We start from the raw sequence: 57,671 nt of genomic DNA, 5'->3' as shown, positions 1-57,671 counted from the left end.
CCGGTTTCAGGTAAGTGCTGAGAATACGGAACAGATTGATGGCGTTTGAACACACTTCATGAGCGCGAGTCAAAGTTTCATCGGCTTTCACCAGTTGCCAAGGTGCCTCGTCAGCAACGTAGGCATTGGCCAGATCCGCTAACGCCATAATTTCGCGGATCGCTTTGCTGTACTCACGGTTTTCATACAACTCGGCAATCACTTCGGCTTTTGCAAGGAAAGTATTTTGCAGTGACTTATCGCTAACGGCGGCCAGCTTGCCATCAAAGCGCTTAGTGATAAAACCTGCGGTGCGGCTAGCCAAGTTAACCAGCTTGCCGACTAAATCTGAGTTCACCCGGCTGACGAAATCTTCTAGGTTGAGGTCGAGATCGTCAATGCCATTGGAGAGCTTAGCGGCGTAGTAATAACGCAGGTATTCTGGATCTAAATGGTCCAGATAAGTACGTGCTTTGATGAAGGTCCCTTTGGACTTGGACATCTTGGCACCATTCACTGTCACATAACCGTGGGTGAATACGCTGTTTGGCTGCCGATAACCACTGCCATAAAGCATTGCAGGCCAGAATAGACTGTGGAAGTAGACGATGTCTTTGCCGATGAAATGATATACTTCCGCGCTGGAGTCTTTGCCCCAGAACTCGTTAAAATCTAACTCTGGACGCTTGTTACAAAGGTTTTTAAATGAACCCATATAGCCGATAGGCGCATCCAACCACACGTAGAAATATTTACCGGGTGCATCGGGAATTTCAAAACCGAAATAAGGCGCATCGCGGCTGATATCCCACTGTTGCAGCCCTTGTTCAAACCATTCATTCAGCTTGTTGGCGATCTCGGTTTGCAATGAGCCAGAACGGGTCCAACTCTTCAACATCTCCTCAAAGGCGGGCAAATCGAAGAAGAAATGTTCGGATTCCTTCAGTACCGGGGTTGCGCCAGACACGGCAGAACGCGGATTAATCAGCTCTGTCGGACTATAGGTAGCACCGCAGTTGTCGCAGTTATCGCCATATTGGCCTTCCGCTTTACACTTCGGACAAGTGCCCTTAACAAAACGGTCAGGCAGAAACATCTGCTTTTCTGGGTCATAAAGTTGGCTAATAGTGCGCTGCTTGATGTAACCGTTGGCGCGCAGCTTTAGGTAGATTTCATTAGCAATTTCATGATTTTCCGGGCTATGAGTGCTGTGATAGTTGTCATAGCGGATATTAAATCCGGCAAAATCCGCCTGATGCTCTTGGCTTACTTCCGCAATCATCTGTTCCGGTGTCATGCCCATCTGCTGAGCTTTGAGCATGATGGGCGTGCCATGCGCATCATCGGCGCAAATGTAATAGCACTCATGACCACGCAGTTTTTGAAAGCGTGACCAGATATCGGTCTGAATATGCTCCAGCATATGCCCCAAATGGATGGAACCGTTGGCGTAAGGTAAAGCACTGGTAACGAGGATCTTGCGTTTAGAATCTGACATCTTGTTTCTAATCTGCTTAAATAGCCGTGAAAATAATGGCCTAGATACTAACCGATCCCTCAGCTATTTTCATCATGGTGTGAACTGGATGAAGTAAATCTATTCCAAATCAGCAGATAATTTCTGGTACACTTGGTCAACTTTATCTGAAGGGGATTATATTTTGTCTTCTGCATCTCAGGACTATCGTCTTAGTGACGCGCTTCTTGGTCCAGTACTCAACACACTTAATGCTTATCAGGATCCTTATCTTAAACAAGGACTGGTCGATGCCGGTTGTGTTACCAAACTGGCAATGAACGGTACGCAACTGCAGCTCGGAATGGTTTACCCCTATCCCTGTGAAACCCAATATCGAGACACTGTCATGGCGCTGACTCAGGCGTTAGCTAAGATTGACGGTATTGATGAAGTCGAAGCCGAGATGGACTTTAAAGTGAAGTCTTACTCTGCGACGGGCAATATCCTGCCAATCCCGAGTGTAAAACAAGTGATTGCGGTGGCTTCTGGTAAGGGCGGCGTGGGTAAGTCTACCACTGCGGTGAACTTGGCACTGGCGTTGGCGGCAGAAGGTGCCAACGTAGGCATTCTGGATGCTGATATTTATGGTCCGTCAGTCCCCATGATGTTAGGTGTTACTGATTTTCGGCCGTTGTCTCCCGATGGTAAGTATATGACCTGTGCCAATGCTCATGGCATCAGCGCTCAGAGTATCGGATTTCTGCTGACGGATGATCAAGCGGCGGTTTGGCGTGGTCCAATGGCGGCGGGTGCGCTGTTGCAATTGGTGAATGAGTCTTTGTGGCAAGATCTAGATTATCTGGTTATCGATTTGCCACCAGGCACCGGTGATATCCAACTGACATTGTCACAGAAAGTGCCAGTGAGTGGTGCCGTGATTGTGACTACTCCGCAAGATATTGCCTTGGCTGATGCGCAAAAGGGCATCTCCATGTTTGAAAAGGTCAATATTCCGGTGCTTGGTGTAGTGGAAAACATGAGTTTCTACCTATGCCCAGAGTGTGGTCATAAAGAATATCCGTTTGGCAGTGACGGTGGCGCTCGTATTGCACAGCGTTACAACGTGCCGTTGTTGGGGGCGCTGCCACTGAACGGCAATATTCGGGAAAATATGGACCAAGGTGTTCCGACCGTTGTGGCCGATGCTGACGGCGAAGTGGCCGCTATCTATCGCGATATCGCGCGTAAAGTGGCAGCTTCGTTAGCATTGCAACAGCAACAGAGTACGGTTTCTATTGCGATTTCTGAGGAAGAATAAAGCAGAATGAGCGCGGCCCATAGTGTAATAATTGGCATTGCCGGAGCTTCCGCCTCCGGCAAAAGCCTGATTGCCAGAACCATCTACGAGGAGTTGTGCCGAGATCTCGGCACCAACGAAATTGGGGTGATCAGTGAAGACAGCTACTATCGCGATCAGAGCCATCTGCCGATGGAACAGCGGGTGCTGACCAACTATGACCATCCCAAGGCGTTAGATCATCAGTTGCTGGCGCGCCATCTGGAAAATCTCAAAGATGGCAAGCCGGTTGAAATTCCCTGTTACAGTTATGTGGAACACACCCGCACTGGTGAGTCATTGCTGATGACACCGAAAAAGGTCATTATTCTTGAAGGTATTCTGTTGCTGACCGATCCCAAATTGCGAGATCTGATGGATGCGAGTGTCTTTATGGATACGCCGTTGGATATCTGCTTGATCCGCCGTTTGCGCCGGGATGTAGAAGAGCGAGGGCGTACCATGGAATCGGTGCTGACGCAGTATCAAAATACGGTGCGCCCCATGTACCTACAATTTATCGAACCATCCAAGCAATACGCCGATATCATCGTGCCTCGTGGCGGTAAAAACCGTATTGCCACTGATATTCTGAAAACGCGTATTCAGCACCTACTTTCGAGATAGTACGACCCAGGAGAACAGGGCCCAATGAGATTAACCGACATCGAAATTGAACAATGCCTTGATGATGGCAGTATCGTAATTGAGCCGCGGCCTGCCAGTGACGCTATTAGCGGCGTCAGTGTGGATGTCCGTTTGGGGCATCAATTTCGGGTGTTTAAAGATCACACTGCGCCCTATATCGATTTGTCAGGTCCGAAAGCTGAAGTTCAGTCTGCATTGGACAACGTGATGAGCGATCAGATAGACATTGCCGATGGTCAAGCATTTTTCCTGCATCCTGGGGAGTTGGCGTTAGCCGTTACCTATGAAAGTGTGCAATTGCCGGCGGATATTGTGGGATGGCTTGATGGCCGTTCATCGCTAGCACGGCTTGGGTTGATGGTGCATGTCACCGCACACCGCATTGATCCAGGCTGGAAAGGTAAAATAGTGCTGGAGTTTTTTAACAGCGGTAAATTGCCGCTGGCTTTACGGCCGATGATGACCATTGGCGCGTTGAATTTCGACAAACTTAATCATCCGGTTGCTAAACCTTATAATTCGCGTAAAAACGCCAAGTATAAAGATCAACAAGATGCGGTTGCCAGCCGCATTAGTCAGGATTGATTAGCGCTGATGGCGACGGTGTGGGTCAACGGTGAGGCTACTGAAAAAATCAGTGTCTATGACCGGGCGTTCACCTATGGCGATGGACTGTTTGCTACGATGGCTGTGGACGTCGCGGGGAAAATACAGTTTTTGTCTTGCCACCTGCAACGCTTGCAGCAGGGTGCTGCTCGGCTGGGGTTTCACTGGCACCCTTCAGAATTGTTATTGTCACTGCTGGCTGAAACCGCCAGTCGCTGTCCTTCGCATTGTTTGAAACTGCAACTGAGCCGCGGTAATGGTGGACGTGGTTATATGCCGCCAGCTGAGCCACAAGTTACCGAGGTTTTGAGTGTCAGTGCGCTGCCAGCACACTATAGCAAGTGGCGACAGCAAGGGATCAAACTGCAAACTTCCGCGGTGACACTGGCGAAGCAACCCTTACTTGCCGGTATCAAGCATTTGAATCGCCTCGAACAGGTGCTGATAAAAAGCTATCCGTTGCCCGCAGGAATTGATGATTGGCTGGTGCTCGACACTGATGGTAAGCTGGTTGAAACCTCAATGGCGAACCTGTTTTTAATCACAGAAACTGCCCAGGGCGGTTGGCTGGCGTTGACCCCAGCAATCAATTACGCTGGCGTGTCGGGTGTGATGCGCCAGCAGGTGATAATGGCATTGCTGGCAATGAACATTGATGTGCAGGTACAAGCTGTCCGCCGCGATTGCTTAAGTCGCGTATCGCATCTGTTTATCAGCAACAGTCTATGCGGTGTAGTGGATATCATTGGCGTGGACAGCTATCGTTATCAACCTTGGTCATTGAGTTCTCAGTTGAGGCAGCATCTCGCCATTCAGTTATGAAAAAATGGATCCTGATTACCGCTGCAACTTTTTTGACATTGCTAACATTACTGTTGGCTGTTGGCCTTTGGGCTTACCAGCAGACGCAAGTGTTCGGTCGCACGGCCTTAGCGCTGGAGTCTCCGCAGGAGTTGCAACTGGGGCACGGTACCTCTTTTCATCGGTTAGGGCAGGAATTGCAACAGCGCGGCTGGCTACAGTATGACTGGCGCTGGAAAATGTTGGGAAAGTTACAGCCGCAATTGACGGCTATTCGTTCTGGGTTGTACGAGGTTTTACCTCAGGATACGCCGGAGTCGTTACTGCAAAAGCTGGTAGCCGGTGACGAAAAGCGATTTATCCTGACGCTGGTCGAAGGTAAAACGATTAGTGAATGGCGGCAATATCTGCAGCAATTACCGCATCTGCAACAGTCACCGCAACCATTTTTGCAGGTATTGCAGCAGCAAGGTGATGATTCCGCCAAAGCTGAAGGTAAATTTTTTCCAGATACTTACCAATATCGAGCGGGTACCGAACTGACGACGCTGCTCACCCAGAGCTATCATAAAATGCAGCAAGAGCTACAGGCCGTCTGGAACGAGCGCGACCAAGGTTTGCCGCTGGAATCGCCCTATGAGCTACTGATTCTGGCATCCATTATTGAAAAGGAAACTGGCAAGGCAGAAGAGCGGCGATTGATTTCAGCCGTATTTATCAATCGCCTGCGTAAAGGTATGCGCTTGCAAACAGATCCCACCGTGATTTATGGGATGGGGGACGCCTTTAATGGCAATATCACCCGCAAGGATCTGCTTCAGGAAACGCCATTCAACACCTACCGCATTCATGGTTTGCCACCAACGCCCATTGCGGCTCCTGGGCGTGAATCCTTAATGGCGGCGGCGCATCCTGAGGCAGTGAATTATCTTTATTTTGTATCGCGCAACGATGGTTCGCATGTCTTTTCGGCAACGCTGGCGGAACACAATCGTGCGGTAGACCGTTATCAGAGAAGAAAGAAATAATGCAGGTTACGCTGAAAAATCCGGGCAAATTTATTGTCATCGAAGGGCTTGAGGGAGCGGGTAAGTCAAGCGCAATAGCCTTAGTACGCGATTTTATTAGCCAGTTGACGGGCCGGGAGCCCGTGTGTACCCGTGAGCCGGGAGGTACACCACTAGCGGAAAAAATCCGTACGTTGGTTAAGACCACAGATGCCAGCGATCCATTATGCGATGAAGCGGAATGTTTGCTGATGTATGCCGCCAGGGCACAGTTAGTCGCCAATGTCATTAAACCCGCTTTAGCTCGGGGCGAATGGGTGCTTGGCGATCGCCATAATCTGTCTTCACTGGCTTATCAAGGGGGCGGGCGTGGCTTAATGCCATTAGTGCAGACCATCAGCGCAGCTACTCTTGGCGATTTTAAACCTCAATTGACGCTTTATCTGGATATTCCACCAGCGCTCGGAATGGCTCGCGCTGCTAGTCGTGGCGAGCTTGATCGTATCGAGCAGCAAGAACTGGATTTCTTTGAACGTGCACGCGCTACTTATCTTTCATTGGCGGCGGCCGATAACACCATTGTGGTGATCGATGCTAGTCAGCCACTGCAACAGGTGCACCGGGATATTGTGGCAACGCTTGAGCAACGGTTGGGGAGTTAGTGATGTCCGCCAATCTGCCATGGTTGCACGATGCCCAACAGCAGTTCGCCGCACAGCGGCGGCAAGGGATGCTACCACATGCCATGTTACTGCCGTTAGCGGAAGCTGATGGCGGTGTGGCACTTGGGCAATACATGGCGGCACTGGCTTTATGTAACGCTCCGTTAGCCGATGAACCCTGTGGTCACTGTAAAAGTTGCCAATTAGTCAATGCTGGCAATCATCCTGATTTCCACCTGTTGCAGGCGGATGGAAATCAGATCAAGGTTGAACAGGTGCGGGGCTTATGTCAGTCGTTGATGAATACTGCACAACAGGGTGGCTTCCGGGTGGCATTGATATTGCGGTGCGAACGGATGACTGTAGCAGCGGCTAATGCCTTATTGAAAACGCTGGAAGAACCGGGAGCAGCAACATTGTTGGTGTTGCAGAGTGACAGACCAGCAGCCTTATTACCAACGGTTGTCAGCCGTTGCCAGCAAGTGCAGGTGGCACGGCCATCAGCAGTACAACTTAACCAATGGCTGCATTCGCAATATCCGCAACTTAATGAAGATCTGGCCTGGTGTTTGCCTATTGCGGGGGGCGCACTGCAACTGGCCCAATATGTAGCGGATGGCTATGCGGCTGAACTGAAAAAGTTGAAAACTGCCTGGCAGAAAAGCCTTGAGAGTGGTCATCTGAGTCAAAAGCTCAGTAACTTGTCTGCTGAGCAACTGTTTGACGCACTTAAACTGTTATATCAGGTGCTACAGGATGAAATGCACGCAGGACTACTTGACCCATTACAGCAGTCACAAGTCGCACAACTGGCGGCGAGGGTAATGAAGGATAATCAGCAACTGATGTTAATGGCGAATGTCAATTATCTGGCGCTATGCCAAAGTTATGTCTTAGAATACAAGAGACTGAAAAAATAAAAGTATCCTATGGTTGATCTGATCGTAAATTTTGACACCCTGCATCAGCTGTACCGTGCTTACATGCCGTTTATTCAGCCAGCAGGGTTATTTGTCACGACGACTGAAAGCCATTTCCTGGGGCAGGAGATGCGTATTGGCTATCGTTTGCCGGGAGCAACTGGTATTAACGAATTTCAGGGCGTGGTGGTTTGGATCAATCCCTTGGGAGCCTCTGGTGGCCGTCCCGCGGGCGTTGGGGTAAAAATTCTTTCAGAGGCTCAGGAACATAAACAACGTATTGAGAACCTGCTGTCCCGTGAATTGGCCTCGGGCGATTTGACCTGCACTATGTAGCGGGATATTCTTGCTTCCCTTTTGTAACTCCTTATGGGACTGATTGTGTTAGTTGATTCCCATTGTCATCTTGATCGTCTAAAAGCCGCGCCGGATCAGGATTCTCTTGCGCAAATCATTGCTGGCGCCAAAATGCGGGGCGTGGACTGGTTTCTCTGTGTCAATGTCAGGCAACAGGACTTTATCTCCATGCGAGATCGAATGGCTGCCTACCCACAAGTATTTCTATCGGCCGGGGTGCATCCGTTGGATGTAGAAGCGGGGCTGTCCATCGAACAATTACGGCAACATGCGCTTGACCCGAGGGTCGTTGCCATCGGCGAAACCGGTTTGGATTATTTTTATGCGCCGGAAAGCAAAGCGGCGCAGTTACAATGTTTTGAGCAACAGGTTGCGGTTGCAACTGAAGTCGGTAAACCCCTGATCATCCATACTCGTGATGCGCAAGATGATACGTTGGCCGTTTTGCGTAATGGACATGCGGAAAAATGTGGCGGGGTGTTGCACTGCTTCACCGAATCGTTGGAAATGGCACAAGCGGCAATGGCGTTAGGTTTTTATATCTCTGTTTCTGGTATTGTGACTTTTCGTAATGCCGATGCACTGCGTAGCGTCATTAAACAAATTCCTAAGGAACGACTGCTGGTTGAGACCGATTCTCCCTATCTGGCTCCCGTTCCGCATCGTGGCAAGGAAAATCAACCAGCGTATGTCCGCGATGTAGCGCAATTTGTTGCCGATTTACGCGGCGAACCCCTAAGCGAGCTGGCGGCCTATACCACGGATAATTTCTTTCGATTATTCCGCGATGCAGCGCTGTTAGCTGAGCATACTTAAGAAAAAAAGAGGCCCAAAACTATTCCGATTGTTTTGGGCCCAGGGGAATGGCTCATTAAGAGCCGTGCGCTTAAGTTGAGATATGACAGGATTGCGATCTCTGGTTGAATTTTAGACTATCATGTTAAAGCCACAGTAAAATGCTGTGGCTTTATTAGTTTATTTAGTAATAAGTAATACCCAAAATGAATAAATATGCCTCGTCATTTATTACGTACTACTGATATTGTCCCGAACCAGAACTCTTGGTAGTTGATTTTTAAGCTTGTTACCTAAGTGTTTGGCTAGACCTAATACTTGCTGTTGCCATAGCAGGACTCGTTCTCCCTGAGCCTTTGTTGTGGTCGCTAGGGTGATATCGCGTCCCATCATATATTGTTCCGCTTGTGCAGCATCTACCGTAATTGCCAATGTAGCGTCGATATCAAGCGCCATCACTGCTTCGTGCTGCAGTTTAATCCCATGTTTTTCTAGGGTTGCGATTTTAACGCCGATGCGTTGGAAGCGTACCTGTCCGATCAGCGTGACAAAACCTTCAGGAAACAGCCAGAACTCGCCATCTCGAACCCAAAGCCGTTCTTTGGGAAGCATTACGCCAATGATGTTCGCTACTTCATCACTGAGTTGCTGATATTGTTTGTGAGTTATGCGCTCAAAAGGAAAATTCTGCTGCAGTTTCGGCGGTTCTTGTCGGCGAGAAATAGACGCTGTTTTACGTATCCTTGCGACAAAAAAGCCCTCACTATCATATACCTGTGGCCAGATATGTAGAAAACCTTCATCTGTGGCTGTGCGCTCGGCTCCCTCGAATAAATTTGCCAGCGATTCAAACACAACCGCGTCGGTAAAAGTTTGTTTGAGGTGGTGACAGACTTTCTGGTTTTCGGTGCTATTAAGCGTACAGGTAGAGTAAACCAATACTCCCCCCGGCTTTAGTGCTAGAAACGCAGATTCAATGAGATCGCGTTGTGTGGCGGCAATGCTCTGAATTTCGTCTGCATCCCAATTTTTCAGTGCTAGTGCATCTTTACGGATGGTGCCTTCACCACTGCAGGGGGCATCCAGCAAAATTGCGTCAAACGTTTCATATAAAAACTCACCAAAGATCCTGGCGTCAAAATGTGTCAAGGCCGTGTTACTGACCCCCATGCGCAGGATATTGGCATGTAAGGCTTTAATGCGGCTGGAGGAATATTCATTGCTGACAAGCAAACCGCGATTATGCATCATGGCGGCAATCTGAGTAGTCTTTGAGCCGGGCGCAGACGCCATATCTAATACCGTTGCCATCGCAGTGTCATAGTGCAAAGCCATTGGTGGCAACATGGAGCTGGCTTCCTGCAGGTAGAATAGTCCTTGCAGGTGTTCCACGGTATTGCCGGGTTGTACTGGCTCCGGCACGGTAAACCAAAAACCATCGGGACACCAAGGAATAGGTTCAAACTGCCAGCCTTTGCTCTGCATCCGTGCGAGGAAACTGTCACTGTCGATTTTGAGAGTATTGACTCGCAGTGAAGGGCGCAGCGGTTTATCGCAGGAGGCAATAAAATCTTCCAACGATAGCGTTGGTGGTAATTCTTGCGCGATACAGTTGATAAAATTCTGATTTAATTGAACCATAACACTTAAAGCGGTTTTCTTTTCGGCGCGGCATTATAGCATGCAGTGCGGCTAAAATTGGGGTGGATTTGTGTTGAATCGGGTCTGGAGCCTGTTTTTTGTAGTAGCGCTGCTGGCTATTGTGCTGCAGTGCCTTACAGGTCACACCGCAGTGGTTAGCGAAGCCGTTACCGCCATGTTCGACAGCGCCAGTCTGGCGGCCCAGATTGCACTGGGCTTGATCGGCGTGTTGACCTTGTGGATGGGGCTGATGCGGGTTGGCGAAAAAGCAGGCGTGGTGACGGCGATTGCCTGGGTAGTGGAACCGTTATTGCGTAAGCTGATGCCGGAAGTTCCCAAAGGCCATCCGGCGTTTGGCAGTGTGACCATGAATCTTACCGCCAATATGTTAGGACTGGATAATGCCGCGACACCGCTGGGATTGAAAGCGATGCAGGATCTGCAAAGCCTCAACTCAGATAAGCAGACTGCCAGCAATGCTCAAATCCTGTTTTTGGTGCTTAATACCTCCTCGGTTACCTTGGTACCTGTGACGGTGTTTCTTTACCGGGCCCAACAAGGTGCGGCTGCACCGGCAGAGATTTTTTTGCCCATTTTACTGGCGACTTTAGGGTCTACGCTGGCGGGGTTGTTGATGGTAGCCTTGGTGCAGCGCTTACCGTTATGGAACCTTACTGTTGCTGCCTACGGTGTGGTTATTTTAGGGACGGTTTCCGCTGCAGTAGGGTGGTTGTTACATCAAAGTGCCGAGACAATTGGCGCGGTTTCCACCACGGTTGGTAATGGCGTGTTGTTGTCCTTGGTGTTTCTGTTTGTGTTGGTTGCCAGTATCCGCAAAGTTGCCGTATATGACGAATTTATTGAAGGCGCCAAATCGGGTTTTGAACAGGCAATTCGGCTGATCCCTTTTCTGCTGGCGATGTTATTGGCAATCGCCTTGCTGCGAGCATCCGGGGCGCTAGATTACTTGCTGCATGTTATCGCCTCGATAGTGCAGTGGTTGGGTTTTGATAGCCGTTTTGTTGATGCTTTACCGACAGCGTTGATGAAGCCGTTCAGCGGTTCAGGGGCGCGAGCCATGATGCTGGAAACCATGTCACATTACGGTGTCGATTCCTTTGCCGGCCGTTTGGCCGCGATATTCCAAGGAAGCACTGAAACAACTTTTTATGTTTTAGCGGTTTATTTCGGTTCCGTAGGGATCCGTCATGGTCGGCATGCCTTGGCTTGTGGTCTGTTTGCGGATTTTGCCGGCATTATCAGCGCCATTGCGGTGTGTTACTGGTTTTATGGTTAAAATAGAGCAGAGGCATCCATGATGCCTCTGCCTGATAAACTATTCACTTAGTTGTGGTCGCCATTGCAGCCAGTCAGCATCGGCTTTATCGTACACCGGTAAGGTTTGACTGGCATTGAGCGGCGCTGCCTGTTGGTTATTCAACTCAGTTACCACGCCAATACCACCTGCCAGAATGGTTTCCAGTGACCCTGTTTCTATCTGAGTGCCTGAAAACAGTCCCAAATCCACTTTGATGCCAGAAAGGTCGTAAAAACGACTGCTCTGATTCAATAAATGGCGATAACGCGCTGCAATACTGGCATTGAGCAATACTTCGTCGCCATTATCTTTAAGTCGATAATCAATTATTTGGCCTATCTGAATGCCACGGAAGAAAATACCCGTGCCATTTTTCACCGACCCGAGCGTATTACGACTTAGCAAAAGATGCAGTGCATCTTTTGCCATGTAATCATCGGTTAACCTAGGCACGGTGAATTGGGTGCTGTTATCGCTGGCATTGCCTGGAGTTGCCGCAATGAACGCGCCGGTCAGTAATGCTTCAGGATGCTCCACCCCTTTTAATGTTACCTGTGCCTGTTGCAGCTGGTACTGGCTATCCCGTTTGAGAAATGGCGCGGCATATTTGCCATAAAGATAGGCCTTGGCATCCAGATGCTTTAAATCGGCATTCAGCACCACCTGGGTAACTTCACCAATCTGGGTGCCCTGATAACGGATTGCTGCGCCAGTTCTTAGTGAACTATCAGCCGGTAATAGGAGGCTGATGGCTTGTGCTTGACTGCGTGCCAACGATTCTGAGTGGTATAGCCGTTGGCTATCGACTTTATGGCCATCTAGCTTGGCCAAGGCAATGCTGCCTTTTAGGACGCCGTTAAGGGGCGCCATTTGCAATTTCACGCCGGTGAGGCTGGCATCTACCGCCAAAGCCGGATTTTGCCAAAACACAATGTTCTTTTTCAGGAGTGGGGCAAACGTGCTGTCAATTGCCAATGTGACAGTAAACCGGTCTGCGGTTGCCTGCCAGTCCACGGCGGTCACTGTGCCAACCTGCATCTTTTTGTAGTACACCGGGGAGCCCGTTGTCACAGATGCTGCATCGTCACTGTACAGCGTCCACTTGATCTTATGTCCCTGCTGGTAAAAGGCATCGGCTTTGCTTGCGGAAGCGAATAGGGCAATCGGGTTAGCGGTATTTAGCGCTTTTTTATTCAGGCTATGACGCAAACTCACCACACCTTTGGTCAGTGTAGTGAGATCGCCGCTTTTAACTTCAACCCCGTCCAGAGACGCTTTAATGTCCAGTGGTGCTTCGGCAATGAAATCACTACCTGCAGTAAGTAGTGCCTTAAATTCTGGAAAAATTTCTGCCTGATATAACACCGCAGAAAAATCGTCCGCCAGCCTAACTTGGGTAATTTTGCCAATACTGACCTGACGGTAGCGAATGTCAGCGCCGCTGCTGATCCCAGGGTTTTCGGCTGCCGTTAAGGTAAGCATTATGGGTGTTTCACGCTCCAGCCTAGGGGCTGTATTTGCTAGAGGATATTGCGCTAACGGACTACCGTTGCCGGGCAAAAACTGAATTACATCGCCGCTCACCAGCCTACCAGCATGTTTAAATCCATTTAACGAAATATCCGCGCCTTCACGCCAGAATTTAGCATCGCTACCGAGTAGTTCGGCATAGGGTGCATCCAGTCGGGTGTGAATGGATACCGATTGAGACTCTGCTACGACATTTTCTACTTCACCGATCGTGACTCCGCGATATATCACATCCGTTCCGCGTTTAATGCCATCCGCATCTTTTGCAGTAAGTACAAAACGCACGCCGCCATTGGCTTCCTGCTGGCTGGCATACAATTTGTAGCCTTGGTTAGCTTCTGCTGCAGGTGAAGAAACTGGAGAACTGAAGTTAATCCCTCCAGCAATCAATGAGGCGAGACTGGCGGTATTCACTTTGATGCCGGAGAGCGAAGCATCAATCTGTACCCCGGATACATTCCAGAAGTGCGAGTCTTTGCGCACTAAAGTCGCATATTGTTTCTCAATGTAAGCTTTCAATAACACCTTGTGTTGTGGGTCAAGGCGGTAGCTGACGACTTCACCAACGGGAATTTGCCGATAAAACACTGGTGAGCCTACATCTAGTGAGCCTAATTTTTCGGCACTGAGTTCGATGACCAAACCATCGCTTCCAGGTAACACAGGCGGGGCTTCTTGCTCTGCCTCAAAATGGTCACGAAAATCACCATCACCGGGTAACAGCCCGATGTAGTTACCGGAAAACAGCGCATCTAGGCCTTCCACCCCGGTAATGCTGGCTTTGGGAGTTACTAACCAAAACTTGCTGTTTGCCCGTAGTAACGGCTCGGCGCGGTAGTCCATCAATAAGTCAACATTCACGCCCTTCAGTTCATCGTCAATGGATACATCCACAACCTTGCCGACATTAAGCCCTTGATAACGAACTAATGTTTTACCCACATCTATCCCAGTGGCACTCGGGAAATGAATTCGGACATCTATGCCTGATTCTCGAATACTTTTGACTCCGAGCCATGCTCCCAGCGCTAGGGCGACTATTGGTAATAGCCACACCGGGGAGAATAATTTCTTACGCACCACTTTGGGTTGTTCAATTTGCGTCATCTTGCTGTTCCAACTGATCCCATAGCAGACGAGTGTCCAGCACTTTGGCTGACACCTGGGTAAACAAAATCACCAGTGCAAATGCCGTTGCTGCTGGTGCCGGCTTGGCATCCAGCAACTGGCCCATATTCACCAGTGCCACCGTAAGCGAAATAACAAACAGATCAAGCATCGACCAGCGGCCGATCCATTCGATCAAGTGAAATCCCAGCATCAGTTTCTTCTTGGAAAATTTTAGATTGAAACTGATTGCCGACAAATAGATACCCAGACCGATAATCTTCAGCCAAGGCACGAGAATACTTGCCGTAAACACAATAACAGCTATAGGTAACATATCGGAATGCACTAGGCGCAGGATCCCAGAGAAAATGGTGTCGTGAGTCACACGACCACTCTTCGTCAACGTTGTAATGGGGTATAGATTGGCGGGGACCAACAAAATAGCGGCTGTAATCAACAGTGCCCAACTACGTTGCAAGCTGTTGTAATCACGCAACTGCAGTTTAGCGCCACACCGAAGACAACAGCTTTCAGTAGTGTTATTAATCTGACCACAATCGTCGCAGCGACACAGCCCCAGATCCTTGCCCTGTACACTGTTATTCGCCTTCATTGAGGTAACTCCACATATGCTCCAGCTTGTATTCTCTTAGCATAAACAGCACTACCAAGAACAACATAGTAAAGCAGAAGGTGCCCATTCCGAAATAGACATCGGCGAAATCAGACAGTTGGAACGAGGTTACCAGAAAACTGATGACATAAATTTCCAGCATGGACATCTGTGGCAACAGTTGATGATAACGCAGTAACAGCACAAAGAATTTTCGGCCACTATTAAAACGGTAGAGCCGATTCTTGATGATCACCATTTGAGCCAGCACTGAGCTGATGAGTAACCCCGGGCCGACAACAGCCCCTATAAGTACCGCCAGTGCTACAACCCAATAGCCTTGTTCGGCCACCGCCAGCGCGCCCTGCCACACTGTGGTAGTCCGAACGCTACCGATAAAATGCATTTCTAATACCGGCAGTAGCATCGCCGGTATATACAGGATCAGCGCCGCAATACACATTGCTAGCACGCCATCAACTGCGCAGTAAGGAGTGTCATATAGCGGTGTCTGACAACGGGGGCAAATGGCTCTCACACCCGAAGGCAGCGCGCGGCGACTAACGGCCAGATCGCAGGCACGGCATAAAATCACCGAACAATCAGGGCTCAGCCGTTCATCATTTGAGTCAGACAGAGAAGACATACTTCTCCGGGTATCTGTGCGCATAAAGTTAAGGTTATCGGTTGTCAGCACCAAGTTTACTGACGCGATGTTAGCAGATACTGCGAAGTTCTTGCATCTTCGAGCGTAAATATGTCACTCTAAATACTGTATGTTTACACAGTGTGAGGAAGATCATGGCGGTTATTACCCAGTTTGTTGTGGTCAGAGAAGGGGTGGAAAAGATGACGTTTACCTCCAAGAAGGAAGCCGATGCATATGACAGAATGCTGGACATTGCCGACAACCTAATACCCTTTATTCAGGCAAGTGAAGCAAGCATAGATGATGGAGCAGCAGAAAAGCTTGCTTTTTACATGGCGTCAAATAAAGATACGCTGGCCGCGCTGCTGAAAGGTAGCCCGGCAACCGCAGCCCCCATCGTAAAAACGCCTAAAAAGAAAGCATCTGCTGATGCTTAATCCAGGAATCGAAAATGAAACCTCAGTTGTACAACACCCTTAATCGTCAAGCCGCCGCATTGCTCGATGGCGAAACAGACTTGATCGCGGGGATGGCGAATTTCTCTGCATTGCTCAATGAACATCTGCAGCATCTGAACTGGGTCGGTTTTTATCTAGTAAAAGGTGAACAGTTGGTATTGGGACCATTCCAGGGCAAAGTTGCCTGTAACCGCATTCCAGTTGGCAAAGGTGTGTGTGGCACCGCAGTTGCTCAAAACAGTACCCAGCGCGTGGCAGACGTGCACCAGTTCGACGGGCATATTGCTTGCGATTCAGCGAGTAATTCGGAAATTGTGGTGCCAGTACGGCAAAATGGTAAAGTGATAGCGGTATTGGATATTGATAGTCCACTACTGGCACGTTTTGATGCAGAGGATCAAGCCGGGCTGGAAACGCTGGTGGCTACCTTAGAAAGCTGCCTGTTTGCTTAAAAGCCGTTCGATTTTGTGCATTTGATAGTCGCATTCGGTGCGGCTCGGCTTATAATAGGCCCCTTGAGCGCGCAGCCTTGGCAATCGTGTCTCACAATTGTTAAGGTTAACGAATCCTTTGGTAATTACTGAAGGCATGCTAATTTTTAGGTTATCCTCCGGGATAAAAAGAACTAACGACCGGGCCAGCGCTGTCTGTGTCCCCTGTAATTCGTGGAAGTAATATGGAATCAACAGAAAAGTTGACCGACACCAATGCCATTCTGGCGTATTTATATGAAACCTTTCCTTTATGTTTTATCGCTGAAGGTGAAGCCAAACCCTTAAAAATAGGATTATTCCAGGATTTGGCAGAACGGTTGGCCAACGATTCCAGAGTCAGTAAAACCCAGCTGCGGGTCGCTCTGCGGCGTTATACCAATAGCTGGCGTTATCTGAAGTCACTCAAGGAAGGTGCACAACGGGTGGATCTGGACGGTAAGCCCTGTGGCGAACTGGAACAAGAACATATCGAACATGCGCGTGCCATTCTGAAGGATAGTCAGGAAAAAGCGAAAGCTCGTCGTGCTGAAGTGGCTAAAGCGGAAGGCCAGAACACTGCTGATGAGAAGCCATCCAAGCCTGCTAAAACCAAAGCGTACCGTAAACCACGCGTTGATACCGATAGCAAAAAAGTTGCTATTCCTAAGGCGGCCACTCGTACCCCAGCGCCACAGCCTACAGTTAAGCTTACACCTGCCACCTTGTCCAAGTTGAACCTAGGGCAACGGGTTAATGTCAAACTCGGGGTTAATCCGGTTGCTGGCATTATCCAGAATATCAATAAAGATGATATTCATGTGCAGTTGGATTCTGGGTTGACTGTTAAGGTTCATGCAGAACATATTCTGCTTTAGTGCCGAAATCCAAGTAAAGATAAAGGAGTAACTTGCTGATGCGAAAGATTATTATAGCAGCGTCACTGGCCAGTATGCTGTTGGGAAACACGGCGCTTGCTATATCACCGACAATTCCGGTCAGCGAGTTACCTGATCTCCATCAGGAGCCGCAACATCAGGTTACCAGTAAGCGGGTGGCGGGGTTGTTCACCCGTTCTCACTATCACCGTATTGAATTGGATGACGCGTTCTCCAAGAAGATCTTTGATCGATTTCTGGAGCAACTTGATTATCGGCGTAATGTGCTGTTACAAAGTGATGTCGATAGCCTTCAGCCCTATGCGACTCAGTTCGACGATATGATTAAAACCGGTGAACTGGAACCTGCATATAAGATGTTTCATCTGGTGCAGCAACGCAGCTACGAGCGTTTTGCCTATGCGCTGAGTTTGTTGGACAAAGACAAGCCGATGAATTTCGATGTGCCTGGTGATAAGTACGTATTTGACCGTAAAGATGCTGCTTGGCCGAAAACGGAAGCCGAATTAAATGAGTTATGGCGCCAGCGAGTGAAATATGACGCCCTCAGTTTGAAGCTAACCGGTAAAACCTGGCCAGAGACAGTGGATATTCTGCAAAAGCGCTACAACAACGCGATTAAGCGGATGAAGCAGACCAATAGCGAAGATGTGTTTCAGGGCGTCATGAATGCGTTTGCCCGCAGTATTGAGCCGCACACCAGCTATTTGTCTCCACGTAATGCTGAACGTTTTGAGATGGAGATGAATCTCAGCCTCGAAGGTATCGGCGCCGTGTTACAGATGGAAGATGATTACACTATCATTAAAAGCTTAGTCGCAGGTGGTCCAGCGGCCCTTAGCGGCAAACTTGCGGTTGATGACAAGATTGTGGGCGTCGGCCAGGAAAATGGTGAAATGGTCGATGTCATCGGATGGCGTCTTGATGATGTGGTTGAGCTGATTAAAGGCCCCAAGGGCAGTAAAGTAACCTTGCAGGTATTGCCCAAGAAAGGTGGCTCTAACGCTAAGCCGTTCATTGTGACCATGACCCGTGACAAGATCCGTCTAGAAGATCGGGCCGCCACCTCCAAAGTGATTGTGCCTGAACAAGGGCCCTATGCTCACCGTAAAGTAGGGGTGATAACGGTCCCCGGTTTTTACATGAACCTGTCAAACGACGTGGCTAATGAGTTACAAAAACTGCAGGCTGACAAGGTCGAAGGTATCGTTATTGACTTACGCGGTAACGGTGGTGGCGCATTGACAGAAGCCACACTGATGACCGGATTATTTATTGATCAAGGGCCGGTGGTACAGATCCGTGATGCCAGTGGTCGCATCAGTGAAAACAGTGATAATGATGGTAAGACATATTATGCCGGTCCGCTGACGCTGTTGGTTGACCGATATTCTGCATCCGCTTCAGAGATTTTTGCTGCCGCATTGCAAGACTATGGCCGGGCGCTGATTGTGGGTGAATCCACTTTTGGTAAAGGTACTGTGCAGCAACACAAGGGCTTAGGCCGGATTTACGATATGTACGATAAGCCAATCGGCCACGTACAGTACACTATTGCCAAGTTTTACCGTATAAACGGTGGCAGTACGCAACGTAAAGGTGTAACACCGGATATTCTATTCCCGAGTGCCTTGGACGCGGGTGAATATGGCGAGTCTGAGGAAGATAATGCCTTGCCATGGGATCAGGTTCCGCCAGCAAACTATCAGCCGCTCAACGAAATTACTAAGCCGCTGATTGCCAGCTTGGAACAGCGCCATGAGCAACGTGTAAAAAATAGTGTTGAATTCAGCTATATCATGGATGACATCAAGGAGTTCAAGAAGCATCACAAAGAAAAGAGTGTCTCACTGGTAGAAAGTGTACGCCTGAAAGACCGTGAAGACGAAGATGCCAGAGCTCTGGCGCGTCTGAATGAACGGCGTCAGGTGCATGGCCTACCAGCGCTGAAATCTCTGGAAGATGAAGATAATGTCAGTGAGGCAGAGAAAAAGATTGCCGAGCCAGACGCCTTCCTCAACGAAGCCGTGGATATCACGCTGGATATGGTGGATTACGATAAAACCGCCAATAATCGGCTTCATTGATTTCTGTGAGAGAAAAAACGCGCTGATAGCGCGTTTTTTCTTCATTCAGCGTTAAGCTGAATACTCAGTACTAACATCATTTGTTTCATTCATTTTGTCGTCAAGGTCTGCTCTTATGTCTCAAAATGTCAATCAGCCCGCCAGCAAACGCCTGGCCGATTATCAACCGCCTTTGTTCTTAATCCCAGAATTATCGTTATCATTCAGGTTAATCCCCGACGCGACAATAGTGACGGCTACCAGCCAAGTGCGGCGTAACGGTGATCATCAGCAGCCTTTGGTGCTGGATGGCGAAGAATTAGATTTGCTGAGTGCCAAGGTAAACGGTGAACCTGTGGCGGTGACACAATTGCCTGGAAAACTGCAATTGGAGACGCACCTAAATGAGTTTGAACTGACACTGGTAACGCGCATCAACCCCCAGGGTAACTCCAGCCTTGAAGGGCTTTATATGTCTGATGGTGCTTACTGCACCCAGTGTGAAGCCGAAGGCTTCCGTCGCATTACTTACTTTCTCGACCGCCCAGATGTGCTGGCCAAATACAGTGTGCGCATTGAAGCGCCGCAATCCTTTAAGTATCTATTGAGCAACGGTAACAAAGTTGACAGCGGGGAACTGGCCGATGGCTGGCATTTCGCGTGCTGGCAAGATCCGTTCCCCAAGCCTTGCTACCTGTTTGCGCTGGTTGCCGGAGATATGGACCTGCTGCAAGACAGTTTTCGCACAGCAAGTGGCCGCGAAGTGAAGCTGCAGGTATTTGTCGATAAAGGCAATCTGCATAAAGCTCACCACGCCATGGCATCATTGAAGAAAGCGATGGCCTGGGATGAGCGTCGCTTTGGACTGGAATATGACCTCGATATCTACATGATTGTTGCCGTAGACTTTTTCAACATGGGGGCGATGGAAAACAAAGGCCTGAATATTTTCAATACCAAATATGTTCTGGCGGATCGCGAGAGTGCTACCGACGATGACTTCCACGGTATTGAGTCAGTCATTGGTCATGAATATTTCCATAACTGGACTGGCGATAGAGTCACTTGCCGCGATTGGTTCCAATTGAGCTTGAAAGAAGGGCTGACTGTATTCCGTGATCAGGAGTTCAGCTCCGACGTAGGTTCTCGTCCGGTAAATCGCATTCATGCGATCAAGGTCATCAAAAACCAGCAATTTGCCGAAGACGCGGGGCCGATGTCGCATCCCATTCGGCCGGAAGAAGTGATTGAAATGAATAACTTCTATACCGTGACGGTTTACAACAAAGGCGCCGAAGTCATCCGTATGATGCACACCTTGCTTGGTGAAGCTGGATTTCAGGCGGGCATGAAACTCTATTTCGAACGGCATGACGGACAAGCGGTAACGTGTGATGATTTTGTGCAGGCGATGCAGGATGCCAGCGGTAAAGATCTGACACAATTCCGCCGTTGGTACAGCCAGGCAGGCACACCACAAGTTGACGTGGACGATAGCTATGACGCACAGACGGGGAGTTATCGATTAACGCTGCGACAGCATACGCCACAGCGGGCAGGTGAAGCCGCAAAATTGCCACTGCATATTCCGTTTAGTGTCGAATTGCTGGATGCTCAGGGTCAATCACTGGCTAATCAAGTGCTGGACTTTACTGAAAGTGAACAGACTTTTGAGTTTCAGGAACTTCCCGCCGCAGTGATCCCTTCTTTATTGCAGGATTTCTCGGCACCAGTGCGTTTGTCATATGACTTCACCATTGAACAACTGCTGGTGCTCATGGCCAGTGCCAGCAGTGAAGTGGCACGCTGGGACGCGTCAGTCACACTGTTTAGTCGCGCAGTGTGGGACAACGTTAGTCGGTTACAGCGGCAGCAGAGCATGCTGCTTGATAATCGAGTGATTGATGCGTTCCGTGGCGTTATTTTGAGTGCTGAGCTCGATCATGCGTTGGCTGCGGAAATCTTGAAGATGCCTTCTGTGGCTACGCTGATGGAACAAGTCACGCAAGTGGATTTGGATGCGTTGCTGTGTGCCCGTGACTATGTCATAGATGCTATCGCCACAGCTTGTGAAGACGAAGCGCTGGCGCGTTATCAGGTGTTGCATGGGGTTGATGACGCAGGCAGTCGTGCATTTGCCAACGCTTTATTAGTGTTGTTAGCCCGTGGCGCCGATGGCCATGAAGCGCTGCTGCAGCAACAGTTTGCCCAAGCTAATAACATGACAGCAGCACTGGGCGCACTGAGTGCTGCGGTTGAAGGTAACAGTGATTGCCGCGACGCTTTACTTGATGCTTTTGAACAGCGTTGGCAGCAGACACCATTAGTCATGGACAAATGGTTCTCCTTGCAGGCAAATATCAATGCCCCAGAGGTGTTGCAACGGTTGCAAAAGTTACAGCAGCATTCGGCATTCAGCATGGGGAATCCCAACCGTGTCCGCTCTTTATTGGGCACATTTGCGGCGGCCAATATCGCCCAATTCCATCGTGCAGATGGGGCGGGTTACCGCTTCATGACGGATATTATCAAGCAACTCAACGGCAGCAATCCACAAGTGGCTGCTCGGATAATCACACCGTTGATCCAGTTTGGTAAACTGGACGCGGGTAGGCAGCAACTGCTTAAGCAATGCTTGCACCAATTACTGGAATTGCCTGCGTTGTCACGTGATCTCTACGAAAAAGTCAGTAAGGCATTACAGGCTTGAAATGCCTGTAAGAAGGGATAAACAATGGAGTTCTATTTCCGACTTAATTTGAGCTTTGAAGAGTTTAAGCCATATTACCAAGGCATGGCAGAAGCTGTTCAAGTGCGGGATATCCATGGCAAGATCCTGCAGATAAACGGCCGTCATTTTAGGCAATTTCTTAGCGCCGATGGGATCCACGGTCAGTTTAAGCTGGTTGTTGATAGACAAGGAAATTTTCAATCCATTACACGGATATAATACTGTTTTACAGTGTGTTAAGCCCTGAGCGATGATCTCGGGGCTTTTTTTTGTGTAATTTGCACAGAGACTCGGCTGTTATACGTCAATATTTTTCACAAATACCGTATATTTTTCAGTCATAATTAAGCGTTACCTTACGTAAAGGTTAATTTTATTTATAAGTTAAAAAATATAGAGTAAAAGCTTAAAACGTTTGAATGAGTACCAGTATTATTGTTGTGGGTTTGCACATTTTTTAATCCTTTGAATATCATCCGGTTATATGTATTTTTAAGTTGTCAGACCAATTTACATTCAGTCATTTCAAAAATTTCCTCGTTGTTTTACACATAAAAATCACTTAAGTGCCCAAAAAGTCTAATATTTTGTGACTTGCTAGGCGCCGTTAATTGTTGTAACTCTAATGTTACCTGCCGGCTAACTAGATGTTGGTTCTCAATCTTAAACAACGCAACCGGTAGGGATGGAGAAGCTAACATGACGATGAAAACAACGTTCAAAAAGTCGGTGGTCACATTGGGGGTGATATCGGCACTGAACCTAGGGCTACTATCTTCAGCAGCAGCCGTGTCCTTTAATTGGGGCGAAGTCGAGGGTTCATTTGATTCAACCTGGACCTTGGGTGCCAGTTGGCGGGTTGCGGGTCGCGACTGGGATGGCCAGATCGGTAAAGTGAATCAACCGCAGTTTGATTGGCGCGGATATTCAGCATTTGGCGATACTCGCTACACTGCCGCCGAAATCTGGGCTCAGCCTGGGTCATATTCCAGCAACAATGACATGAGCAACCTGCTGTATGCCAAGGGAGACACTACCTCAGAGATCTTCAAAGGCTTGCACGAGTTACAGTTGAAATACCGTAACTATGGGGTGTTTGCCCGAGGTATGTATTTTTATGATCGTAAACTCAATAACGGCGATTTTGGTTACACCAATCCGCTAACAGGCAAGGAATATGATCCTTGCGCCGATAATCGTGCCAGTGAAGTGCAGTGTAAGGATATCCGACTGCTGGATGCCTTTGTGTACGCAAACTTTGAACTGAACGATGGCAAAAATCCACTGGCAGTTCGCATCGGCCAACAGGTGGTTTCCTGGGGGGAGAGCACGCTGATATCGCACGGTATTGCCGAAATAAATCCTGTGGACTTGAATATTTTGTATGTACCAGGTGCAGAGCTGAAAGAGGCTTTCAGGCCTCAGGGGATGATTTGGGCGTCATTAGGTGTCACTGAAAATCTATCGTTGGAAGCGTTTTATCAATACGATTGGGAGCCGATCTGGGTACCTGCTCCCGGTTCGATTTTTGCGACCAATGATTTTGTTGGCTATGGCGGTTATTCGCAGAACGCGCAATTAGGGTTTAATGCTAATCCTGATATCAATCTCGATTTCGTCGAGCAGGAATATAGCTATCTTGCCAACCTTATTGCCAGCGGTGCCCCCGTATCTGCGGCAACACTGGCACAGATGGCACTGGCTTATCCAACGAAAGTCACCTTGGTACAAGATGAAGCTAAACCCAGTGATAGCGGCCAGTATGGTATTAAGGTCAATTATTACGCACCAGAGCTGGGTGAAACCGAATTCGGTTTTTACTTCATGAATTACCACAGCCGTAGGCCACTTATCAGTGGTACGGCGGCCAATTTTACCACTTCGGCACTGATGAGTGATTTAGCTGTATTGGGGCAGAATGCTGGTCAGATAAACCGTCAGCTGTTGCTGAGTTTGCAGAGTTTCTCTAAAGCACAGGTGGTTTACCCTGAAGATATCAAGCTTTATGGATTCAGCTTTAATACCTTGGTAGGTGACACCTCGGTGGCGGGCGAAATCGCTTATCGCAAAGATGAACCGTTGCAGATTGACGATGTGGAGTTGCTGTTTGCGGGAATGCCACAGCAGTTGGCCAATGCTGGACTTCGGCCTGATCTCAATGGCATTTCACAGATGGACACTGTGGCACCCGGGGAAACTGTTGATGGTTTTATCCGCCGCGATACCACTCAGGCGCAGGTGACATTAACCCATCTGTTTGGCCCAACACTGGGCTTTGACAATCTCACCATGTTGGCCGAGGTGGGCGGTGTCTGGATTGGTAATATGCCAGGCTTTAATGAGCTACGTCTCAATGGCCCAGGCACCAGTCGTAGTGGTGGCAATCCTGATATGCCCGGAATAATTCAGGCGCTGCAAGATGGGCCAGAGACCAATCCGTTCCCTACTGCCTTTGCTTGGGGTTACCGTTTGGTGGCGAAAGCCGATCTGAACAACCTGTATGCCGGGATCAACGCTTCGCCTAGAATCGTGTTTTCGCACGATGTTAACGGGATAACACCAGATCCGCTGTTTTTGTTTACCGAAGGGCGTAAATCGGTGGCATTAGGGATCAGTTTTGATTACCAGAGCCGTTGGGGGGCAGATCTGTCTTACAACAACTTCTTTGGTGGCGTGGGAACCACCAATGCCATGGCTGATCGCGATTATATTTCGTTCAGCATTAAGTACTCGCTGTAAAGAGGACAATAACGATGAAAGCTATGACACAACTGACAGCGGTTGTCATCATGATGCTGGGGAGCAGCGTGCAGGCACAAGTGTCCGAAACCGAGGCCGCCAGATTAGGCAAGGATTTAACGCCCTTAGGCGCTCAGATGGCGGGCAATCAAGACGGCTCGATTCCTGCTTGGACCGGAGGCATTACCAAACCGCCAGCAGGTTATCAAAAAGGTATGCATCATCCGGATCCATTCCCAGATGACAAGCCATTATACACAGTCACCAGCGCCAATTTAGCTCAATACAAGTCGTTGTTGAGTCCTGGACAGCAGAAACTGTTTGAACTGTATCCCGATAGTTTCAAGATGCACGTATATCAGACCCGTAGAACCGCATCGGTGCCCCAATATATCTATGATGCGACTCGCGCTAATGCTACATCAGCGGTGTTAGTGGCAGGGGGAAACGGTGTTGACGGTGCCGCGAAAGGGATCCCATTTCCTATTCCAGCCAATGGCTTGGAAGCCATATGGAACCATATTCTTAGGTTTCGCGGGGTCGATATTGCCACCCATCGCGGGCAGGCCGCACCTACAGCTTCTGGTGACTACACACTGGTAGAAATGGAGGAAGAAATTCGTTTTGAATATTCCCGCCCGGAAGAAACCCTGGAGCAGTTACGTAAAGATAACTTGATCTTCAGTTTCAAACAGGTTGTTACACAACCTGCGCGTCTGGCTGGGACTGCGTTGTTGGTTAAAGAAACCATGGATCAGGAAAAAGAACCCAGACAGGCGTGGACCTATAACACCGGACAGCGACGGGTACGTAAGGCCCCAAATGTGGCATTTGATACACCCGGAACCGTGTCTGATGGGTTACGTACCACCGATGACTTTGACATGTTTAACGGCTCGCCTTCACGTTACAACTGGGAGTTGCTAGGTAAGCAAGAGCTATTGATCCCTTATAACGACTACCGGTTGCATTCTGATAAATTGCAGTACAGTGACATTCTCAAGAAAGGTCATATCAATCCGGATGTGGTGCGTTATGAGAAACATCGGGTGTGGGTAGTCAAAGCGACTCTGAAAGAGGGGATGCGCCATATCTACAAGACCCGGGTATTTTATCTTGACGAAGACTCTTGGCAGATCTCTGTCGCAGATCTGTATGACAATCGCGATGAGTTATACCGGGTAGTACAAGCGCACGGGCTCAACTATTACGAAGTGCCGGTGCAGTGGAGTACCTTGGAGGTCTATCACGATCTGCAGTCACGCCGTTATCTGGCGTTGGGACTGGATAACCAGTCTCCGATGTATGATTTCGATGCCAAACTTACAGAAGCTAACTTCACCCCAGCGTCATTGCGCCGGGACGGGATACGTTAATTGTTAACTATGGGGCAGCAGGCTGCCCCTTCATTTAAGGCGACAAGATGAAGTTCTGCGTGTTGTTTTGCAGTGTTATCTGCGGCTTGCCGCTGATTGCTAGCGCGACCCCAAACGAACAGGGACAGCAGGCAATCACCAGTCAGTTACAGCCGCTGGCGTCAAAAGCGTTGGTGCTGGATATCAAAAATGCCGGTAATACGCTAGTGGCGGTAGGAGAACGGGGTCACATACTCCGATTAGCGGCAACCGGAAATTGGCAACAGGTATTAACTCCCAGTCGTAATCTGCTTACCCGCGTCACCTTTGTGGATGCTGTTAACGGCTGGGCAGTAGGACATGATGCCACCGTTATGCACAGTGACGATGCTGGGGCTACTTGGCAATTGCAGTATCGTTCGGAAGAATTAGCCCGCCCGTTAATGGATGTTTATTTTCATGATGCGCAGCAGGGATTGGCTGTTGGTGCCTACGGCCTGTTTTTGCGCACCCAAGATGGTGGTAAACATTGGCAGCGGGAATTTCATGACGAGCTGCTGAACGCAGATGATGCACAGTATCTGCAACAACTGAAAACGGATGATCCTCAAGCTTATCAACAGGAATCAGACTCTATACTGCCGCATTTTAATCGCTTATTACCGCTGAGTGATGGTCGATTGCTATTGGTGGGGGAAATGGGGCTAGTGGCCGTGAGCAACGATATGGGAGTTCATTGGCAACGGTTAATGTTTCCTTATGAAGGATCGCTATTTGCAGCAAAAGAATACAACGGGAAAGTCTATGTTGGTGGCCTGCGGGGCAACCTGTTTGCCAGTGATTTGTCATTACAGTCGTGGCAGTCCATTACATTGCCACAGAAGACGACCATCAATGGCATAACCCAAGTTGCTGGTCAACTATGGCTGGTCGGCAATAGTGGTGTGATTATCCGTCTGGATGCAGATAATCAGGCGCAACTGGTGCGGCAATTGAAAGGGGAAAATCTGCTGGCTTTGGCGGTCGCTCCTAAGGGTGGGCTGTGGCTTGCCGGGACTAAAGGCCTACAACCTATAACATTAGAATAACGGGTGTGGTATATGCTGGAAAAACTGGTTAACGGCCTTGAAAGCTTCCTGTTTCGTCATCGTCTCTGGGTGTTGCTGTTTTTTGCATGTTGTACTGCCGCATTAGGCTGGCAAGCGAGCCAACTGCGTATGGATGCCGCTTTTGTCAAAAATATTCCGCTGGCGCATCCTTACATGCAAACTTATCTCAAACATCAACAGCAGTTTGGTGGTGCTAATTCGATCATGGTAGCGGTGGAAGACCGCAGCGGTGACATTTTCAATCCCGAGTTCTTTAAAGCACTCAAAGAAGTACATGATCAGCTGTTTTTTATTCCAGGTGTTGATCGCTCACAAGTGAAGTCACTGTATTCCCCCTCAACCCGTTTTACCGAAGTGGTTGAAGACGGCTTTACCGGTGGACCGGTGATCCCGGCAGATTTCAGCACGTCACCAGCAGGGCTGCAAAAGGTTAAGGAAAATATTGAAAAGGCTGGGATTGTCGGCAGATTGGTAGCCAACGATTATTCCGCGGCAATGATCAGTGCGCAATTGCTAGATTTTGATCCGCAGACCGGGGCCCCTCTCGATACGCTGGCATTCGCAGATAAGCTGGAACAGCAACTGCGAGACAAATATCAAACACCGCAAATTCGCATCCATATTATCGGTTTTGCCAAAATGGCTGGTGATGTAGCGGAAGGCGCACGAGGTGTGTTGTTGTTTTTTGTGATTGCACTGTTGGTGACTGCCGCCATGGTGTATCTATTCAGCCGTTCAGTATTGCTAACGGTGCTACCGTTAACCTGCAGTTTGGTGGCGGTGGTGTGGCAGCTTGGACTATTAAATCTTATTGGCTTTGGGCTCGATCCCATGTCGATTCTGGTGCCTTTTCTGGTATTTGCCATTGGTGTCAGTCACGGTGTGCAGATGATCAACGCTATCCGCCAACGGGTAAGCGCTGGCATGACCAGCAAACAGGCGGCTGCGGCGGCGTTTCGGGCATTGTTGGTGCCTGGGGGCGTTGCGTTATTGTCTGACACTGTTGGTTTTATGACATTGCTGACCATCGACATCGGCATTATTCGAGAATTGGCTATCTCTGCATCGCTCGGTGTTGGCGTTATTATTCTGACCAATCTAGTGTTGCTACCGTTGGTGATCTCTTTTGTGACACTACGAACGGCACCGACGACCAGCGCTGTGTCTCCGGCCAAAGTCTGGCAGCGTTTAGCGGGATTTGCGTCACCGCGATACGCATGGCTGATTATTTTGTTGACGGTGGCACTCTACGGTTTTGGTCTGACTCAAGCCAGCCGTATGCAGATAGGGGATTTGCAACGTGGTGCGCCAGCGTTACACGAATCTTCCCGTTACAATCAGGATACTTTTTTCATCACCGACCATTTTGCCATCACTACTGATGTGATGAGTGTGATTGTTGAAGCTTTCCCAGAAGCCTGTACCTACCACGATGTATTACAACGCATCGATGATTTTGAGTGGTATGCCCGTAATACCCCTGGCGTGGAGTTTACAGCCAGCATCAGCTCCGTGGCGCGGCAGGTTAATGCGGGGTTTAACGAGGGTAATCCCCGCTGGTTAATGTTGCCACGCAATCCTGCCAGCTTGGCGCAACTGGTGTCACAGATCCCCACTACCAGCGGTTTGCTTGATGGCAACTGTTCGGTGATGCCAGTGTATCTGTTCCTGCAGGATCACAAAGCACAAACCATTGATGGTGTTGTCGCCAAGGTAAAGCAGTTAGCGGCCGATATGGATACCGACAAGGTTAAGTTCAAATTGGCGTCGGGTCCAGTGGGGGTGATGGCAGCCACCAATGAAGCCGTGGCTGCGGCGCAACTCCCGATGATGCTATACGTCTATGGTGCCGTGTTTATATTGTGTCTACTGAGTTTCCGTTCGCTCAGGGCCACCTTAGCGGTGATCATTCCGCTATATGTGGTATCTACCTTAGCGCAGGCATTGATGACACGGCTCAATATTGGCCTAACGGTAAGCACCTTACCGGTGATTGCTTTAGGGGTTGGTATCGGTGTGGATTATGGTATTTACATCCTATCGATCATGGCGCAAAAGTTGCGCGAAGGTATGCCGGTACAGCAGGCGTATCTGGATGCGTTGTGTGAACGTGGCAACGCCGTGATCTTCACGGGTCTGACCTTGGCTGTGGGGGTTAGTACCTGGTTCTTTTCGGCGCTTAAATTCCAGATGGATATGGGCATATTGCTGACATTCATGTTTCTGGTAAATATGCTTGGTGCCATTATTATTCTACCCGCATTAGCGGCGATTTTCTGGCCTAAACGCAAGCTCGGCAGCGGACAATAGTGACTGTCGATAACACCCATATTGCATAGTTTTTCAGCTTTTGCAGATATTTGGTCAAAACGCCGTCGATAGTATGGTCGACGGTTGGCTAACTGCTTTATATCACACTAAAATTTTCCTCGAAATGCGATGTGTTTAGTAATAAACTGCGGGCCACGACCTGGGTCACATTTTTTGGGTGGTTCAGGGTATTCGTCGAAGCATCCAATTACAAAAAAAGCGCTGCCATAGACGCTTAAGGAAATATTACCATGGCTTTGAAAGACTCAATGCCTTCAGTATTACTGGAGAATGTAGTTCACCTCATTCATTCCAAGGTTCCCAAAGCCCAGGCTCGTCAGGTAGAGCAGTTTGCTACTTGCCTTTATGCCCATATGTCGAAGGATGACTTGCTCGTCCGCAACGACAGTGATCTTTACGGAGCCATTCTGAGCCTTTGGAATTCTCTCTCTAACACTTCAGTAGGTCAGACTCACCTAAAAGTTTTCAACCCGACGCAAGCCAAGCACGGCTGGCAGTCTTCTCATACCATCATTGAAATTGTCCAGCCCGATATGCCGTTCTTAGTCGATTCGCTGGGCATGGCGCTAAAGCGCCTAGGCATCACTTCCCATATGATGTTGCATACCCCGCTGGCAATAGAGCGTGAAAACGGCCAGATTTCTGCGGTGACCCGGGTTAAGGGTAGCCGTGACGACAGCGACAAGGTGGCAGTATTTCTAATCGAGATTGACCGTCAGAGCAGTGATAAAGATATCCACCAGCTAGAAAAAGAGATAGATGCAGTGCTGAACGATGTTGCTGCAGCTGTTGACGACTGGCAGTCGATGACGGCAAAGCTCGATAGTATTATCAAGGAACTTCCGCAACGGCCATTCCCCGGTGATGCCAAAGAACTCGAAGAAGCGGTGAGTTACCTCAGCTATCTCAACGATCATCATTTTACCTTACTCGGTTACCGTTATTACGATCTGCGTCGTGTCGCCGGAGACGTAGAATTGGTACCGGATGTTGGTAGCAGCTTGGGGTTGATGAGAAAACCGGGCAAAGAGCAGCCTGAACATGGATTGATGTTGTCATCATTCTCTGAAACCGCTCGTCGTGAAGCCTTAAGCAGTTCGTTGCTGGTGTTGACCAAAGGTTCATCCAAGAGCCGAGTTCATCGTCCGGCGTATGTGGATTATATCGGCATCAAGCGCTTTGATAAGCAAGGCAATGTGGTAGGCGAAGATCGTTTTGTCGGCTTATATGCCTCTAACGTTTACAACCGCAGCCCTCGCTCCATTCCGCTGTTGGCCGAAAAGGTCCAGCGCATTATGGATCTTTCCGGGCTGGGGCCTCGTTCCCATGACTATAAAACCTTGCTGAACATTCTGGAAAACCTTCCGCGTGATGAGATCATTCAGGCAACCGTTGAAGAGTTGTCTCATGTGGCTCACGGTGTTCTGGAGATGCAGGATCGCGACAAACTTAAACTGTTTGTGCGCAAAGATGCTTTTGGGCGTTTTCTGTCTTGCTTGGTATATGTTGCCAAAGACCGATATAACACCAAACTCAGACAAGATACTCAGCGTATTCTCGCCGAAACTTTTAACAGTAATGAAGAAGTGGAATTCACCACTTATTTCTCCGAATCCTCTTTGTGCAGGACCCATTACATTGTGAAAGTCGACAACAACAATGATGTGGATGTAGACGTGGCTGCTATTGAAAACAACCTGATTGAAGCCGCCCGTTCCTGGGACGACAAACTTTCAACTGCACTGAACAACGCGATTGGTGAAGAGCAGGGTAACCGTTACTTTAAGCGTTATGATTCAGCCTTCCCGCAGAGTTACAAAAGTGATGTATTGCCTACCTCTGCGGTAGTCGATATTCGGCAGTTGGAAGCATTGGATGATGAACACAAGCTTGGCATGTTGTTTTATCAGCCGCAGGAAGCTGAACTGAAAAGTAACACAGTGCGGCTGAAGCTGTTCCATAAGGACGAACCGATCCCGTTGTCAGATGTACTGCCAATGCTAGAAAACTTTGGCTTACGGGTGATCAACGAACGTCCTTATGAAGTCGCTACTACCGATAGCAAGACCTTCTGGATCCTTGACTTCCTGATGACGGTACAGCGTTCAGCATCGGAAGATCTGACCGATAGTCAGGATCGTTTCCAGAATGCGCTGTCGTCGGTATGGCAGAAGAAACTCGAAGATGATGGCTTTAACCGCTTGGTGTTAGCCACTGGTTTATCGGGCCGCGAAGTTTCGATACTACGTGCTTATGCCAAATATATGCGTCAGATAGACGCGACTTTCAGCCAGGCATACATTGAAGAGACATTTAGCCGTTATCCGCAGATTGCTGATTCACTGGTGAAAATGTTCATCCGCAAATTTAATCCTAAACTGAAGACCCGAACCACTGGTAAGTTTGAAGAGCAAATCAGTCTGCGTTTGGAAGATGTTGCCAGCCTAGATGATGACCGCATTATTCGTCGTTATTTGGCGCTGATAAATGCCACTGTGCGGACTAACTTCTACCAGTTAGATGCAGCCGGTGAAGCCAAGGATTATATCTCCTTTAAGTTCGCACCGGATCAGATCCCGGAAATGCCAAAGCCGTTGCCTAAGTACGAAATTTTCGTCTATAGCCCACGGGTGGAAGGGGTGCATCTGCGTGGTGGCCGTGTGGCACGCGGTGGCTTGCGCTGGTCAGACCGTCGCGAAGACTTCCGTACTGAAGTATTGGGATTGGTAAAAGCGCAACAGGTGAAGAACACCGTTATCGTGCCGGTTGGGGCTAAAGGTGGCTTTGTCTGCAAACAGATGCCGGCAGATGGTGGTCGTGAAGCGGTATTCCAAGAAGGGCAAGAATGCTACCGGATCTTTATCCGTGGTTTGCTGGATATTACCGATAATATCGTCAATAAAGAGATCGTGCCGCCAGTTGATGTGGTGCGTCATGATGATGATGACCCATACTTGGTTGTGGCCGCCGATAAAGGCACTGCCACTTTCTCCGATATTGCCAACGCCATTTCGGTTGAATACAACTTCTGGCTTGGTGACGCGTTTGCATCCGGTGGTTCTAACGGTTATGACCATAAAAAGATGGGCATTACCGCCAAGGGCGCTTGGGAATCAGTCAAACGTCATTTCCGCGAAGTTGGGATCGATTGTCAGACCACTGATTTCACCTGCGTAGGTATTGGCGATATGGCTGGCGACGTGTTTGGTAACGGTATGTTGTTATCAGAACATATTCGCTTGCAGGCTGCGTTCAACCATATGCATATCTTTATCGATCCCAATCCTGATGCCGCTAAGAGCTTTGTCGAACGGCAACGGTTGTTCGACCTGCCGCGTTCAACTTGGGACGACTACAATCGCAAGTTAATCTCCAAAGGTGGCGGTATTTTCCTGCGCAGTGCTAAAGCAATTACTCTGACGCCGGAAATGAAAACCATGCTGGCAACAGACAAGTCGTCCATGACACCCAACGAGCTGATTAAAGAGCTGTTGAAGATGCCGGTAGATTTGTTGTGGAACGGTGGTATCGGTACTTATGTTAAGTCCAGCCGTGAAACTAACGCGGAAGTGGGGGATCGTGCTAACGATGCCTTGCGCGTCAACGGCAGTGACATTCGCGCCAAGATTATCGGTGAAGGTGGCAACCTAGGTTGTACCCAACTTGGCCGTATTGAATATGCGGCTAACGGTGGTCGCATGAACACTGACTTTGTCGATAACGTTGGTGGCGTCGATTGTTCAGACAACGAAGTTAACATCAAGATCCTGCTTAACAGCCTAGTGGCGGAAGGGGATCTGACGGTGAAGCAACGTAACAGTTTGCTTGAGCAGATGACTGACGAAGTCGCTGATATTGTGATTCAGGATTGCGAACAGCAGACTCGTACCTTGTCAGTGATCCAAGTGCATGCTGCTGAACAGTTGAAAGAGCATATTCGCTTTATCCATTATCTTGAAAAAGAAGGCAAACTGGACCGTGCATTGGAGTTCCTGCCATCCGAAGAGGAACTGACAGAGCGTCTGGCTAATAACCGGGGTTTAACACGCCCAGAACTGTCGGTGCTGGTGGCTTATAGCAAGATGCTACTGAAAGAACAGCTTGTCACACCAGAAGTTACGGATGATCCATGGTTGAGCCAACTGCTGGTAGACTATTTCCCGCACAAGTTGCAGAAACTGTATGCCGACAAGATGAGCATGCATCCGTTACGGGGTGAAATCATTGCGACCTCTTTGGCCAACGAACTGGTCAATGAAATGGGAATGAATTTTATCCAGCGTATGCAGGATGAGACAGGTGCCTCAGTTGCTGAAGCGACCATTTGTTACTCTATGGCGAGAGAAATATTCGGTATCGGTGAATTAATTCAGGCTATCGATGATTTGAATGGCGTTGTTCCCGCCGTGGTGCAGAGTGAAATGCTGCATCAGTTGCGTCGCAATATGCGTCGTTCAACCCGTTGGTTGTTGCGTAATCGCAATCGCAATCTGAATATTGAGCAGACCGTCGCTTTCTTTAAACCGGTGTTTAATGATCTGCGCGATAATATTCAGCATTACCTGCAAGAGAGTGAATGGCAGGGCATTGCCGATGATATTGCGGCACTGGAAAGGGAAGCAGTTCCAGCTGCTGTCGCAGGCCTGGTTGGTAAGATGAGCACGCTGTTCTGTGCCCTAGATATTGCACAGATAGCCCAGCAGCAGGATAAGGCGATAGCGCTGGTGGCCGAGACTTACTATAAACTCGGTGCCCGTATCGAATTACACTGGTTCTTGGAGCAGATTAACGCACAGCCCGCATCTAACCATTGGCAGGTGTTGGCGCGAGCAGCATTCCGGGAAGATCTGGATTGGCAGCAGCGTTCGTTGAGTTCTGTGGTGTTGCGCAGTTGCGCGGCTGAATGTGATGCAGAAGCGGTGATTGCACAGTGGATTGAAGCTCATCAGTTGTTGTTGGAACGCTGGTTCCTGATGCTAGCTGACTTCAAGACTTCAGGTGTTCACGAATTTGCTAAGTTCTCAGTAGCGTTACGCGAACTCAACCTGCTGATATTGCATTGTGAAGGGCATGGTTAACACATAATAATAACAAGAGCCCTGGCATCTGCCGGGGCTTTTTTTAGGTCTTAGGAGAATACATGTTTTATAAACTCGCGCAAAAGGTGATGTTTCAGATGGACCCGGAAATGGCACATAATTTTGCCATGACCGGGCTGAAAGCCACCGCCAACAATCCTCTCAACTGCTTTTATGCTCAGAAAATTGCAACTGCGCCAGTTGAATTTATGGGGGTGACTTTTCCCAACCCGGTAGGGTTGGCGGCAGGTATGGATAAAGATGGTGAAGCGATTGATGCCTTTGCAGCGATGGGATTTGGCCATATTGAAGTTGGTACAGTAACGCCTCGGCCACAACCGGGTAATGACAAGCCGCGACTGTTTCGTATTAAACCCGCAAAAGCGATCATCAACCGTATGGGGTTTAATAATAAGGGGGTCGATAACCTAGTTAAAAACCTGCTGGCGCGAAAATCCAAAGCTGTCGTTGGCGTCAATATTGGCAAAAATAAAGACACGCCAGTTGAGCAGGGGAAAGATGATTATTTGATCTGTATGGATAAAGTTTATCCATATGCTGACTATATTGCGGTAAATATTTCCTCTCCCAACACTCCAGGTTTGCGCACTATGCAATATGGTGAATTGTTGGAGGATCTGCTTGCGAGTCTTAAAATTAAACAGAAAGTGTTAGCTGAACAGTATAAAAAGTATGTACCTGTAGCGCTGAAAATTGCACCAGATTTGTCTAAAGATGAAATAGAGAAAATTGCTGATGCACTTATTCGCAATAAGTTTGATGGCGTGATAGCGACTAATACGACATTAAGTCGTGATGGTGTCAGTGGCCTGGCTAATTCTAATGAAACAGGCGGTCTTAGTGGCAAACCCTTAAATGAGTTGTCCACTAAAGTCATTAGGCAATTAGCACAATGTCTTAATGGTCAAGTGCCTATTCTCGGGTGTGGAGGTATTTTAAGCGCTCAGGATGCAATGACAAAACTAGATGCGGGGGCGCAGTTGGTGCAAATCTATTCTGGGTTTATTTATCAGGGACCAAAGCTGATAGAAGATATTATTGAAGCATATCGATCCAGAATAGCCAAATAAGATCCAATAGATGAAATATGATCAAAAAGGATCGTTATTCGATCCTTTTTTAGTTTAGTAGATCGGTTAACTTATTTTAGATCTGCAATATTAATTATTGAAATGTTGCGCAGAATATTTAAACTATATTTTGCTATTGAATAAAATATCATCTACTATCTGCCCATAATAATAAAGGTCGGTTGGATTACGCTATGTTATTAATGCCTGAAAGTTGCTGGCAATGGCAATATAACGAATCTCACGGGGTTCTGGGTATTACCCTGGGCTCAGAGTTAGAATTTCTGACCCCTTATAAACCCAAAACCTTAATTCCGGATGCGCTGGGTCAGCTCGAATTCAGTGTGGAACATGCCAGATATTATATTGACCTGCTCGACAGCCTCAGTAAACGTCTGTCACTGCCGGATGCGTTTTTGGTGCAGTTAGCATTAAATGCTACCGCCGCTTGCTTTTTACAGAAGCCACAGATGCCTAAATCTTGGTTCTTTGAAAGTAGCGATGTTTGTGTTTACAGTGAGCCGGGTAAGCTGTTCAACTTGAAGTGCCACGGTGAGCGCTTGTTGGTGTTGGTGGTTGAGACTAATCTGCAGGCTTCTACCGTGATGATGTTGGATCATGAATACATGTTGAGTGATGTGAAATCACTGCAAAAGTTTGAAACCATTAAAGTGATGCACGATCGCTTGTTTGCACTGCGAGCTCAGCAACAGATAGTTGCCGCGTAAAACTGATGATGAAAAACCACAAGGCGATCTTGATAAGATCGCCTTTGTCGTTTTATGCACTCATTTACCGGCTTTCTGATGGCGTAACGCCAGATTGGCATTAATGTCCGCCAGAGACAGATCCTGATCTTCCAAGAGTACAAACAGATGATAGAGCAGGTCTGAGGCTTCATTGACCAGTTCAAACTTGTCATGGGTTGCTGCCGCCAGTGCTGTTTCCAGTCCCTCTTCCCCAACTTTTTGCGCGATCCGTTTGGTGCCTCGGGCAAACAGTGACGCGGTGTAACTGGTGGTAGGATCTGCATTTTTTCGGCCGTGGACTACCGCCTGTAATTGATGCATAAAGGGGTGAACGTCACCGTCCCAGCAACTCTCTGTGCCTTGATGGCAGGTGGGGCCAGTGGGTATCGCCTGCACCAGCAATGAATCGCGGTCACAATCCATGGCGATAGACACCAGTTGCAAATGGTTACCTGAGGTTTCGCCTTTGGTCCACAACCGTTGTTTACTGCGGCTATAGAAGGTCACCAAACCTTTAGCAAAGCTGGTTTGCAGTGCGTCTGGGTTCATATAGCCCAACATCAGCACTTTGGCGGAGTGAAAGTCCTGCACCACGGCAGGTACCAGTCCCTGTTGTTTATCCCAATCCAGTTCATTGAGCAATGTCTGTTGCTGTGCTGGCGTCATGGTACAAGAGGGGGTTTCTGATTGAGTCATGTTACTTCCTGTTTATGCTTGCAGCGGTTGGTCGTTGCGGATACAGATACCCGCGTCACGCAAATACTGTTTTAACTCTGGGATTGGGATAATCCCTTTGTGGAATACGCTGGCTGCCAATGCCGCATCGACGTTAGCATCTAGAAACACCTCGCGAAAATGTTCCATAGTGCCTGCACCACCGGAGGCGATTAACGGCACGTCGCAAACGCTACGTACCTTGGATAATTGATTGATGTCATAACCTTGGCGTACACCATCCTGATTCATAACGTTGAGTACTATCTCGCCGCAGCCTTGCGTTTGTGCTTCTTCTACCCAATCCAGCGTGTACCACTGGGTATCGCGGGTGGCGGCTTCATCTCCAGTAAACTGTTTCACTTTATAACTGTCGCTAGCGGCATCATAGAAGGAGTCGATACCGACCACAACACACTGACGGCCAAACTCATCGTGTAAACGGCGGATGAGACTGGGATCAGATAATGCCGGAGAGTTGATGGAGATTTTATCGGCACCAAACGCCAGAATTTCTCGGGCTTGCTCGATGGAGCGGATACCGCCAGCGACACAGAAGGGGATATCTATCTGCTGTGCTACCCGGCTGACCCAGGACTTATCCACTGTGCGGTCGTGAGCACTGGCAGTAATATCATAAAACACCAGCTCATCGGCACCTTCTGCGGCGTAACGCTGCGCGAGTGGCACAATATCACCGACAATTTCATGGTTACGGAATTGCACGCCCTTGACCACTTTTCCGGCTTTGACATCCAGACAGGGAACTATGCGTTTGGCCAACATTGGATTGCCTCCGTGACGGTAAATTGTTGAGTGAGTAACGCTTTGCCGATAATAATGCCACTGACACCACTGTCGCGTACGGCGGCAACATCGGTTAATGAGGCGATACCGCCCGATGCCTGCCAGCGAATTTTAGGATAGCTGCTGGCTAACTCATGATAGAGCGCATTGTTCGCACCTGTCATGGTGCCATCGCGGCTGATATCGGTCACCAGCGCATGTTTGAGACCCAATGGTGTAAATTCAGCCACTAGCGATTCCAGTGTTTTACCGCCACCACTTTGCCAACCGGAGACCGCTACGACTTTATTGCCGTTTGCGTCAATATTGACATCCAGTGCCAGACAGATGCGTTCAGCCCCAAACTCGGTAAACCACTGTTTGACTAATTCGGGCTGTTTCACCGCTAATGAACCAATCACTACTCGGTAAACCCCTGATTGCAGCAACTCCTTTACTTGCACATGACTACGGATACCACCGCCAACCTGTAACGGTGTCTGTAGTCCGGCGACGAGTTTGGCAATCAATGCGGTCTGGCGTTTTTGCGGATCTTTCGCACCGGTAAGATCCACCAGATGCAGCAATTTAGCGCCTTGGCGTTCGTAGGATTGCAACTGTTCCAAAGGGCTATAAGCGAAAGTGGTCTGTTGCTCATAGTCGCCCTGATAGAGGCGCACCACCTGACCATCAATCAGATCAATGGCGGGAATAATCATGCGGCACCTCCGCTGAGCGTTGCTTTGGACATTTTCAGAAAATTTTGCAGAATGCGACTGCCAACGGCGGCACTTTTTTCCGGATGGAACTGCACCCCCATAAAATTGCCGTTGGCAATAGCGGCGCTAAACGGCTCACCATAGTCACTGAGGGCGATACTGTAATCGCTAACCGGGGCGCAAAATGAATGCACAAAATAGACGAAGTCGCCTTCGCTAACCCCCGCAAATAACGGATGTGGTTGCTGATTTTTCTGTACTGGTGATAACTGATTCCAGCCCATGTGCGGCGTTGGCAGTTGCTGGGTATCGAGTTCACGCACAGACGTAGGAATTAATCCCAGACACTGCGTATCTTGATCTTTTTCGCCACGTTCAGTGGAGTATTCGGTCATCAGCTGCATGCCCAGACACACGCCAAGCACCGGCTGCGTTAGGTTTTGGATCACTTCCACTAAGTGTTTTTGGCGGATGGACTGCATGGCCGCTGGCGCACTACCGACACCCGGCAGGATCACTCTGGTGGCAGCCGTGATCACCGCAGGATCATCGCTGACACTGACATCGGCACCTAGCCGTTCAAAGGCAAAACGCACCGAGCTGAGATTGGCACAGCCAGTATCAATAATGACAGTTTCGCTCATCACAAGACTCCTTTACTTGAAGGCAGGGCATCACCTTCTACCCGAATGGCTTGTCTTAGTGCTCGGCCCAGAGCTTTAAACAGCGCTTCTACCTTGTGGTGCTCGTTGTCGCCATCGCAGCCAATGTGCAGCGTACAACGTAAACCATCGGCAAAGGAGCGGAAAAAATGCGGTACCATCTCGGTGGACAGTTCGCCCACTTTGTCACGGTTAAAGTTGGCGTTGAACTTAATAAACGGCCGCCCCGAGAGATCGAGCAGACATTCACCTCGGGCTTCATCCATCGGCAAGCTGAAACCGAAACGGCCGATGCCGCGTTTGTCTCCCAATGCCTGCCTTAGGGCATCGCCTAACGCCAATCCGGTATCTTCCACGCTATGGTGATCATCAATGTGCAGATCGCCTTTGACCTGCACGCTTAAACGGAAATTGCCGTGGGTGGCAATCTGATCCAGCATGTGATCAAAAAAACCAATTCCAGTATTGATGCTGTTGTGCCCGGGATTATCTAAATCTACGGTGACACGAATATCCGTCTCCCGCGTAGTCCGCACCACTTCGGCGCTGCGGTGGCGCGATAGCAATTCATTGGCGATTTGTTGCCAGCCTAATACATCACGCTGATATTGAAAGCTTTTCAGCCCCATGGCATCCGCGAGTGCTACATCAGTGGCCCGATCACCAATCACTGCCGAACGAGTAAAATCAATTTTACCGCTGATGAGGTAGTCTTTTACCAATCCCAGTTTGGGTTTGCGACAACTGCAGTTATCACCGGGAAAGTGTGGACAGATAAGCACATCGTCGAAGGTCACGCCTTGGCTGGTGAAAATCTGCATCATCAGATTATGAGGGGCATCAAAATCGGCTTGCGGGAAAGCCTCTGTCCCCAGACCATCCTGATTGGATACCATCACTAGCTTAAAACCGGCGTTTTGCAATTTGAGCAACGCCGGGATCACCTGTGGCTCAAATACCAATTTGTCGAGTCTATCGAGTTGTTTATCAATGGCTGGCTCTTCCACCAGCGTACCGTCACGGTCAATAAAAAGTATCTTTTGGCTCATGGGTTTACCTTGTACCGGTTGGCCGGTATCTGTGTAGGGCGGTTAATTCAGAATGTTTTCCAGTGTCGCGATTATCAGATCTGTTTCATGCCCATCGCTGTAGCTAAAGCGTATAGCGTTGAGTAATCGGGGATCTTTGTAAGCTCTGGCGACAATACCGGCATCTTTAAGCCCTTGGGCTACCGTTTGGATGTCCTCAAAATATGCTTGTACAAAGTTCGCGCCACTTGGCAGCACTCTGGCTCCCAGTTGTTCCAGACATTCTGCCAGCCGCTGCCCTTGCTGTTTCAGCAGTTTGACATCGGCACGCATCTGGGTGACGCCTTCAGCACTGAGGGCTTGCTCTGCCAGTAGCGACACCGGTAACGGAACCGGGTAGGGGGCAATGACGAGCATAATCATGGCGATGATATCGGCGGAGGCTAAGGTAAAACCGCAACGTGCGCCAGCTAATGCAAACGCCTTGGAAAGTGTTCGCAGGATCACCAGATTAGGGTATTTGTCGAGCAGGTTAACCACTGAGTATTCTGGACTGAATTCGATATAGGCCTCATCGACCACCACCAACTGTTCAGGCAATGTCTCTAGGACTTTCTCAATAACGCCGGGGCTAAGTAAGGTGCCGGTAGGGTTATTGGGATTACAGATATACACCAGCTTACAACCTTTCACTGCACTGAGATCGTCTGGCAATCCATAGTCTGCTGTCAGCGACATCGAAACTACGCCAACATTAAAAGTACGAGCGCTGATGCCATACATGCCATAAGTGGGGCCGAACAGTGCGATGCTGTCCTTACCTGGAATACAGAAAGTACGGATCAATAGCTCAATGGCTTCATCGGCACCGCGGCTGCACACTATACGCTGACTAGCAACGCCTACATAACGGCTGTAAGCTGCAATGAGCGCTGGTGGTTGACATTCCGGATAGCGGTTCAACCGTGGCAAATCTGTATGATTGAAAGGACTTTCATTGGCGTTGATCCAGATATCCCCATGCCCACCAATACGACGGGCACTCTGATAGGGCTCAAGTGTCAAAAGTTCTGGACGCGCCAGCCGCTGTGCCAGATTCAACGTTGACGCACTCATTTGACTTCTCCAGCAGCATTAAGGGTGGACAGACGCAAAGCCACGGCATTTTTGTGTGCCTCTAACTGTTCGGCTGCTGCGAGTGTCATAACGGTATTACCGAGTCTCAACAGACCATCAGCCGATAATTCCTGCACCGTAAAGCGCCGACAGAAGTCGGCTAAAGATAAGCTGGAGACCGTACGGCTATAACCGTAGGTAGGTAATACATGATTAGTGCCGCTGGCATAATCACCCACGGATTCAGGCGTATAGGGGCCGACAAATACAGAACCTGCGGCGCGAATACTCTTGAGTAATTCACGTGGTTGCTGAGTTTGCAAGATCAAGTGCTCAGGGCCATAACGGTTGGATACCTGAACCGCTTGCTGCATATCTCTAACAATCAATGTTCTGCTGCAAAATAACGCTTTGCGGGCGATCTCTGCCCTTGGCAGTGTTGCCAGCTGACGTTCAACTTCCTGAGCCACCGCTCTGGCAAGGGGGTCACTGTCGGTAACCAGCATCACCTGCGAATCAGGGCCATGCTCAGCCTGAGACAACAGGTCAGCGGCAACGAATACCGGATTGGCCTTGGCATCGGCAATCACGAGCACTTCAGATGGCCCCGCCGGCATATCAATGCTGACACAGGCTTGATTATCACGGGAAACCTGGCTTTTTGCTTCAGTCACATAACGGTTGCCTGGGCCAAAAATCTTGTCTACTGGGGTAATTGATTCGGTGCCAAACGCTAGCGCTGCAATCGCCTGCGCGCCACCGACTTGATAAATTTCATTTACGCCACACGCGGTTGCGGCATACACAATAGCATCATCGATTGGCGGCGGACTCACCAGTACGCGACGCTCACAACCGGCGATATTGGCGGGCAAAGCCAGCATCATCACGGTAGAGATCAAGGGTGCGCTACCGCCGGGGATGTACAGCCCGACCGCTGCAATCGCTTCACTGTGAAGTTCACAGCGGATCCCCGCCTGTGTCTCCAACGAGATTGTGCCGGGTTTTTGCGCTTCGTGAAAACGACGGATATTAGCCATTGCTGCTTGAATCGCCGCTTTCAGTTCATCACTGACCCGCGCTGATGCAGCGTTGATATCTGCGTCAGATAGCCGAATATCTTGAATCTCTGTTTTGTCAAAGCGGCGGCTGTATTCGCGTAGCGCCGCATCACCACGTTGCCGTACGGTACTAATAATTTCGCTAACCTGCTGCTCCAACGTGTTGTCACCCACCAGTGGCGAACGGCGCAGTGAAGCGGTTTGTGCTTCATTATCAAGTTGATTCCAGTTGAGGGTTTGCATCAGGATCACCCCATCATTTTTTCAATTGGCATTACCAGAATGGAACTGGCGCCCAATGCCGTCAACTGCTCCATGGTATCCCAGAACAGATCTTCACTGCTGACGGCATGCACCGCCACCCGACTGCTGTCATTTTTGAGTGGTAGTACCGTTGGGTTTTCAGCGCCTGGCAGCAAGGCAACCACTTGTTCCAGCGCATCCACGGGGGCGTGGAGCAGAATGTATTTGCTACCGCGTGCTCGAATAACGCCATTGATGCGACTCATCAACGTATCGATGAGTAACTGTTTTTCTTGGGATTGTGTTTGCTGAGACTGAATAATGCAGGCCATTGAGCGGTAAATAACTTCAGTTTCATACAGGCCATTAGCTTCCAGTGTTGCCCCAGTAGATACCAGATCGCAAATGCCATCAGCAAGTCCGGCGCGAGGCGCCACTTCCACCGAACCTTTTAACAGACAGCTTCGAAAACTTATGCCTTTATTTTGCATAAAACGGCGCAGTAAATTGGGGTAGGAGGTTGCAATCCGCAAACCTTCTAAGGAGTACGCATCTTGGTAAGCAAACTCTTTCGGAACCGCCAGTGATAAACGGCACCCCCCAAAATCCAGTTGTTTTAGCTTCTGATATTCAGAGGGCATCCCCAGACTCTGGCGTTCAATTTCTTCCTCTTCCAGCACGTTTTCACCGATGATACCGAGATCAACTACGCCATCCATCACTAGCCCTGGAATGTCATCGTCACGAACCCGCAACAGATCAATTGGCATGTTATCAGCGTGGGCTATTAGCCTTTGTTCGTTAACGGTGAATTTAACACCACATTTTTTCAGCAGTTTCTGTGATTCTTCGGACAAACGTCCGGATTTCTGGATGGCAATTCTTAATCGGTTTGATGCAGTCATGCTGGTGATTTCCTGATTGTTGATTCAAAAATTTTAACGCTAAAAACAAAACACCCCCGGAATTCCTTCCGGGGGTGTTAAGTCGTTTGAATCAACCGCCAGAAGGAATATACCTCCGGCAGTCAGCTCCGAAGGCTACCGCTCGTGGTGATGATGGTGGATAGCAAACTGAAGCTGGTTCATTAATTCATTTCCTAAATTTGGTTCAGATGACGTTTATTGAAAGGCAACGTCAATATGGGAGTTAAGCTAATCTCTTTATTCCGCATTTGCAACAATTAATTTTCAAATTTTGATTTTGCATCATCATGCACTTTACAGCCGATTAATCGGAGAGAGTAAAAACAATCGGCGGTGCGGCTTGCTGTGACCCTAGAATTGAGGATAATGCCCTTTGACAATCAGTTCCCTAAGTGCGCGGAGATTCACCATTAGCCGTTTAATGAAAGAAGTCAATTTGGCGTTTTCTCAAGCAGGTGTGTTGGCGCGTGGGATCTCAGGTTATAAACCGCGACCACAACAACTGCAAATGGCGCAGGCAGTTGCTGAAACGTTAGATCGCCCTGCTGGGAAATTGGTGCTGGAAGCGGGAACCGGTGTTGGCAAGACCTTTGGTTACCTGATACCTGCGCTGTTGTCTGGTAAGCAAGTGATAGTGTCTACTGGTAGTAAAAATCTGCAGGAACAATTGTTTTACAAGGATATTCCGGCGCTGTTAGCGATGCTGGACATCGCCCCCCAAATTGCCTTACTTAAAGGGCGTAACAATTATCTGTGTCAGCTACGACTGCAACAGCAGCTGGACAGTGCGCAAAGTCTGGAGAGTCAAACGTTAGACGATTTGCTGCGACTGCAGCAATGGGCGGCTGCCAGTAGTGATGGCGATTTGGGCATGATCGCCACGGTGTCCGAACAGTCGCCAGCGCTCGCCTTGGTGGCATCGACCCGTGAAAGCTGCATCGGTAAACGCTGTCAATTTTATGAGCAGTGTTTTACCCGCAAGGCTCGACTGAAAACCTTAGACGCTAAGATCATCGTCATTAATCATCATCTTTTTTTTGCCGATTGGGTTTTGAAAGATACCGGTTTTGCCGAATTACTGCCAAAAGCGGATATGTTGGTGTTTGACGAAGCGCATCAGCTACCGGACATTGCCGTGAGCTATTTCGGTCAGCAATTGTCGTTGGCTGGTATGGATCGTTTGTTGGCGCGCATTGAAGAGGTTTATCTCAATGAATTGCGCGATACGGTGCAACTTGGCGAGTTGGCTAGGCGCTGTATGAGCCGTTTAGCCGATTGGGCGCAGGCGTGTCTGCAAAACGGACAAAATGACTGGCGGCTATTGCTGGCAGATAAAGTATTAGCGGGGCGTAGCTGGCAGTTGCTAGAGGAGTTTCAGGCGTTACAGCGTTTGTTGTTGGCGCATGTTGGTCGCAGCGAAGCGTTGGATGATTGCTTTGAAAAATGGCTGGAATACTTGGCTAAATTTCAACAATTCCTTGAGTGCGATAACCCCAGTGCCGCCTATTCGTTAGAATTGAGTGGGCGTTTGCCGATGTTGCGAATGGCTCCTATAGATGTGACCCAAGAGTGTATGCAGTTATTTAATGGTGATTGCCGTTGGGTATTTACCTCTGCAACACTGCAGGTTAATCGTGAGCTACGACATTTCGCTAAAGCCTTAGGGCTGACAGATTGTTGTGAAATGATCCTCGATAGTCCATTTGACTATCAGCGCCAGGCACTATTTTGCGTGCCTCGGCAATTAGCGGATGTCCGCAGTGATTCCGACTATCAGCTGCAGCGCTTGCTGAGTATCTGTTTGCAGGCAATAGAGGCTGCCAAAGGGCGGACATTTATTCTGTTTACCAGCCACCGGATGTTGGAGCGGGTGGCGTTAGCGCTGCGGGGGCGTTGTCATTATCCACTGTTAGTGCAGGGCAGTGCGGGCAAACAGAGCCTGCTGAAGAAATTTCGCCAACTTGGTAATGCCGTGTTACTGGGGACTGGCAGTTTTTGGGAAGGGGTAGATGTGCGAGGGCATCTGCTGTCTTGCGTGATAATTGACAAGCTGCCGTTTGTATCACCGGATGACAATCTTTATCGTGCCCGCGCAGCAGAATTGCATAGGCGGGGTGGCGATCCCTTTAATGACATCTCTTTGCCGCAGGCGGTGATTGCCTTAAAACAGGGGTTTGGACGGCTGATCCGCGACGAGCATGATCGGGGCGTGCTTATCCTGTGTGATAACCGCATTGTGAACCGCGCCTATGGCAGTGCCTTTTTGAATTCGTTGCCACCAATGGCCAGAACGCGAGACATCAATAAAGCATTGGCATTTTTACAAGAAATAAAATGAATATTAATCAATTGGATATGTATATCTAATGCTTTATTTTTAGTATTGCTATGAAAATGAATCAAAAAAAATGGGAGGCCACTGGCCTCCCGTTTGGTAACACGTTGTGGCTTACTTTAGACGTTTTTGTCAGCCGCCAGCCATTCAGCAAACTGTTTTGTATAGTAACTGACAATTAAACTGGCACCGGCACGTTTGAAGCCGATAAAGCTTTCAGTCACCACGGCGCGTTCATCCAGTGCCCCAGCCAGTGCGGCAAATTTGATACTGGCATATTCGCCACCCACATGATAAGCCGCCAACGGCAGATCAGTGCGGTCACGCAGACGCGCCAATACGTCCAGATAAGGTGTGCCCGGTTTTACCATCAGGATATCGGCACCTTCTTCTTCGTCCAACAGCGCTTCTACCATGGCTTGGCGCCCATCGGCGCAATCCAGTTGATAACCTTTACGGTTACCCTTCAGTTCGCTGGCTACCGCTTCCCGGAATGGGCCATAAAATGCGGAAGCAAATTTGGCAGAGTGGGCGAGGATAGATACGTTTTCATAACCTGCGGCATCTAAGCCATCACGCATTGCGCGGATCTGACCGTCCATCATGGCGGAAGGCGCCAGCATGTCGGCCCCAGCTTTAGCAGCGCAGATGGCCTGTTTTACCAGATTTTCCACGGTGGCATCGTTACATACATGCACATCATCATGGATGTGTTCAATCACACCACAATGACCATGATCTGTGTATTCACAGAAACAAATATCAGGGATGACGATCATTTCCGGCGCAGTTTGCTTAATGGTGCGTACCATACGGGCTAGCAAACCTTCATCATTCCAAGTGTCACTACCGATTGCATCTTTATGATGGGAGATCCCAAAAGGCATCACATATTTAACACCGAGTTTTTGCAGCTCTTTGATTTCCTGCGCCAACATGGATTCTGGAAAACGGCTGATGCCTGGCAGGGTGCGGATTTCAACCGGGGCAGTGATGCCTTCTTCAATAAAAATCGGGTGGATCAGATCGTCCAGCGAGATAAAGTTTTCCCGGACCATAGCACGCATAGCTTCAGAGGTACGTAGACGGCGCAGACGGCGTAATGGTGCCTTGAAAGTATGAGTGTGATTACATTGATCAGACATGAAAATTCCTTTGTTAGCTGATGAGGCTTGTCACTAAGGCAAACAATTTTAGCTAAAGTTCGCCAATCGCCCCGGAAAATTAGCAAGAGCATAACTGCTAGGCAGATGATGATACTTTGAAACATATCACGAAACATCTCGTGATGGCTGTGGCAGGTCGATGTATATGCGTGAAATGTGAACTACGCAGCTAGGACACGACACCATGCTGCGATTATCGTGCCCGATAAACTTGGCTTGTGGAGATTTGGTGGTATGATCGCCGCCGTCAAAAGTCGGCCGGTGATAGTTTCCCGGCAACCGAGGTCTAGATGAAACCAAATCAAAAGCTACCGCCCGTGGTGTTGGCGCTGGATACCTGCACCGAACTCTGTTCTGCTGCTTTGCAATGGCCCAACGGTCGTCTATCGGTTGCCGAAGAAGCGCCAAGAGAACACAGCCAGCGGTTACTGCCGATGATTGATGGTTTATTGTCGCAAGCCGGATTGACCATGGCAGATGTGGGGCTTATTGCTTATGGCCGGGGCCCCGGCAGTTTTACCGGGATTCGTATCTGTACTTCAATGACACAGGGCTTAGCGCTGGCACGCGATATCCCCGTAGTGGGTATCTCCACCTTGGCGGCGTTGGCGCAGAAGGTGATTGATAGCACATCGGCTCGTTATATTATCAGTGCTATTGATGCCCGTATGGACGAGATTTATTGGGGGTGTTTTGAAGCGGTTGACGGCTTAGCCGTGCTGGTTGGCGAAGAACAGGTAAGCACTCCACAGGCACTGCAGTCACCTTTTGCTGATGCAGAAACTATTTTTGCTTGCGGTAGCGGCTTTGAAACCTATCCGGATCTTATTCTTAACATCGATAACTTGACCTTAGCGGAAAGCGTGAAATATCCTGACGCAGATGCCATGCTTACTCTTGCTGTCAGCGAATGGCAGCAGGGACATGCGACGACGGTTGATCAACTCGCCCCCGTGTATCTGCGTGATACTGTCGCATGGAAGAAATTGCCCGGCAGGGCATAACCGGTGCAATGCAGAGCTAAACTGGCGGTGTGGTCATGAATATTCAGACTGTTTCACTGAACAATACCCCCGATCTGTCACAGGCAGTTGCCAGCAACCGTCCGGTATCTCCAGCACGCGAAAAAGTCGTTAATGCTGTTGCAACAACACCAACAGCCATAGAAAGTCCTGCTGTTGACATTGACCACGATATGGTGGATGCCAAATATCAGGCAAAAGTGGAGTATGAACGGGATACCTCGACCAGCTCTAGTGCCATTGCCACTTATCTGCTAACTCAGCATGCCGAACAGCGCGATAGTATTTCGCAGATGGTTGGCGTTGATGTTTATGCTTGATGTTCGAACCGTGCCATCTTCCCCGTCGTTAATTCCTGGAAAAGCCCAGTTTTTTGTTGAGTTGATTTTAGCGCTGGTGCTGTCCCGTCTGCCTTATGTATCGCTGCCATTTCATTGGCTTGAGAGTTACTTCCATGAACTTTCCCATGCCATTGCCGCGGTTATTTCAGGTGGTGTCGTTAGCCAAATCCGCTTATTCCCCGATGGATCCGGTCTGTGTTTTAGCCAAGGCGGCTGGCCTGTATTAGTCGGGTTTAGTGGTTATACCGGCGCGGCACTTTGGGGAACATTGCTTTTTTTCATGTCTTGTCTGCGACAAGGTATTCGCCAAAGCTATCTGGCTCTTGGGCTGGTGGTATTACTGACGTTGGCATTGTGGGGGCGAGATCTGTTGAGTATTGCCATCATGTTGAGTCTCTCGGTGTTATTTTTACTGCCCCTAAAGCTGACTTACAGTACGTTACTGCGTGGTAGTCTGCGGCTAGTCGCCATGATAGTTATGCTCAACGCACTAGCGAGTCCGGCGGTATTGTTGGGGCTGGGACAACGTGGCGATGCGGCGTTATTAGCGCAGATGACGCTGATCCCTGCGGTGATCTGGGTAGCTCTGTGGTTTGCCGTGGGGCTGGGGGCGTTATATCTGTGTTGGCGGGTTGTTGCTAACCAATCAGCAAAGGCCAAAGGTGTCGCTAGAACGTTGGACAGTGGTAGAAAATGATAAAAATTTGAAGGACGGCCTGACAAACAGATGGAACTATGGCAATCTTCCGGCCCCGTGAACGGGGAGATCGATCTCGGTGAGCAAACGGTTGCAATAAGAGCTTGGGGCGACGCCCATAAACCGCTCTTAGTCGGATTGCACGGTTGGCTGGATAACGCTAACAGCTTTGAGCCGCTCGCTTCTCACTTACAAGCGGATTATCGCGTTCTAGCAATTGATTGGCCAGGGCATGGTTGGTCACCCAGGCGTCCAGGAAATTATCCGTTGCACTGGGTTGACTATCTTTATGATTTGCATCGGTTACTGAATGTTGTCAGTGCCGACACGCCGGTTTACATTGTCGGCCATTCGTTGGGGGGAATTGTTGCTAGCGCATATGCGGCTGCTTATCCCGAGCGAGTCATTGCGTTGGTGTTGATTGAAGCGCTAACCCCTTTGTTTGAAGACATCAGTTACCAGCGATCTCGCTTGCGTAAGAGTTTCCGACAAACTATGGAAAAATCGCGCTTACCGCGGCATTACTGCGAGCTGGAACGGGCAGTTGATTCACGCTGCCGCCTTACGGGTCTTGAACCGCAATGGTGTCGCTTGATCCTGCAACGCAATATTGCACACGATGCGGCAGGCAGCTATTGGCGCACAGATCCGCGGCTTAGAACCGATTCTCCGCAGCGTCTGAGTTTGGCGCAAGTGGAGCAACTGATGCAGGGAATTGCTATACCGTCGCTATTACTGACGGGAACCGAGGGATATGCTTCGCTGGCTGAATTGTTGCCTAAGGTTACGCCGTGGTTTAGGCATTTGACCAAAGTGCAATTGACTGGAAATCATCATTTGCATATGGAGAATGCGGCAAAAGTTGCCTTAGCCATCAAAGACTTCCTAGAACTACCAAATTGCATTGGCAGGGACTAGGCAAAGCTAAAAATTTATGTGATTATGATCAAAATTCAAACGGTCGTATGATTTTTTTATAATCGTGATTTATAGCATCAGAGCCAGGTTTGGCACCGGTTGCTAATTATAAGAACTTAACTCGGTGGTTATCGATAGCGCGCAGTGAGATTGGCTGTGCTGTAACACTGAAGCCGGATTTTAGGAGAGATTTGTGGATCAACCCTGGATTAATAGCTTGCCAGCTGATGTCCCTGCTGAGATAGATGCAGCACAGTTCACCTCCATTTTGGAGATGTTTGAAACAGCAGTGAACAGGTTTGCTGAGCAATCGGCTTTTATTAACATGGGGGCGAGTCTGACCTTCAGCAAGCTGGAGGAGCGTAGTCGAGCCTTTGCTTCTTACCTGCAACATGATCTCGGTTTAAAGAAAGGCGATAAAATTGCCATCATGATGCCTAATCTGTTGCAGTATCCCATCGCTATTTTTGGGGTGTTGCGCGCCGGATTAGTAGTCGTCAATGTAAATCCTCTATACACTCCACGCGAGTTAAAACATCAGTTAGTCGACAGCGAAGCCAAAGCGATCGTGGTGGTGTCCAATTTTGCCAATACTTTAGAGCAGATAGTCGAACAGACGCCGGTAAAACATGTGATTATCAGTGGCATTGGTGATCTGTTGGGGGTCCCTAAGCGTACCTTGGTTAACTTCGTAGTGAAGTACATCAAACATATGGTGCCTAAGTATTCTTTGCCTGGTGCAATCTCCATGCGCAAGGCGCTGCGTGCGGGTAAAGCACACCAATATGTCAAACCGCAAATGGACAGCAAAGACATTGCATTTTTGCAATATACCGGCGGTACTACGGGGGTTTCCAAGGGAGCGATGCTTAGCCACGGGAACGTGGTCGCCAATGTCTTGCAGGCGAATGGCGCTTATTCACCTTTGCTTACAGATGGTGTGGAGAGTGTGGTTACGGCCTTGCCGCTTTATCATATCTTTGCGTTGACGGTGAACCTATTTTTGTTCATGCATAAGGGTGCCAATAACCTGCTGATCACAAATCCCCGAGATATCCCTGGATTTATTGCAGAATTACGGAAATTTCCGTTCACAGCGCTAACCGGGGTAAATACGCTGTTTAATGCATTGTTGAATAATCCAGAATTTGTTGAGTTAGATTTTTCCCGGTTGAAATTGAGCGTTGGCGGGGGCATGGCGGTGCAGCGCGCCGTTGCCGAAAAATGGCAAAAGTTAACTAAGACCAAATTGCTTGAAGGTTATGGGTTGACTGAAGCCTCACCGGTGGTGGCGGGGACTCCGTATAATATTGAAGGCTATAACGGTTCTATCGGTTTACCCATGCCGTCCACTTTGATAGAAGTACGCGACAGTGATGGTCATCCGGTATCTCAAGGACAGGCTGGGGAGTTGTTTGCTAAAGGGCCACAGGTGATGCTGGGGTATTGGAATCGGCCAGAAGAAACCGCCAAAGTTATCGACAAGGATGGTTGGCTGGCAACCGGTGATATCGGTTATATGGATGATAAGGGCTTTTTCTATCTGGTGGATCGCAAGAAGGATATGATCCTTGTCTCTGGGTTTAACGTTTTCCCGAACGAAGTAGAGGAAGTTGTTGCCTTACATCCAGATGTGCTCGAGGTAGCAGCTGTGGGTGTACCACATCCAATCAGTGGCGAACAGGTTAAGATATTTGTAGTGGCAAAAGACAAATCTTTAACCAAGGAAGCACTTATTCAGCACTGCCGTAAGCATTTAACGGGCTATAAGGTGCCAAAACTGATAGAATTTCGCGATGAATTGCCGAAGACCAATGTGGGAAAAATCCTGCGCAGGGAACTTAGGGATGAAGCGAAAAGCGCCTAAGAACTCCAAAAAGCCGGCTCCGAGCCGGTTTTTTATTGCCCTTCGCAGGCACTTCACAGGAGTAAGTTTTGCAAGATTATCTGTATATTGACAGCAGTGCTGCGTTGGCACCGGTGCTGCAGCAGTACCAGCAGAGTGAGCTGTTGGTACTGGATACCGAGTTTGTACGTACCCGCACTTATTATGCCCGTCTCGGGTTGATCCAAGCTTATGACGGTAAAACCTTGGCGTTAATTGATCCGGTCGCTATTGATGACTTGTCAGGATTCTGGTCACTTTTGAGGGCACCGCATATCACCAAGTTGCTTCATTCTTGCAGTGAAGACTTAGAAGTGTTTGCTCATGATGGTGGCATCCAGCCGGCACCATTGTTAGATAGTCAGATAGCGGCGGGGCTTGCTGGCCAAGGGCATGGCCTCGGATATGCCAAGTTAGTGCAGCAATATTTAGGCGTAGAGCTGGATAAAGGTGAATCCAGGACCGATTGGATCCGGCGGCCGCTGACCGAATCGCAGTTAGCCTACGCTGCGAACGACGTGCTTTATCTGTACCGACTATTTCCAGAACTGAAACAAACGCTGCAGCAGCAAGGACGCTATCAATGGGCGTTGGAAGAAAGTGCCAGAATGACCGAAGGGCGGTTGTTGCCGCCTGACAGAGAACTGGCTTATCTGAAAGTTAAAAATGCGTTCCAGCTGTCGACGATGGAGTTGGCCGTGCTACGCGGCTTAGCGGCTTGGCGGCTAGATAAAGCTGTGAAGAAAGATTTAGCGTTAGGCTTTGTGATGAAAGATCATGCACTGATTGCTTTAGCCAAGAAGCAGCCTCGCACGGTTAATGATGTGCTGCGCTTGAAAGATCTGACCGATCAGGAAAAACGTTTTTATGCGCGGGATGTGGTGAATATTATTGCTGATACCGATTATTCCCGATTACCAGAACCGATAGATGTACTGGCGCTTAAACCAGCATATAAAGCAGCGTTTAAACTATTGAAGAGCTGTCTGGAACAGATTGCCACGTCAGCGCAAGTGCCGGTGGAAATGTTGGGTTCCAAACGTCACATCAATGAATATCTCGGATGGTATTGGGATAATCGTCAAGGACAACCTCCCTTGTTGTTGCAAGGTTGGCGTGGCGAATTGGCTGCGGAAACGTTGCAGACACTCAGCCTGTAGCAACGGATAACATAAAGGCGCCGTCTCAGGGCGCCTTTATCATGCCGAAGATCATATCAATGATCTGGCAGGGTAACATTAAGCTCCAGTACCGACAGGTTATCGTCATTCTGATCCAACTGCACCGATACCTGTTCTTCTGAGATCGGCACATATTTGCGGATAACCTGAATAATTTCCTGTTTCATCAACGGCAGATAATCGGGAGTATCCCGTTGTGAGCGCTGATGGGCGACAATAATCTGCAGTCGTTCTTTGGCGGTGGCTGCAGTACTGCTTTTCTTGCTGCTTCTGAAATAGTCAAGTAAAGACATAATTTAGCTACCCAAATATACGTTTGAGGAATCCTTTTTTCTCTTCACTGGTGAAGCGTAAAGGAATATCTTCGCCGAGCAGGCGACTCACAGTATCAGTATAGGCCTGACCAGCGTCGCTCTCTTGATCAATGATGACCGGGACGCCGGAATTGGATGCTTTTAGCACTGCTTGCGATTCTGGGATCACCCCCAGCAGATCGATGGCTAGGATCTCCTGCACATCCTCAACGCTGAGCATTTCACCGGTTTTCACTCGGGCAGGCGAGTAACGAGTCAATAACAGATACTCTTTGATCGGCTCAAGGCTATCTTCGGCGCGGCGACTGCGGCTTTGCAACATTCCCAAAATACGATCAGAGTCGCGAACTGAACTCACCTCTGGGTTGGTGGTGACAATGGCGGTATCGGCAAAGTACAAGGCCATCATTGCGCCAGTTTCAATGCCGGCAGGCGAATCGCACACAATAAATTCAAAGTCTTTTGATAAATCGGCCAGTACTTTTCCTACGCCTTCCTTGGTCAGTGCGTCTTTATCACGTGTCTGCGAGGCAGGTAAAATAAATAACTTGTCACAACGCTTATCTTTGATCAGCGCCTGATTGAGATTAGCTTCACCGTTGATGACGTTGACAAAGTCATAGACAACACGGCGTTCACAGCCCATGACCAAGTCCAGATTCCGCAGACCTATATCGAAATCGATCACCACCGTTTTATGGCCTTTGAGTGCCAGGCCGGTTGCAATCGCAGCACTGGAGGTGGTTTTACCCACGCCTCCTTTCCCCGAAGTGACCACAATAATTTGTGCCATGTGTTGTTATATCCTTTGTATCTGCCTCAGTCGGGCAGCGTTTCGACAATTAATGATTCACCATTCAACCTGATACAGCCACTGCTTTTGGCGCCATGTTGTTGCAGATTTTCTGCCAACCAATATTGCCCAGCGATAGACACTAACTCTGCATCTAACGTCTTGGCAATGATGACGGCATTGTTATCTCCGCTGGCACCAGCCATCGCTTTGCCGCGTAAGGTGCCATAAATATGAATGCTACCATCGGCAATAACCTCGGCGCCATTGCTAACGGCGCCAAAGATCACTAAGTCACCACCCTTGGCATAAATCTGCTGCCCAGAACGGATATTCTGCTTGACGATTTTACAGACCCGTGGAGTCGGTGGTGGCAACGGATTTTGTTTGCCCATCTTCAGGTGCGCAATCCCGAGCGATTCAGCTTGTTGCTGTTGCTGCGCATCTGCGCCGGACACACCGACCAGAATAAGTTGCCGATCAGCCATGGCCTGTTGCAGTTTTGCAAGATCAATAGCTTCACCATTAATTGCACTAAAATTCAATACCAACGGGGCATGGATAAAAAATTGCGGTGCTTGCGCCAGTTTTTTATCCAATTCTTGAAGCAGCAGCGGAAGATCAGTGGAATTAACATGCAGAACAGATAGCGTGAAGGAGGAACCTTTCAGCTCCAAAACTGGTTTTTGCATCCTGGCGGAATTCTCCGGCGTCCGAGCATTAAGCTCACTAACATACAACGTATAATGGGCAACCATGTTATAGTGTCGCCATTTTACTGGCAAGTTATACCCGGGGAATTTGGTGTTCTTATGATCTGTGCTGTATATAAAAGCAGACGCAAAGCCGATACCTATTTATTTATCAGGCAGAAAGACAAATTTGATGATGTTCCAAGTGCGTTGTTGGCGGTGTTTGGACCGCCACAGTTGGTGATGTTGCTTCCTCTTGATAAGCGACAGCATCTGGGCTTGGCGGATATTGCCAAGGTTAAGGCTGAACTGGAACAAAACGGCTATTATCTGCAATTGCCGCCGCCACCGGTCAATCTGCTGCAAGAATTGCTGGCACAGCGTGGCGTGGACGCTGAAACCGATTAAAGGAAGAACTATGGGACGCATTGGGCATCTTTGCAGTTGGTTGATGATAAGTCTTTGTGCAGTTGCACATGCCAATACTGCAGATTTCCCGGCGTTTCTGAAAAAACTGCAACAGCAGGCTCGGGATGCCGGGATTGATGAAGCCACGATGAGTGCTCAGTTTCCTCAAATCAAACTGTTTCGCCGCGCTGCTGCGCCGTCATCAGATAAAGAGCGTTCGTTGGAGCGTTATTTACCTAGCGAGGCGACAGAACAACGAGCACAAGCGGCGAAGACGCTTTATCTGGCACATAAACGCGAGTTTGATGCCCTTGCCCTTAAGTACCAGGTACAACCGCGTTTTGTGTTGGCTTTCTGGGGCATAAGTTCCGATTATGGTGAGCGCGAAACTGCGTATTCGGCGCTGTCAGTAATGGCATCGTTGGCATTTGAGTCTGCGCAAACACCCCCTGATTTATCGGCGTTTTTCGCAGCACTCAAGCGAATTGAGCAGCATAAAAATACGGCGGCAGAATTGCTCAGTGACAGTAACGGATTATTGGGGCAACCACGATTAACCGTGTCAGCATATGACCGCTGTGGCACTGACGGTGATGGCGATAGTAAAGCGGATATTTGGGGCAATGCCTTGGATGTCTTTGCCACAATTGCTCACTGCTTAAACTCACAAGGATGGGATGACAGCCAAACTTGGGGGCGACAAGTCCGCGCGACCAGCAAACTCAAGTCAGCATTGATTGGTGAACAGCACCGGGCAAGTTTTGTGCAATGGCAAGCGGCGGGGGTCAGGCGTTATGATGGTGCGGCTTTGCCTCAGCGTAAAGATATGCAGGTCTCTTTGATCATGCCGGATGGTGTCAACGGCCGGCAGTATCTGATTTATGATAACTACCGCGCATTAAAACAGTTTTTGCATGATGACTATAAGGTGCTGGCACTGGTGCATTTATCTGAAAAGATAAAAGCGCTACAGATAGATTAAGAAATTCACAAAACAGGTAACCCGAGAATGTCGTTCTGGTTGTCAAAAACACTCAATGAGATGACGCAAGATGAATGGGAGCAGCTGTGTGACGGCTGTGGTAAGTGTTGTCTCAATAAACTTATCGATGATGAAACCGATAAGCTGTATTACACCAATGTCGCCTGTAAGCTACTCTCCGATAAGGATTGCAGCTGTATTCATTACTCACAGCGATTTGATTTTGTACCCCAATGTACCGCTGTGACGCCACAGAATATCGCCAGCTTGGATTGGTTGCCAGACAGTTGTGCCTATCGGCGCTTGTATCTGGGACGCCCATTACCTAGTTGGCATCCATTACTGACGGGGAGCAAGAAACAGATGCATAAAAAAGGAATGTCAGTGAAGGGGCGAACCGTTAATGAGACCCGTATTCGTGACCTTGAAGACTACATAGTGACCTGGCCCTTACAGGATATGGATTAAACCGGGAGTTGTATCTCCCGGCCAAGGGCTATTGAGCGCGACGCAGGATCGGCCAGATGTATAGTGCGAGGGCAAACAAATAAGTGGCAAATATCACTATCATCCACTGTGCCATGGTGATGCTGAGAAATGTCCAAGGAATATCGGAGCACATCCCGGTCGGCATAAACATCGATGGCAACCAATCATGTAATTGAAACCATTTGGGAAAGTTCGGGGTAAATGAGCATGTGGCAAACGGAGACGGATCCTGTTGTAATTGATTTAGTCCAATTGCGAGTTTCAATCCCCATGCCGCGCTGATGCCCCAGATTGCGGCTGCTACAACCCGTAACGGCCTAAATGATGGCGCAATCAGACCAACAATTCCCGCCGTTCCCAATCCAAGTACCGCGACTCGCTGGTAAATACACATCACACAGGGATCCAACTTCATCCCATATTGAAAAAACAATGCCGATAATTCCAGCGTTACCGCGCTCAACAATAATACCAGCCAGCTTATGCGGGAATGAGCAAATTTTTGTAATGAAATCAAGGTAGATGCTCCAAATAAAAAGCGCCCAGACATTCATGGGCGCTTGTATGGTTAATTCCGTGTGTTTTTGGGTAAATTGAGACCCACCCTCAACGGCCATTGAGGGTCTTCATGCAGCAGCTCGATTTAGCGCAGGCTCCTTTTACGAGAGACCGGTAACAAGTGTGCA

51 protein-coding genes (1 of these 51 running past the window's edge) are annotated in these 57,671 nt (G+C 48.9%); 33 read left to right on the top strand and 18 right to left on the bottom strand.

Going from position 1 to position 57,671, the window contains the following annotated elements; translation table 11 throughout:
• Window positions 1–1,489 carry the 5' portion of a methionine--tRNA ligase gene (gene metG, locus J3L11_RS06915; RefSeq protein ID WP_347566504.1) on the bottom strand. 557 nt of this gene lie to the left of the window's left edge, so only the first 1,489 of its 2,046 coding nucleotides appear in the window; the start codon lies at window positions 1,487–1,489; the stop codon falls past the left edge of the window.
• Window positions 1,490–1,640: 151 nt separating this feature from the next.
• On the opposite strand from metG, the gene apbC reads away from it, so the two are divergent.
• From apbC to J3L11_RS06870, 9 genes are read left to right on the top strand one after another with little or no spacing between them, the layout of a single operon-like run.
• Entirely contained in the window at window positions 1,641–2,756 is a 1,116-nt protein-coding gene (gene apbC, locus J3L11_RS06910; RefSeq protein ID WP_207570576.1) for an iron-sulfur cluster carrier protein ApbC, read from the top strand.
• A gap of 6 nt (window positions 2,757–2,762) precedes the next feature.
• Window positions 2,763–3,401 (top strand): uridine kinase, encoded by a 639-nt coding sequence (udk, locus tag J3L11_RS06905; protein WP_133039103.1) that lies wholly within the window; start codon window positions 2,763–2,765, stop codon window positions 3,399–3,401.
• A 24-nt stretch (window positions 3,402–3,425) separates the two neighbouring features.
• A complete protein-coding gene (gene dcd, locus J3L11_RS06900; RefSeq protein ID WP_189616101.1) occupies window positions 3,426–4,007 on the top strand; it encodes a dCTP deaminase in 582 nt (193 codons plus the stop codon).
• A gap of 9 nt (window positions 4,008–4,016) precedes the next feature.
• Entirely contained in the window at window positions 4,017–4,850 is an 834-nt protein-coding gene (gene pabC / locus J3L11_RS06895; protein ID WP_207570575.1) for an aminodeoxychorismate lyase, read from the top strand.
• Window positions 4,847–5,857 (top strand): endolytic transglycosylase MltG, encoded by a 1,011-nt coding sequence (mltG, locus tag J3L11_RS06890; RefSeq protein WP_207570574.1) that lies wholly within the window; start codon window positions 4,847–4,849, stop codon window positions 5,855–5,857. Before pabC ends, mltG begins: the two co-directional genes overlap by 4 nt.
• Window positions 5,857–6,498 (top strand): dTMP kinase, encoded by a 642-nt coding sequence (gene tmk / locus J3L11_RS06885; RefSeq protein WP_207570573.1) that lies wholly within the window; start codon window positions 5,857–5,859, stop codon window positions 6,496–6,498. Before mltG ends, tmk begins: the two co-directional genes overlap by 1 nt.
• Window positions 6,499–6,500: 2 nt before the next feature.
• Window positions 6,501–7,418, top strand: a complete 918-nt coding sequence (holB, locus tag J3L11_RS06880) for a DNA polymerase III subunit delta' (RefSeq protein ID WP_207570572.1) — start codon at window positions 6,501–6,503, stop codon at window positions 7,416–7,418.
• A 9-nt stretch (window positions 7,419–7,427) separates the two neighbouring features.
• The gene (locus J3L11_RS06875; RefSeq protein WP_133039108.1) at window positions 7,428–7,754 is read left to right on the top strand and encodes a PilZ domain-containing protein; all 327 of its coding nucleotides are present in this window, start codon (window positions 7,428–7,430) and stop codon (window positions 7,752–7,754) included.
• A gap of 45 nt (window positions 7,755–7,799) precedes the next feature.
• Window positions 7,800–8,591: a TatD family hydrolase gene (locus tag J3L11_RS06870; RefSeq protein ID WP_207570571.1), complete on the top strand. Its 792-nt coding sequence runs from the start codon at window positions 7,800–7,802 to the stop codon at window positions 8,589–8,591.
• Between the two features lie 210 nt (window positions 8,592–8,801).
• Here J3L11_RS06870 and rsmF read toward each other — a convergent pair whose 3' ends face one another.
• Window positions 8,802–10,211: a 16S rRNA (cytosine(1407)-C(5))-methyltransferase RsmF gene (gene rsmF, locus J3L11_RS06865; protein WP_207570570.1), complete on the bottom strand. Its 1,410-nt coding sequence runs from the start codon at window positions 10,209–10,211 to the stop codon at window positions 8,802–8,804.
• A gap of 70 nt (window positions 10,212–10,281) precedes the next feature.
• On the opposite strand from rsmF, the gene J3L11_RS06860 reads away from it, so the two are divergent.
• Window positions 10,282–11,508, top strand: a complete 1,227-nt coding sequence (locus J3L11_RS06860) for a nucleoside recognition domain-containing protein (RefSeq protein WP_207570569.1) — start codon at window positions 10,282–10,284, stop codon at window positions 11,506–11,508.
• 39 nt (window positions 11,509–11,547) lie between these two features.
• Here the strand turns inward: J3L11_RS06860 and J3L11_RS06855 are convergent, their stop codons facing one another.
• From J3L11_RS06855 to J3L11_RS06845, 3 genes are read right to left on the bottom strand one after another with little or no spacing between them, the layout of a single operon-like run.
• On the bottom strand, window positions 11,548–14,166 hold the full coding sequence (locus tag J3L11_RS06855; protein ID WP_207570568.1) for an MlaD family protein: 2,619 nt from the start codon (window positions 14,164–14,166) through the stop codon (window positions 11,548–11,550).
• Window positions 14,153–14,782, bottom strand: a complete 630-nt coding sequence (locus J3L11_RS06850; protein ID WP_189616121.1) for a paraquat-inducible protein A — start codon at window positions 14,780–14,782, stop codon at window positions 14,153–14,155. Before J3L11_RS06850 ends, J3L11_RS06855 begins: the two co-directional genes overlap by 14 nt.
• Window positions 14,769–15,428, bottom strand: coding sequence for a paraquat-inducible protein A (locus J3L11_RS06845; protein ID WP_207570567.1), 660 nt, complete (start codon window positions 15,426–15,428; stop codon window positions 14,769–14,771). The genes J3L11_RS06850 and J3L11_RS06845 overlap by 14 nt, the downstream gene beginning before the upstream one ends.
• Before the next feature lie 155 nt (window positions 15,429–15,583).
• Here J3L11_RS06845 and J3L11_RS06840 point away from each other — a divergent pair, with 155 nt between their 5' ends.
• From J3L11_RS06840 to J3L11_RS06780, 13 genes are all read left to right on the top strand, one after another.
• Entirely contained in the window at window positions 15,584–15,868 is a 285-nt protein-coding gene (locus J3L11_RS06840; RefSeq protein WP_133039115.1) for a YebG family protein, read from the top strand.
• Window positions 15,869–15,882: 14 nt separating this feature from the next.
• The gene (locus J3L11_RS06835; RefSeq protein ID WP_189616125.1) at window positions 15,883–16,341 is read left to right on the top strand and encodes a GAF domain-containing protein; all 459 of its coding nucleotides are present in this window, start codon (window positions 15,883–15,885) and stop codon (window positions 16,339–16,341) included.
• Window positions 16,342–16,565: 224 nt separating this feature from the next.
• A complete protein-coding gene (gene proQ, locus J3L11_RS06830; RefSeq protein ID WP_189616127.1) occupies window positions 16,566–17,237 on the top strand; it encodes an RNA chaperone ProQ in 672 nt (223 codons plus the stop codon).
• 38 nt (window positions 17,238–17,275) lie between these two features.
• The gene (gene prc / locus J3L11_RS06825) at window positions 17,276–19,345 is read left to right on the top strand and encodes a carboxy terminal-processing peptidase (RefSeq protein ID WP_207570566.1); all 2,070 of its coding nucleotides are present in this window, start codon (window positions 17,276–17,278) and stop codon (window positions 19,343–19,345) included.
• Between the two features lie 115 nt (window positions 19,346–19,460).
• Window positions 19,461–22,034: an aminopeptidase N gene (gene pepN / locus J3L11_RS06820; protein WP_207570565.1), complete on the top strand. Its 2,574-nt coding sequence runs from the start codon at window positions 19,461–19,463 to the stop codon at window positions 22,032–22,034.
• 24 nt (window positions 22,035–22,058) lie between these two features.
• Window positions 22,059–22,274, top strand: a complete 216-nt coding sequence (locus J3L11_RS06815) for a DUF2835 domain-containing protein (RefSeq protein ID WP_133039120.1) — start codon at window positions 22,059–22,061, stop codon at window positions 22,272–22,274.
• Window positions 22,275–22,754: 480 nt separating this feature from the next.
• Window positions 22,755–24,794: a DUF1302 domain-containing protein gene (locus J3L11_RS06810; protein ID WP_207570564.1), complete on the top strand. Its 2,040-nt coding sequence runs from the start codon at window positions 22,755–22,757 to the stop codon at window positions 24,792–24,794.
• Window positions 24,795–24,808: 14 nt separating this feature from the next.
• Window positions 24,809–26,170, top strand: a complete 1,362-nt coding sequence (locus tag J3L11_RS06805) for a DUF1329 domain-containing protein (RefSeq protein ID WP_133039122.1) — start codon at window positions 24,809–24,811, stop codon at window positions 26,168–26,170.
• Between the two features lie 47 nt (window positions 26,171–26,217).
• On the top strand, window positions 26,218–27,237 hold the full coding sequence (locus J3L11_RS06800; RefSeq protein WP_189616135.1) for a YCF48-related protein: 1,020 nt from the start codon (window positions 26,218–26,220) through the stop codon (window positions 27,235–27,237).
• Window positions 27,238–27,249: 12 nt separating this feature from the next.
• Complete coding sequence (locus tag J3L11_RS06795; RefSeq protein WP_207570563.1) at window positions 27,250–29,568, top strand: efflux RND transporter permease subunit; 2,319 nt, start codon at window positions 27,250–27,252, stop codon at window positions 29,566–29,568.
• 251 nt (window positions 29,569–29,819) lie between these two features.
• Complete coding sequence (locus J3L11_RS06790) at window positions 29,820–34,667, top strand: NAD-glutamate dehydrogenase (RefSeq protein ID WP_207570562.1); 4,848 nt, start codon at window positions 29,820–29,822, stop codon at window positions 34,665–34,667.
• A 62-nt stretch (window positions 34,668–34,729) separates the two neighbouring features.
• The gene (gene pyrD, locus J3L11_RS06785; protein ID WP_207570561.1) at window positions 34,730–35,758 is read left to right on the top strand and encodes a quinone-dependent dihydroorotate dehydrogenase; all 1,029 of its coding nucleotides are present in this window, start codon (window positions 34,730–34,732) and stop codon (window positions 35,756–35,758) included.
• Window positions 35,759–35,952: 194 nt separating this feature from the next.
• Window positions 35,953–36,486, top strand: coding sequence for a cell division protein ZapC (locus J3L11_RS06780; RefSeq protein WP_133039127.1), 534 nt, complete (start codon window positions 35,953–35,955; stop codon window positions 36,484–36,486).
• 60 nt (window positions 36,487–36,546) lie between these two features.
• On the opposite strand, the gene hisIE is transcribed toward J3L11_RS06780, so the two are convergent.
• The 8 genes from hisIE to hisG are packed head-to-tail and all read right to left on the bottom strand — an operon-like array spanning window position 36,547 to window position 43,741.
• On the bottom strand, window positions 36,547–37,203 hold the full coding sequence (hisIE, locus tag J3L11_RS06775; RefSeq protein WP_207570560.1) for a bifunctional phosphoribosyl-AMP cyclohydrolase/phosphoribosyl-ATP diphosphatase HisIE: 657 nt from the start codon (window positions 37,201–37,203) through the stop codon (window positions 36,547–36,549).
• A gap of 12 nt (window positions 37,204–37,215) precedes the next feature.
• On the bottom strand, window positions 37,216–38,007 hold the full coding sequence (hisF, locus tag J3L11_RS06770) for an imidazole glycerol phosphate synthase subunit HisF (protein ID WP_189616145.1): 792 nt from the start codon (window positions 38,005–38,007) through the stop codon (window positions 37,216–37,218).
• Window positions 37,989–38,726, bottom strand: a complete 738-nt coding sequence (gene hisA, locus J3L11_RS06765) for a 1-(5-phosphoribosyl)-5-[(5-phosphoribosylamino)methylideneamino]imidazole-4-carboxamide isomerase (RefSeq protein WP_207570559.1) — start codon at window positions 38,724–38,726, stop codon at window positions 37,989–37,991. Before hisA ends, hisF begins: the two co-directional genes overlap by 19 nt.
• Entirely contained in the window at window positions 38,723–39,370 is a 648-nt protein-coding gene (gene hisH / locus J3L11_RS06760) for an imidazole glycerol phosphate synthase subunit HisH (RefSeq protein WP_207570558.1), read from the bottom strand. Before hisH ends, hisA begins: the two co-directional genes overlap by 4 nt.
• Entirely contained in the window at window positions 39,370–40,437 is a 1,068-nt protein-coding gene (gene hisB / locus J3L11_RS06755) for a bifunctional histidinol-phosphatase/imidazoleglycerol-phosphate dehydratase HisB (RefSeq protein ID WP_207570557.1), read from the bottom strand. Before hisB ends, hisH begins: the two co-directional genes overlap by 1 nt.
• A 42-nt stretch (window positions 40,438–40,479) precedes the next feature.
• Window positions 40,480–41,532, bottom strand: a complete 1,053-nt coding sequence (gene hisC, locus J3L11_RS06750) for a histidinol-phosphate transaminase (RefSeq protein ID WP_207570556.1) — start codon at window positions 41,530–41,532, stop codon at window positions 40,480–40,482.
• On the bottom strand, window positions 41,529–42,836 hold the full coding sequence (gene hisD, locus J3L11_RS06745; RefSeq protein WP_207570555.1) for a histidinol dehydrogenase: 1,308 nt from the start codon (window positions 42,834–42,836) through the stop codon (window positions 41,529–41,531). Before hisD ends, hisC begins: the two co-directional genes overlap by 4 nt.
• 5 nt (window positions 42,837–42,841) lie before the next feature.
• Entirely contained in the window at window positions 42,842–43,741 is a 900-nt protein-coding gene (hisG, locus tag J3L11_RS06740; protein ID WP_133039134.1) for an ATP phosphoribosyltransferase, read from the bottom strand.
• A gap of 442 nt (window positions 43,742–44,183) precedes the next feature.
• Here hisG and J3L11_RS06735 point away from each other — a divergent pair, with 442 nt between their 5' ends.
• Window positions 44,184–46,100 (top strand): ATP-dependent DNA helicase, encoded by a 1,917-nt coding sequence (locus J3L11_RS06735; RefSeq protein WP_207570554.1) that lies wholly within the window; start codon window positions 44,184–44,186, stop codon window positions 46,098–46,100.
• A 116-nt stretch (window positions 46,101–46,216) separates the two neighbouring features.
• Here the strand turns inward: J3L11_RS06735 and hemB are convergent, their stop codons facing one another.
• Window positions 46,217–47,242 (bottom strand): porphobilinogen synthase, encoded by a 1,026-nt coding sequence (gene hemB, locus J3L11_RS06730; protein ID WP_189616161.1) that lies wholly within the window; start codon window positions 47,240–47,242, stop codon window positions 46,217–46,219.
• Window positions 47,243–47,553: 311 nt separating this feature from the next.
• Here hemB and tsaB point away from each other — a divergent pair, with 311 nt between their 5' ends.
• The 6 genes from tsaB to rnd all read left to right on the top strand — a co-directional run bounded on the left by tsaB (window position 47,554) and on the right by rnd (window position 53,286).
• Window positions 47,554–48,267 carry a tRNA (adenosine(37)-N6)-threonylcarbamoyltransferase complex dimerization subunit type 1 TsaB gene (tsaB, locus tag J3L11_RS06725; RefSeq protein WP_189616163.1) on the top strand — a complete coding sequence of 238 codons (714 nt, stop codon included), beginning with the start codon at window positions 47,554–47,556 and terminating at the stop codon, window positions 48,265–48,267.
• Window positions 48,268–48,302: 35 nt separating this feature from the next.
• The gene (locus J3L11_RS06720; RefSeq protein ID WP_133039137.1) at window positions 48,303–48,605 is read left to right on the top strand and encodes a hypothetical protein; all 303 of its coding nucleotides are present in this window, start codon (window positions 48,303–48,305) and stop codon (window positions 48,603–48,605) included.
• On the top strand, window positions 48,598–49,323 hold the full coding sequence (locus J3L11_RS06715) for a M50 family metallopeptidase (protein WP_133039138.1): 726 nt from the start codon (window positions 48,598–48,600) through the stop codon (window positions 49,321–49,323). Before J3L11_RS06720 ends, J3L11_RS06715 begins: the two co-directional genes overlap by 8 nt.
• Before the next feature lie 30 nt (window positions 49,324–49,353).
• Complete coding sequence (locus tag J3L11_RS06710) at window positions 49,354–50,241, top strand: alpha/beta hydrolase (RefSeq protein WP_207570553.1); 888 nt, start codon at window positions 49,354–49,356, stop codon at window positions 50,239–50,241.
• Window positions 50,242–50,434: 193 nt separating this feature from the next.
• A complete protein-coding gene (gene fadD / locus J3L11_RS06705) occupies window positions 50,435–52,108 on the top strand; it encodes a long-chain-fatty-acid--CoA ligase FadD (RefSeq protein ID WP_189616168.1) in 1,674 nt (557 codons plus the stop codon).
• A 68-nt stretch (window positions 52,109–52,176) separates the two neighbouring features.
• A complete protein-coding gene (rnd, locus tag J3L11_RS06700; protein ID WP_207570552.1) occupies window positions 52,177–53,286 on the top strand; it encodes a ribonuclease D in 1,110 nt (369 codons plus the stop codon).
• A 56-nt stretch (window positions 53,287–53,342) separates the two neighbouring features.
• On the opposite strand, the gene minE is transcribed toward rnd, so the two are convergent.
• Genes minE through minC form a run of 3 tightly spaced genes read right to left on the bottom strand, consistent with a single transcriptional unit; the run spans window position 53,343 to window position 55,106 of the window.
• Entirely contained in the window at window positions 53,343–53,600 is a 258-nt protein-coding gene (gene minE, locus J3L11_RS06695; RefSeq protein ID WP_133040066.1) for a cell division topological specificity factor MinE, read from the bottom strand.
• Window positions 53,601–53,607: 7 nt separating this feature from the next.
• Window positions 53,608–54,414, bottom strand: a complete 807-nt coding sequence (minD, locus tag J3L11_RS06690) for a septum site-determining protein MinD (RefSeq protein ID WP_207570551.1) — start codon at window positions 54,412–54,414, stop codon at window positions 53,608–53,610.
• 26 nt (window positions 54,415–54,440) lie between these two features.
• Window positions 54,441–55,106 carry a septum site-determining protein MinC gene (minC, locus tag J3L11_RS06685; protein ID WP_207570550.1) on the bottom strand — a complete coding sequence of 222 codons (666 nt, stop codon included), beginning with the start codon at window positions 55,104–55,106 and terminating at the stop codon, window positions 54,441–54,443.
• A 120-nt stretch (window positions 55,107–55,226) separates the two neighbouring features.
• On the opposite strand from minC, the gene J3L11_RS06680 reads away from it, so the two are divergent.
• From J3L11_RS06680 to J3L11_RS06670, 3 genes are read left to right on the top strand one after another with little or no spacing between them, the layout of a single operon-like run.
• Window positions 55,227–55,514: a YcgL domain-containing protein gene (locus J3L11_RS06680; protein WP_133040063.1), complete on the top strand. Its 288-nt coding sequence runs from the start codon at window positions 55,227–55,229 to the stop codon at window positions 55,512–55,514.
• A 10-nt stretch (window positions 55,515–55,524) separates the two neighbouring features.
• Window positions 55,525–56,496 (top strand): lytic murein transglycosylase, encoded by a 972-nt coding sequence (locus tag J3L11_RS06675; protein ID WP_207570549.1) that lies wholly within the window; start codon window positions 55,525–55,527, stop codon window positions 56,494–56,496.
• Between the two features lie 27 nt (window positions 56,497–56,523).
• Window positions 56,524–56,964, top strand: coding sequence for a YcgN family cysteine cluster protein (locus J3L11_RS06670; protein WP_189616176.1), 441 nt, complete (start codon window positions 56,524–56,526; stop codon window positions 56,962–56,964).
• A 28-nt stretch (window positions 56,965–56,992) separates the two neighbouring features.
• Here J3L11_RS06670 and dsbB read toward each other — a convergent pair whose 3' ends face one another.
• Window positions 56,993–57,502, bottom strand: coding sequence for a disulfide bond formation protein DsbB (gene dsbB, locus J3L11_RS06665; RefSeq protein WP_207570548.1), 510 nt, complete (start codon window positions 57,500–57,502; stop codon window positions 56,993–56,995).
• Between the last annotated feature and the right edge of the window lie 169 nt (window positions 57,503–57,671).

It is taken from the genome of Shewanella sp. 4t3-1-2LB (assembly GCF_017368415.1).
In the GTDB taxonomy this organism is placed as follows: domain Bacteria; phylum Pseudomonadota; class Gammaproteobacteria; order Enterobacterales; family Shewanellaceae; genus Shewanella; species Shewanella fodinae.
Note: the sequence above shows the minus strand (reverse complement) of the source record. Positions and strands in the feature narration are given on the sequence as shown.

What these genes read in the sequence shown, in the direction of transcription:
- udk (WP_133039103.1), top strand. Translation starts at nt 2,763, where the DNA reads ATGAGCGCGGCCCATAGTGTAATAATTGGCATTGCCGGAGCTTCCGCC.
- dcd (WP_189616101.1), top strand. Translation starts at nt 3,426, where the DNA reads ATGAGATTAACCGACATCGAAATTGAACAATGCCTTGATGATGGCAGT.
- pabC (WP_207570575.1), top strand. Translation starts at nt 4,017, where the DNA reads ATGGCGACGGTGTGGGTCAACGGTGAGGCTACTGAAAAAATCAGTGTC.
- mltG (WP_207570574.1), top strand. Translation starts at nt 4,847, where the DNA reads ATGAAAAAATGGATCCTGATTACCGCTGCAACTTTTTTGACATTGCTA.
- tmk (WP_207570573.1), top strand. Translation starts at nt 5,857, where the DNA reads ATGCAGGTTACGCTGAAAAATCCGGGCAAATTTATTGTCATCGAAGGG.
- holB (WP_207570572.1), top strand. Translation starts at nt 6,501, where the DNA reads ATGTCCGCCAATCTGCCATGGTTGCACGATGCCCAACAGCAGTTCGCC.
- J3L11_RS06875 (WP_133039108.1), top strand. Translation starts at nt 7,428, where the DNA reads ATGGTTGATCTGATCGTAAATTTTGACACCCTGCATCAGCTGTACCGT.
- rsmF (WP_207570570.1), bottom strand. Translation starts at nt 10,211, where the DNA reads ATGGTTCAATTAAATCAGAATTTTATCAACTGTATCGCGCAAGAATTA.
- J3L11_RS06855 (WP_207570568.1), bottom strand. Translation starts at nt 14,166, where the DNA reads ATGACGCAAATTGAACAACCCAAAGTGGTGCGTAAGAAATTATTCTCC.
- J3L11_RS06850 (WP_189616121.1), bottom strand. Translation starts at nt 14,782, where the DNA reads ATGAAGGCGAATAACAGTGTACAGGGCAAGGATCTGGGGCTGTGTCGC.
- J3L11_RS06845 (WP_207570567.1), bottom strand. Translation starts at nt 15,428, where the DNA reads ATGTCTTCTCTGTCTGACTCAAATGATGAACGGCTGAGCCCTGATTGT.
- J3L11_RS06840 (WP_133039115.1), top strand. Translation starts at nt 15,584, where the DNA reads ATGGCGGTTATTACCCAGTTTGTTGTGGTCAGAGAAGGGGTGGAAAAG.
- J3L11_RS06835 (WP_189616125.1), top strand. Translation starts at nt 15,883, where the DNA reads ATGAAACCTCAGTTGTACAACACCCTTAATCGTCAAGCCGCCGCATTG.
- proQ (WP_189616127.1), top strand. Translation starts at nt 16,566, where the DNA reads ATGGAATCAACAGAAAAGTTGACCGACACCAATGCCATTCTGGCGTAT.
- prc (WP_207570566.1), top strand. Translation starts at nt 17,276, where the DNA reads ATGCGAAAGATTATTATAGCAGCGTCACTGGCCAGTATGCTGTTGGGA.
- pepN (WP_207570565.1), top strand. Translation starts at nt 19,461, where the DNA reads ATGTCTCAAAATGTCAATCAGCCCGCCAGCAAACGCCTGGCCGATTAT.
- J3L11_RS06815 (WP_133039120.1), top strand. Translation starts at nt 22,059, where the DNA reads ATGGAGTTCTATTTCCGACTTAATTTGAGCTTTGAAGAGTTTAAGCCA.
- J3L11_RS06810 (WP_207570564.1), top strand. Translation starts at nt 22,755, where the DNA reads ATGACGATGAAAACAACGTTCAAAAAGTCGGTGGTCACATTGGGGGTG.
- J3L11_RS06805 (WP_133039122.1), top strand. Translation starts at nt 24,809, where the DNA reads ATGAAAGCTATGACACAACTGACAGCGGTTGTCATCATGATGCTGGGG.
- J3L11_RS06800 (WP_189616135.1), top strand. Translation starts at nt 26,218, where the DNA reads ATGAAGTTCTGCGTGTTGTTTTGCAGTGTTATCTGCGGCTTGCCGCTG.
- J3L11_RS06795 (WP_207570563.1), top strand. Translation starts at nt 27,250, where the DNA reads ATGCTGGAAAAACTGGTTAACGGCCTTGAAAGCTTCCTGTTTCGTCAT.
- J3L11_RS06790 (WP_207570562.1), top strand. Translation starts at nt 29,820, where the DNA reads ATGGCTTTGAAAGACTCAATGCCTTCAGTATTACTGGAGAATGTAGTT.
- pyrD (WP_207570561.1), top strand. Translation starts at nt 34,730, where the DNA reads ATGTTTTATAAACTCGCGCAAAAGGTGATGTTTCAGATGGACCCGGAA.
- J3L11_RS06780 (WP_133039127.1), top strand. Translation starts at nt 35,953, where the DNA reads ATGTTATTAATGCCTGAAAGTTGCTGGCAATGGCAATATAACGAATCT.
- hisIE (WP_207570560.1), bottom strand. Translation starts at nt 37,203, where the DNA reads ATGACTCAATCAGAAACCCCCTCTTGTACCATGACGCCAGCACAGCAA.
- hisF (WP_189616145.1), bottom strand. Translation starts at nt 38,007, where the DNA reads ATGTTGGCCAAACGCATAGTTCCCTGTCTGGATGTCAAAGCCGGAAAA.
- hisA (WP_207570559.1), bottom strand. Translation starts at nt 38,726, where the DNA reads ATGATTATTCCCGCCATTGATCTGATTGATGGTCAGGTGGTGCGCCTC.
- hisH (WP_207570558.1), bottom strand. Translation starts at nt 39,370, where the DNA reads ATGAGCGAAACTGTCATTATTGATACTGGCTGTGCCAATCTCAGCTCG.
- hisB (WP_207570557.1), bottom strand. Translation starts at nt 40,437, where the DNA reads ATGAGCCAAAAGATACTTTTTATTGACCGTGACGGTACGCTGGTGGAA.
- hisC (WP_207570556.1), bottom strand. Translation starts at nt 41,532, where the DNA reads ATGAGTGCGTCAACGTTGAATCTGGCACAGCGGCTGGCGCGTCCAGAA.
- hisD (WP_207570555.1), bottom strand. Translation starts at nt 42,836, where the DNA reads ATGCAAACCCTCAACTGGAATCAACTTGATAATGAAGCACAAACCGCT.
- hisG (WP_133039134.1), bottom strand. Translation starts at nt 43,741, where the DNA reads ATGACTGCATCAAACCGATTAAGAATTGCCATCCAGAAATCCGGACGT.
- J3L11_RS06735 (WP_207570554.1), top strand. Translation starts at nt 44,184, where the DNA reads ATGAAAGAAGTCAATTTGGCGTTTTCTCAAGCAGGTGTGTTGGCGCGT.
- hemB (WP_189616161.1), bottom strand. Translation starts at nt 47,242, where the DNA reads ATGTCTGATCAATGTAATCACACTCATACTTTCAAGGCACCATTACGC.
- tsaB (WP_189616163.1), top strand. Translation starts at nt 47,554, where the DNA reads ATGAAACCAAATCAAAAGCTACCGCCCGTGGTGTTGGCGCTGGATACC.
- J3L11_RS06720 (WP_133039137.1), top strand. Translation starts at nt 48,303, where the DNA reads ATGAATATTCAGACTGTTTCACTGAACAATACCCCCGATCTGTCACAG.
- J3L11_RS06715 (WP_133039138.1), top strand. Translation starts at nt 48,598, where the DNA reads ATGCTTGATGTTCGAACCGTGCCATCTTCCCCGTCGTTAATTCCTGGA.
- J3L11_RS06710 (WP_207570553.1), top strand. Translation starts at nt 49,354, where the DNA reads ATGGAACTATGGCAATCTTCCGGCCCCGTGAACGGGGAGATCGATCTC.
- minE (WP_133040066.1), bottom strand. Translation starts at nt 53,600, where the DNA reads ATGTCTTTACTTGACTATTTCAGAAGCAGCAAGAAAAGCAGTACTGCA.
- minD (WP_207570551.1), bottom strand. Translation starts at nt 54,414, where the DNA reads ATGGCACAAATTATTGTGGTCACTTCGGGGAAAGGAGGCGTGGGTAAA.
- minC (WP_207570550.1), bottom strand. Translation starts at nt 55,106, where the DNA reads ATGCAAAAACCAGTTTTGGAGCTGAAAGGTTCCTCCTTCACGCTATCT.
- J3L11_RS06680 (WP_133040063.1), top strand. Translation starts at nt 55,227, where the DNA reads ATGATCTGTGCTGTATATAAAAGCAGACGCAAAGCCGATACCTATTTA.
- J3L11_RS06675 (WP_207570549.1), top strand. Translation starts at nt 55,525, where the DNA reads ATGGGACGCATTGGGCATCTTTGCAGTTGGTTGATGATAAGTCTTTGT.
- J3L11_RS06670 (WP_189616176.1), top strand. Translation starts at nt 56,524, where the DNA reads ATGTCGTTCTGGTTGTCAAAAACACTCAATGAGATGACGCAAGATGAA.